Origin of the sequence: Nocardioides fonticola, from assembly GCF_039536805.1 — a bacterium.
Classification (GTDB): Bacteria; Actinomycetota; Actinomycetes; order Propionibacteriales; family Nocardioidaceae; genus Nocardioides; species Nocardioides fonticola.
Window position 1 is genome coordinate 305864 of record NZ_BAAAZH010000001.1, and the last position, 45018, is coordinate 350881.

46 protein-coding genes and 1 tRNA gene (1 of these 47 running past the window's edge) are annotated in these 45018 nt (G+C 73.1%); 18 read left to right on the forward strand and 29 right to left on the reverse strand.

All coding sequences use genetic code 11. The features are described from left to right. From ABD671_RS01415 to ABD671_RS01425, 3 genes are all read left to right on the forward strand, one after another. On the forward strand, positions 1 to 1382 hold the 3' portion of the coding sequence (locus tag ABD671_RS01415) for a beta-galactosidase (RefSeq protein WP_344731405.1). 649 nt of this gene lie to the left of the window's left edge; the window shows 1382 of its 2031 coding nt (coding positions 650–2031); its start codon lies off the left edge, out of view; its stop codon occupies positions 1380 to 1382. Positions 1383 to 1631: 249 nt separating this feature from the next. Then, the gene (locus ABD671_RS01420; protein ID WP_344731406.1) at positions 1632 to 3791 is read left to right on the forward strand and encodes an alpha-galactosidase; all 2160 of its coding nucleotides are present in this window, start codon (positions 1632 to 1634) and stop codon (positions 3789 to 3791) included. Positions 3792 to 3832: 41 nt separating this feature from the next. Beyond that, positions 3833 to 4120, forward strand: coding sequence for a DUF1905 domain-containing protein (locus ABD671_RS01425; protein ID WP_344731407.1), 288 nt, complete (start codon positions 3833 to 3835; stop codon positions 4118 to 4120). Positions 4121 to 4144: 24 nt separating this feature from the next. Here ABD671_RS01425 and ABD671_RS01430 read toward each other — a convergent pair whose 3' ends face one another. Beyond that, positions 4145 to 4822 (reverse strand): NADPH-dependent F420 reductase, encoded by a 678-nt coding sequence (locus ABD671_RS01430; protein WP_344731408.1) that lies wholly within the window; start codon positions 4820 to 4822, stop codon positions 4145 to 4147. Between the two features lie 96 nt (positions 4823 to 4918). Between ABD671_RS01430 and ABD671_RS01435 the strand changes: the two genes are divergently transcribed. From ABD671_RS01435 to ABD671_RS01450, 4 genes are all read left to right on the forward strand, one after another. Next, entirely contained in the window at positions 4919 to 5278 is a 360-nt protein-coding gene (locus ABD671_RS01435; protein WP_344731409.1) for a VOC family protein, read from the forward strand. Positions 5279 to 5351: 73 nt separating this feature from the next. Continuing rightward, positions 5352 to 5789: a VOC family protein gene (locus ABD671_RS01440; RefSeq protein ID WP_344731410.1), complete on the forward strand. Its 438-nt coding sequence runs from the start codon at positions 5352 to 5354 to the stop codon at positions 5787 to 5789. A gap of 108 nt (positions 5790 to 5897) precedes the next feature. Continuing rightward, the gene (locus ABD671_RS01445; protein WP_344731411.1) at positions 5898 to 7181 is read left to right on the forward strand and encodes a vanadium-dependent haloperoxidase; all 1284 of its coding nucleotides are present in this window, start codon (positions 5898 to 5900) and stop codon (positions 7179 to 7181) included. A gap of 203 nt (positions 7182 to 7384) precedes the next feature. Continuing rightward, the gene (locus ABD671_RS01450; protein ID WP_344731412.1) at positions 7385 to 8758 is read left to right on the forward strand and encodes an aminotransferase class I/II-fold pyridoxal phosphate-dependent enzyme; all 1374 of its coding nucleotides are present in this window, start codon (positions 7385 to 7387) and stop codon (positions 8756 to 8758) included. A 29-nt stretch (positions 8759 to 8787) separates the two neighbouring features. Here ABD671_RS01450 and ABD671_RS01455 read toward each other — a convergent pair whose 3' ends face one another. Both ABD671_RS01455 and ABD671_RS01460 read right to left on the reverse strand, forming a co-directional pair. Beyond that, positions 8788 to 9435 carry a response regulator gene (locus ABD671_RS01455; protein WP_344731413.1) on the reverse strand — a complete coding sequence of 216 codons (648 nt, stop codon included), beginning with the start codon at positions 9433 to 9435 and terminating at the stop codon, positions 8788 to 8790. Further along, complete coding sequence (locus ABD671_RS01460; protein WP_344731414.1) at positions 9432 to 10571, reverse strand: sensor histidine kinase; 1140 nt, start codon at positions 10569 to 10571, stop codon at positions 9432 to 9434. Before ABD671_RS01460 ends, ABD671_RS01455 begins: the two co-directional genes overlap by 4 nt. Before the next feature lie 160 nt (positions 10572 to 10731). On the opposite strand from ABD671_RS01460, the gene ABD671_RS01465 reads away from it, so the two are divergent. Next, positions 10732 to 11202 (forward strand): DUF6326 family protein, encoded by a 471-nt coding sequence (locus tag ABD671_RS01465; RefSeq protein WP_344731415.1) that lies wholly within the window; start codon positions 10732 to 10734, stop codon positions 11200 to 11202. Between the two features lie 39 nt (positions 11203 to 11241). Here ABD671_RS01465 and ABD671_RS01470 read toward each other — a convergent pair whose 3' ends face one another. From ABD671_RS01470 to ABD671_RS01510, 9 genes are all read right to left on the reverse strand, one after another. Continuing rightward, the gene (locus tag ABD671_RS01470; protein WP_344731416.1) at positions 11242 to 12105 is read right to left on the reverse strand and encodes an enoyl-ACP reductase FabI; all 864 of its coding nucleotides are present in this window, start codon (positions 12103 to 12105) and stop codon (positions 11242 to 11244) included. A 138-nt stretch (positions 12106 to 12243) separates the two neighbouring features. Continuing rightward, positions 12244 to 13077: a hypothetical protein gene (locus ABD671_RS01475; RefSeq protein ID WP_344731417.1), complete on the reverse strand. Its 834-nt coding sequence runs from the start codon at positions 13075 to 13077 to the stop codon at positions 12244 to 12246. Continuing rightward, complete coding sequence (locus tag ABD671_RS01480) at positions 13074 to 13658, reverse strand: sigma-70 family RNA polymerase sigma factor (protein ID WP_344731418.1); 585 nt, start codon at positions 13656 to 13658, stop codon at positions 13074 to 13076. The genes ABD671_RS01475 and ABD671_RS01480 overlap by 4 nt, the downstream gene beginning before the upstream one ends. A 251-nt stretch (positions 13659 to 13909) precedes the next feature. Beyond that, a tRNA-Met gene (locus ABD671_RS01485) sits at positions 13910 to 13983 on the reverse strand. A gap of 53 nt (positions 13984 to 14036) precedes the next feature. Further along, entirely contained in the window at positions 14037 to 17063 is a 3027-nt protein-coding gene (locus tag ABD671_RS01490) for a UPF0182 family membrane protein (RefSeq protein WP_344731457.1), read from the reverse strand. Between the two features lie 40 nt (positions 17064 to 17103). Further along, positions 17104 to 17667, reverse strand: a complete 564-nt coding sequence (locus ABD671_RS01495) for a PPA1309 family protein (RefSeq protein WP_344731419.1) — start codon at positions 17665 to 17667, stop codon at positions 17104 to 17106. Further along, complete coding sequence (locus ABD671_RS01500) at positions 17664 to 18719, reverse strand: YlbL family protein (protein WP_344731420.1); 1056 nt, start codon at positions 18717 to 18719, stop codon at positions 17664 to 17666. The genes ABD671_RS01495 and ABD671_RS01500 overlap by 4 nt, the downstream gene beginning before the upstream one ends. A gap of 56 nt (positions 18720 to 18775) precedes the next feature. Beyond that, positions 18776 to 19000, reverse strand: a complete 225-nt coding sequence (locus tag ABD671_RS01505; RefSeq protein WP_344731422.1) for a hypothetical protein — start codon at positions 18998 to 19000, stop codon at positions 18776 to 18778. Positions 19001 to 19036: 36 nt separating this feature from the next. Next, on the reverse strand, positions 19037 to 19477 hold the full coding sequence (locus tag ABD671_RS01510) for a molybdenum cofactor biosynthesis protein MoaE (protein WP_344731423.1): 441 nt from the start codon (positions 19475 to 19477) through the stop codon (positions 19037 to 19039). 94 nt (positions 19478 to 19571) lie between these two features. Between ABD671_RS01510 and ABD671_RS01515 the strand changes: the two genes are divergently transcribed. Beyond that, complete coding sequence (locus ABD671_RS01515) at positions 19572 to 20933, forward strand: zinc-dependent metalloprotease (RefSeq protein WP_344731424.1); 1362 nt, start codon at positions 19572 to 19574, stop codon at positions 20931 to 20933. Further along, positions 20930 to 21526: an NUDIX hydrolase gene (locus ABD671_RS01520; protein WP_344731425.1), complete on the forward strand. Its 597-nt coding sequence runs from the start codon at positions 20930 to 20932 to the stop codon at positions 21524 to 21526. Before ABD671_RS01515 ends, ABD671_RS01520 begins: the two co-directional genes overlap by 4 nt. Here the strand turns inward: ABD671_RS01520 and ABD671_RS01525 are convergent. The 3 genes from ABD671_RS01525 to ABD671_RS01535 form a co-directional block, all read right to left on the reverse strand. After that, a complete protein-coding gene (locus tag ABD671_RS01525) occupies positions 21466 to 22002 on the reverse strand; it encodes a M48 metallopeptidase family protein (protein ID WP_344731426.1) in 537 nt (178 codons plus the stop codon). The genes ABD671_RS01520 and ABD671_RS01525 overlap by 61 nt on opposite strands. A 9-nt stretch (positions 22003 to 22011) precedes the next feature. After that, positions 22012 to 23055 carry a PHP domain-containing protein gene (locus ABD671_RS01530; RefSeq protein ID WP_344731427.1) on the reverse strand — a complete coding sequence of 348 codons (1044 nt, stop codon included), beginning with the start codon at positions 23053 to 23055 and terminating at the stop codon, positions 22012 to 22014. Between the two features lie 354 nt (positions 23056 to 23409). Further along, on the reverse strand, positions 23410 to 24201 hold the full coding sequence (locus ABD671_RS01535; RefSeq protein WP_344731428.1) for an enoyl-CoA hydratase/isomerase family protein: 792 nt from the start codon (positions 24199 to 24201) through the stop codon (positions 23410 to 23412). Positions 24202 to 24405: 204 nt separating this feature from the next. Here ABD671_RS01535 and ABD671_RS01540 point away from each other — a divergent pair, with 204 nt between their 5' ends. Both ABD671_RS01540 and ABD671_RS01545 read left to right on the forward strand, forming a co-directional pair. After that, positions 24406 to 24564, forward strand: coding sequence for a DUF5679 domain-containing protein (locus tag ABD671_RS01540; protein WP_344731458.1), 159 nt, complete (start codon positions 24406 to 24408; stop codon positions 24562 to 24564). A 147-nt stretch (positions 24565 to 24711) separates the two neighbouring features. Then, positions 24712 to 25593 (forward strand): hypothetical protein, encoded by an 882-nt coding sequence (locus ABD671_RS01545; protein WP_344731429.1) that lies wholly within the window; start codon positions 24712 to 24714, stop codon positions 25591 to 25593. Between the two features lie 19 nt (positions 25594 to 25612). On the opposite strand, the gene ABD671_RS01550 is transcribed toward ABD671_RS01545, so the two are convergent. The 6 genes from ABD671_RS01550 to ABD671_RS01575 all read right to left on the reverse strand — a co-directional run bounded on the left by ABD671_RS01550 (position 25613) and on the right by ABD671_RS01575 (position 29218). Next, complete coding sequence (locus ABD671_RS01550) at positions 25613 to 25783, reverse strand: hypothetical protein (protein WP_344731430.1); 171 nt, start codon at positions 25781 to 25783, stop codon at positions 25613 to 25615. Between the two features lie 122 nt (positions 25784 to 25905). Continuing rightward, positions 25906 to 26169 (reverse strand): hypothetical protein, encoded by a 264-nt coding sequence (locus ABD671_RS01555; RefSeq protein WP_344731431.1) that lies wholly within the window; start codon positions 26167 to 26169, stop codon positions 25906 to 25908. A gap of 19 nt (positions 26170 to 26188) precedes the next feature. Continuing rightward, positions 26189 to 26350, reverse strand: a complete 162-nt coding sequence (locus ABD671_RS01560; RefSeq protein WP_344731432.1) for a hypothetical protein — start codon at positions 26348 to 26350, stop codon at positions 26189 to 26191. Positions 26351 to 26435: 85 nt separating this feature from the next. Further along, a complete protein-coding gene (locus ABD671_RS01565; protein ID WP_344731433.1) occupies positions 26436 to 26714 on the reverse strand; it encodes a WhiB family transcriptional regulator in 279 nt (92 codons plus the stop codon). Between the two features lie 131 nt (positions 26715 to 26845). Next, positions 26846 to 27034, reverse strand: a complete 189-nt coding sequence (locus ABD671_RS01570) for a hypothetical protein (protein ID WP_344731434.1) — start codon at positions 27032 to 27034, stop codon at positions 26846 to 26848. A 156-nt stretch (positions 27035 to 27190) separates the two neighbouring features. Then, the gene (locus ABD671_RS01575; RefSeq protein WP_344731435.1) at positions 27191 to 29218 is read right to left on the reverse strand and encodes an ATP-dependent DNA helicase UvrD2; all 2028 of its coding nucleotides are present in this window, start codon (positions 29216 to 29218) and stop codon (positions 27191 to 27193) included. A 75-nt stretch (positions 29219 to 29293) separates the two neighbouring features. On the opposite strand from ABD671_RS01575, the gene ABD671_RS01580 reads away from it, so the two are divergent. Continuing rightward, entirely contained in the window at positions 29294 to 29545 is a 252-nt protein-coding gene (locus tag ABD671_RS01580) for a mycoredoxin (RefSeq protein WP_344731436.1), read from the forward strand. Positions 29546 to 29593: 48 nt separating this feature from the next. On the opposite strand, the gene nudC is transcribed toward ABD671_RS01580, so the two are convergent. From nudC to ABD671_RS01595, 3 genes are read right to left on the reverse strand one after another with little or no spacing between them, the layout of a single operon-like run. Next, on the reverse strand, positions 29594 to 30526 hold the full coding sequence (gene nudC / locus ABD671_RS01585; RefSeq protein ID WP_344731437.1) for an NAD(+) diphosphatase: 933 nt from the start codon (positions 30524 to 30526) through the stop codon (positions 29594 to 29596). Continuing rightward, complete coding sequence (locus ABD671_RS01590) at positions 30523 to 33837, reverse strand: ATP-dependent helicase (RefSeq protein WP_344731438.1); 3315 nt, start codon at positions 33835 to 33837, stop codon at positions 30523 to 30525. The genes nudC and ABD671_RS01590 overlap by 4 nt, the downstream gene beginning before the upstream one ends. Then, positions 33834 to 37214: an ATP-dependent helicase gene (locus ABD671_RS01595; protein ID WP_344731439.1), complete on the reverse strand. Its 3381-nt coding sequence runs from the start codon at positions 37212 to 37214 to the stop codon at positions 33834 to 33836. The genes ABD671_RS01590 and ABD671_RS01595 overlap by 4 nt, the downstream gene beginning before the upstream one ends. A 97-nt stretch (positions 37215 to 37311) precedes the next feature. Between ABD671_RS01595 and ABD671_RS01600 the strand changes: the two genes are divergently transcribed. Continuing rightward, positions 37312 to 38022, forward strand: coding sequence for a TIGR00266 family protein (locus ABD671_RS01600; protein ID WP_344731440.1), 711 nt, complete (start codon positions 37312 to 37314; stop codon positions 38020 to 38022). A 59-nt stretch (positions 38023 to 38081) separates the two neighbouring features. Here the strand turns inward: ABD671_RS01600 and ABD671_RS01605 are convergent, their stop codons facing one another. From ABD671_RS01605 to moeZ, 4 genes are all read right to left on the reverse strand, one after another. Next, entirely contained in the window at positions 38082 to 38777 is a 696-nt protein-coding gene (locus tag ABD671_RS01605) for a lysophospholipid acyltransferase family protein (RefSeq protein WP_344731441.1), read from the reverse strand. 29 nt (positions 38778 to 38806) lie between these two features. Continuing rightward, entirely contained in the window at positions 38807 to 39124 is a 318-nt protein-coding gene (locus tag ABD671_RS01610; protein WP_344731442.1) for an MGMT family protein, read from the reverse strand. A 124-nt stretch (positions 39125 to 39248) separates the two neighbouring features. After that, the gene (locus ABD671_RS01615; RefSeq protein WP_344731443.1) at positions 39249 to 40127 is read right to left on the reverse strand and encodes a hypothetical protein; all 879 of its coding nucleotides are present in this window, start codon (positions 40125 to 40127) and stop codon (positions 39249 to 39251) included. A 96-nt stretch (positions 40128 to 40223) separates the two neighbouring features. Next, positions 40224 to 41450, reverse strand: coding sequence for an adenylyltransferase/sulfurtransferase MoeZ (gene moeZ / locus ABD671_RS01620; RefSeq protein ID WP_344731444.1), 1227 nt, complete (start codon positions 41448 to 41450; stop codon positions 40224 to 40226). 301 nt (positions 41451 to 41751) lie between these two features. Between moeZ and ABD671_RS01625 the strand changes: the two genes are divergently transcribed. Then, complete coding sequence (locus ABD671_RS01625; protein WP_344731459.1) at positions 41752 to 42342, forward strand: TetR/AcrR family transcriptional regulator; 591 nt, start codon at positions 41752 to 41754, stop codon at positions 42340 to 42342. Positions 42343 to 42469: 127 nt separating this feature from the next. Beyond that, positions 42470 to 42691, forward strand: coding sequence for a DUF3107 domain-containing protein (locus ABD671_RS01630; RefSeq protein WP_344731445.1), 222 nt, complete (start codon positions 42470 to 42472; stop codon positions 42689 to 42691). Between the two features lie 86 nt (positions 42692 to 42777). Here the strand turns inward: ABD671_RS01630 and ABD671_RS01635 are convergent, their stop codons facing one another. Continuing rightward, positions 42778 to 43524, reverse strand: coding sequence for a ferritin-like fold-containing protein (locus ABD671_RS01635; RefSeq protein ID WP_344731446.1), 747 nt, complete (start codon positions 43522 to 43524; stop codon positions 42778 to 42780). Between ABD671_RS01635 and ABD671_RS01640 the strand changes: the two genes are divergently transcribed. Together ABD671_RS01640 and ABD671_RS01645 are read left to right on the forward strand one after the other, a co-directional pair. Further along, positions 43523 to 43684, forward strand: a complete 162-nt coding sequence (locus ABD671_RS01640) for a hypothetical protein (RefSeq protein ID WP_344731447.1) — start codon at positions 43523 to 43525, stop codon at positions 43682 to 43684. The two genes, ABD671_RS01635 and ABD671_RS01640, sit on opposite strands and share 2 nt — an antisense overlap. A gap of 153 nt (positions 43685 to 43837) precedes the next feature. Then, positions 43838 to 45018: DEAD/DEAH box helicase (locus tag ABD671_RS01645; RefSeq protein WP_344731448.1), on the forward strand; the 1181-nt coding region annotated here is incomplete at its 3' end.

Here is a 45018-nt window from a genome sequence, read left to right on the forward strand (position 1 = left end):
TGCCCCCGCGTGCCGTCACCGCGATCGCGAATCCCACGCAGCAGTTGGACTTCCGGCGCTTCTGCTCGGCCGAGCAGCTGGCCAACTTCGTCGCCGAGCGCGACGTGCTGCACGAGCTCTCCCCCGGCGTCCCGGTGACGACGAACTTCATGGTCACCGAGCACATCCGGGCGCTGGACTACCACCGCTGGGCGCGGGAGGTCGACGTCGTCAGCAACGACCACTACGTCATCGCCGCCGACCCGGAGGGCTACCGCGAGCTGGCGTTCTGCTCCGACCTCACCCGCGGTCTCGCGGACGGCGGGCCGTGGCTGCTCATGGAGCAGTCGACCAGCGCGGTCAACTGGCAGCCGCGCAACGTGGCCAAGCAGCCGGGCGAGCTGCTGCGCAACAGCGTGCAGCACGTGGCGCGGGGCGCGGACGGCGTCCTGTTCTTCCAGTGGCGCGCCTCGCGGGCCGGCGCGGAGAAGTTCCATGCGGCGCTGGTGCCGCACGCCGGCACCGACTCCAAGATCTGGCGCGACGTCGTCCACCTCGGGCAGGTGCTCGACCGCCTCGACGAGGTCGTGGGCGCGTACACCGAGAACGACGTGGCGATGCTCTTCGACTACGAGGCGTGGTGGGGCTGCGAGCTCGACTCGCATCCGAGCATCGACGTCACCTACCTCGACCGCTCGCACGCCGTGCACCGCTCGCTCACCGACCTCGGCGTCGGCGTCGACGTCGTCCACAGCAGCGCCGATCTCACGGGCTACCGGCTGATCATCGTGCCGACCCTCTACTGCCTCACCGACGACGTCGCCGCCCGGCTCGACGCGGCCGCCCGGGCCGGCGCGACGGTGCTCGTGACGTACTTCAGCGCGATCACCGACGAGGTCGACCACGTGCGCCCGGGGGGCTACGGCGCTGCGCTGGCGCCGCTGCTCGGCGTCCGGATCGAGGAGTTCTTCCCGCTCCGCAGCGGCGAACGGGTGACCCTCGACGACGGTTCGCAGGCCGATGTCTGGACCGAGCAGCTGCTCGTCGACGACGCCGAGGTGCTCGCCCGCTACGCCGACGGACCCGTCGCCGGTGCCCCTGCGATCACCCGCCGCGCCCACGGCGAGGGCGCGGGCTGGTACTGCTCGACGCGTCTGGAGCAGACCGCGCTCGACCGTCTCGTGGCGCGTGTCGTGGCGGAGGCGGGCGTCGTGCCGCTCGGCCCGGGGCGTCCGGGGGTGGAGTTCACCGAACGCACCGCCGAGGACGGCCGACGCTGGCTGTTCGTCGTCAACCACACCGCCGAGGAGGTCGCCGTCCCCGTCGAGGGTCACGACCTGGTCGCCGACGCCGCCTTCTCCGGCACCGTCCCCGCCCGCGGCGTCGCGGTGGTGCGGCGATGAGCAGGGTCGGAGTGCCGGTGGTCGAGGTGGGAGGCGCCCCAGCGCCGACCCGCGAGACCCCCGCACCCACCCACGACGGTGCCCACCGCGCGCGAACCCCTCACCGGGACTCGCGGCTCCTCGCTGGCGCTCGTCGCACCTCGACCACCGGACACCCGACACGACGAGCGGAGGTGACGCGATGAGCGAGCGCAGCGAGCTCATGACGGATGCCGTCATCGCGACCGGAGCGCCAGCGGAGGTGACGCGATGACCGAGCGCAGCGACGAGCACGTGACGCATCTGCACCTGCGTCGCGCCGGGACGAGCCTGGTGGTCTCGCTGCCGACCGACGGACTGCCGGCGATCCTGCACTGGGGCGCCGACCTCGGTGCCGACCTCGACACCGAGGCCCTCGCCCGGGCCACGGCGGTCCCCTACGTCGACTCGGTGGTGATGCTGACGCCGTCGGTCGCGGTGCTGCCCCAGCAGTCGGCGGGCTGGCTGGGCCGTCCGGGCCTCCTGGGCTCCCGGGAGGGACGCGACTGGTCGCCGACCTACGCCCTCGCCACCCACCACGTCGAGGACGACGGTGCCGACGCCCGCACCACCGCCCTCGTGCGCAGCACGGCGATCGACGCCGTCTCCGCACTGCTGGTGACGACCGAGCTCGAGCTGACCCCCGAGGGACTGGTGCGACTGCGCGCCGGCGTCCGCAACACCGGGACGGCGCCCTACGCCGTCGAGTCGCTGCTGCCCGCCCTGCCGGTGCCGGCGCACGCCGACGAACTGCTCGACCTGGCCGGGCGCCACAACGGCGAGCGGGTGCCGCAGCGGCGTCCGTTCGACATCGGATCGTGGGTGCGCGAGTCGTGGGGCGGGCGCCCGGGCCACGACTCCGCGACACTCCTGTGCGCGGGCCGCGCGGGCTTCGGCTTCCGCTCCGGCGATGTGTGGGGCGTGCATCTGGCGTGGAGCGGCGACCAGGTGCTGAGCGCCGAACGCACGCACGCCGAGCGGCGCCTGCTGCGCGGCGGCGAGCTGCTGCTGCCCGGCGAGATCCGGCTCGACCCGGGCGAGGAGTACGTGTCCCCCTGGCTGCTCGGCTCGTGGGGCGAGGGCCTCGACGCCCTGTCGGCGCGCTTCCACCGGCACCTGCGGGCCCGCGTCTCGCACCCGGCGTCCCCGCGCAAGGCCCTGCTGAACACCTGGGAGAGCGTCTACTTCGACCACGATCTCCCGACGCTGCTGGCCCTGGCCGAGCGGGCGGCTCGGGTGGGCATCGAGCGGTTCGTGCTCGACGACGGCTGGTTCCGCGGACGCACGGGCGACCACGCCGGGCTCGGCGACTGGAGCGTCGACCCCCAGCGGTGGCCCGACGGGCTGCACCCGCTCGTCGACCGCGTGCACGGGCTGGGCCTGGAGTTCGGCCTGTGGGTCGAGCCGGAGATGGTCAACCTCGATTCCGACCTCGCCCGCTCCCACCCCGACTGGCTGCTCAGCACTGCCCACGGTCCGGGCCCGGCGTCGCGGCAACAGCACGTGCTCGACCTCGGCCACCCCGAGGTGTTCGCCCATCTGCTGGAGCGGCTCTCGGCGATCGTGGGCGAGTACGGCGTCGCCTTCTTGAAGTGGGACCACAACCGGCCACTCGTCGCGGCCGGGCACTCCCCCGACTTCACACCGGGCGTGCACCGACAGACGCTGGCCGCCTATGCGCTCATGGACGCGCTCAAGGAGCGGCATCCCGGGTTGGAGATCGAGTCCTGCAGCGCGGGTGGCGCGCGGCTCGACCTCGGCGTGCTCGAGCACACCGACCGGGTCTGGGTCTCCGACTGCATCGACGCCCACGAGCGCCACCGCCTCGTGCGCTGGACCGGCCTGCTGCTGCCGCCGGAGCTGATGGGCACCCACATCGGCGGTCGCCCCGACCACACGACCGGTCGCTCCCACACCTTGGAGTTCCGGGCCTCGACGGCGCTGTGGGGGCACTTCGGGGTCGAGTGGGACCTCACCACGCTGAGCGACCCCGAACTCGACGATCTCGCGGCCTGGGTGGCGGTCTACCGCGACCTGCGGGGCCTGCTGCACGGCGGGGACGTCGTCCGCGCCGACCTGGCCGATCCCGCACTCCAGCTCGACGGCGTCGTGGCGCCGGACGGGTCGGATGCCCTGTTCCGGCTCTCCGCCCTCGACCGCACCCTCACCCAGCCCGCGGGCCGGGTCCCGATGCCGGGTCTCGATCCCGATCGCACCTACCTGGTGCGCGCCCAGACTCCCGGCGATAGGGCGGCGCGTCCGGGTCGGGGCCGGGTCGGGTGGCTGGACGGCGTCCGGCTGACGGGGCGGCAGCTCGCGGTCGTCGGTCTCCAGGCGCCGCTGCTGCGCGTCGACGAGAGTGTGCTGATCCGGGCCACCGCCGTGGACTGAGCACTGGGCACGGAGCCGCTGCGACTGGGAGCATCCTCGCCATGGCGTGGACGTTCGAGGCCGAGCTGTGGCTGTGGCGCGAGGACCGGCCGGACGCCTGGATCTTCGTCGACCTCCCTGCCGAGGTGAGCGAGGAGGTCCGCGAGCTCAGCGGCCCGCGCCGCGGCTTCGGCTCGGTGCCCGTCGCGGTGCGCATCGGCGGCAGTTCCTGGCGCACGTCGGTCTTCCCCGGTAGCGAGACCTACGTGCTCCCGGTGAAGAAGGCCGTGCGCCGGGCCGAGGGCCTCGACGTCGGCGACGTCGCCACCGTCACCCTCGAACTGGCCTGAACCTGGAATCACCGCTTCCCGAGGTCACCGCACGACGCGGAGATTGAACCGCGCCGTGCCGAGTGCGGCGCCGGTCTGACGCCAGAGGGTGAAGTACATCTCGACACCGCGCGAGGTCTCGATGCCGCCGAGGTCGAGTATGTCGCGGTGGCCGAGGTCGGTGAGCAGCTGCGTCACGGTCGCCTTCGCCTCGGCGTCGTCGCCGGAGACGAACACGGTGCTGGGCTCGCCGAGCAGGTCGGGCTGCACCATGAGCTCGACGTTGAGGGTGTTGAGCGACTTCACGACCCGGGTGGCCGGGTAGGCGCGCTGCAGCCGCTCGCCCAGCGAGTCGTCGTCCTTGACGAAGAGGGTGGGTGGCCAGCCGGCGGAGAGGTCGAGCGGATTGGAGAGGTCGAGCAGCACCCGCCCGGCGAGCAGCTCGGCGCCGATCGCGGCGAGCACCTCCTCGGTGGCTCCTCCGCTGGTCGCGTTGAGCACGACGTCGGCCTCGGCCACCGAGGCGGCGTAGGCGGCCAGACCGACGCCGGGGTGCTCGGCGGCCCAGGCGGAGTAGGGCGGATTGCCGCGCTGGTCGGGCTCGCTGCGAGCGAGGGTCCGGTCGGGGTCCCGGGTGCCGACGACGACGTCGTGGCCGAGCCCGGCCAGGTTGGCGGCCAACGTGCGTCCGACGACGCCGGTGCCGAGCACGGTGATGCGCATGCTGCCTCCCTCGACGGCCGCTCGGGACGAGCGGCCAGGACCGACCCTTCCACGCGGGGGATCCCGCACACCGGAGCCTCCGACTACGGTCGCCTCATGGCCATCGCCCGTTTCCCCGTCGTCGTCCTCGACTGCCCCGACCCCGAGGCTCTGGCCCGCTTCTACGGCGCGATGCTCGAGTGGGAGGTCTCGCATCCGGACGGCGAGTGGTGGGCGATCCGCGCGGAGTACGGCGACTCGATCGCCTTCCAGCAGGTCGACGGCTACCGGGTGCCGCAGTGGCCGGGCCAGGAGCACCCTCAGCAGATGCACCTCGATGTCGTCGTCGACGACCTCGAGGTGGCTGAGGCCGCGGTGATCGGGCTCGGGGCCCGCCGCCACGAGCACCAGCCGGGCACGACCTTCCGGGTCATGCTCGACCCCGCCGGCCACCCGTTCTGCCTCTGCCTCAGCTGAGGCTCACCAGCCTCACCGGCATCGATCGACCACCATCCACGGCACGCCTGCCTCGACATCCCCGGGAGATCCCGTGACGATCCGCATGGACAACGTCGGCATCGCGGTGGAGGACCTCACCGCCGCGATCGACTTCTTCACCGTGCTCGGCCTCGAACTCGAAGGCCGGATAATGGTCGAGGGGCCCTGGGCCGGACGCGTCACCGGCCTGGGTGATCAACGGGTCGAGATCGCGATGATGCGCACACCGGACGGACACGCGCGCCTGGAGCTGTCGACCTTCCTCGCACCGACGGTCGTGGCCGACCATCGCCGCGCACCGGTCAACTCCTGGGGCTATCTGCGGGTGATGTTCCAGGTCGACGATCTCCGGGACACGCTCGAGCGCCTGCAGGCCCACGGGGTGGAGATGGTCAGCGACGACGTCGTCCGCTTCGAGGACGCGTACCTGCTCTGCTACGTCCGCGGACCGGAGGGGATCCTGCTCGGGCTCGCAGAGGCGATCGGCTGATCCCGGCGGCCGCCGACCGGGCCCGTCTCGTCCCTCGACCGATCCTGGTCGCCGATCCTTAACAGGACTATCTTGATCTGAATACTTGTCAAATACTCGGAGGATCACATGTCGCAGACCCCCTCGTCGTCACGCCGATCGTTGCTGGTGGGCGCCGCCCTCGGCACCCCCCTGGCCGCCGCCCTCGCCGGCGAGGCGGCGGTCGCCTCCCCGGCGCGCGGCCACGGTCACGACCACGGATCCACCCCGGTCGACCCGGGCGCGGCCGCTGCCCTGGCGGTCGGCTGGCACCTGCTCACCGAGAGCACGCTCGCGGCCGCCGCGTTCCCCGAGCCGATCACCCAGAGCCGTACCTGGGCCGTCAGCTGGCTCGCGGCCGCGCGGGCAACAAAGGGCCAGAAGGGCGCCTACGCCTCGGCCGCCTTCGTCCAGGCACTGCACGACACCCTGGTCTCCCTCGTCCCGGCCCAGCAGATCGCGCTGGACACCGCGCTCACCAACTCGCTGGCCACCATCCCCGGCGGCTCCGCCAAGTCCGCCGGTATCGCGGCGGGCAGCGCAGCGGCGTCCGCCGTGCTCTCCGAGCGTTCCGGCGACGGCACCGACACCGCCTCGGTCAACACGCCCTTCACTCCCCCGGCCGCCGCGCCCGGCGTCTGGCAGCTGACGCCGCCCACCACGCGCAACGCCGTGCGCGCCGGCCAGGCCAACGCCAAGCCGTTCCTCATCACCAGCAACAACCAGTTCGACCCCGGCCCGCCGCCCGCCCTGGACTCCGCGACCTACCTGACCGACCTCGCCGAGACCACCCGCCTGGGTCGGGTCGACGGTCCGCGCACCCCGGAGCAGTACGCCGTCGCGAAGTTCTGGTACCCGGGCATCACCGGCTTCTCGGCCCAGATCACCCGCCAGCTGCTCATCGGTCAGCCGAAGGCGAGCCTCGCCCAGCTGGCGAAGCTCGTCGCCGTCCTCCACGTCACCAGCGTCGACGCCCAGATCCAGCTCGCGAAGACCAAGTACGACTACCTCTTCTGGCGTCCCTACACCGCGATCACCACGGGGCCGACGAACCAGGACACCACCTGGACCTCCCTCGAGGTCGCGCCGCAGCACCCGGAGTACCCGAGCGGCCACACGCTGCAGGGTGGCGCCCAGCAGGCGGTGCTCGAGGCTCTCGTCGGCAAGAAGTCGCCGGTGACGGTCGCGCTGACGAGCTCGAACTTCGCCGGCCAGTCGCGTCTCTACTCCGACTGGGCGACGATCACCAACGAGATCATCGACGCCCGCGTGTTCGAGGGCGTGCACTTCCGCAACTCCGACAAGGTCGGCGCGCGCGTCGGCAAGCAGGTCGCCAAGTACGGACTCTCGAAGCTGTCGATCATCGGTCTGTGAACCGCACCGCCTGATCCTGCGGCCCTCCCGGCACCTCCCGGGAGGGCCGCAGTGCGTCGGAGCCACGACGCACCGCCGCCGAGGCACTTACGAGATCCTGACCATCCGATGTGATCCACGACCTACGCGTGCGGAGAGAAGCAGGAGCACGGTGGATGCGACCGTGCGGCATCGGGGTCGCACGCTTCGTACGAGGAGCACCCATGTGGACCACCGCCCAACGCCGTCGCCTGACCGAGACCCCCTACGCCGACGCGTTGGAGCACCACGCGGGCGCGGGCATCGCGAACTTCCACGCCCTGCCGGTCGGTTCGCTGGCCCACGCTCCCGATCCGGAGACCTCGGCGCACGCCGAGCAGGCGCGGCGCCTCTTCGGATCCCGTCTGCTGGCCACCCAGGTCACGCTCGGCTCGCCTGAACTCGACTCCTTCTTCCGCGCCCACCGCTCCCTCGCCCGCTCGCGGCGGCTGACGGCCGAGGCGTTCGGCGCCGACGACACCCACTACGTCACCACCGGTACGACCGGGGCGAACCAGATCGCCCTCGAGGCACTCCGCGTCCACGGGGCCCGGGTGCTCGTCGACCGGTCGATGCACCAGTCGGTGCACTTCGCCCTCGACCGGCTCGGCGCGGAGGTCCACTACGCCCCCACCGCACCGGCCGATGCCGAGCACGGCGTCATCACCGCACTGCGGCAGGCCCGCGCGGACGGCGTCGCGTACGACGTGATCGTCATCGGCGTCTCGGCCTACGACGGCACCTTGGTGCAGATGCGCCGCTTCCTGGCCGCCCTCCACGAGCTCACGGCCACGACCGGCTGCCGGGTGCTCGTCGACGAGGCGTGGACGGCGATCCACGCCTTCCATCCCGTGCTGCGCCGCAACGCCGCGGTGCCCTGCATCCGCGAGGCGCTCGACGACCACCCGGACTGGCCGGCGTCCTTCCTGGTCACCCAGTCGACGCACAAGTCGATGCTCGCGCTGCGCCAGGGCTCCTACGTGCACGTGATCGGGCCGGAGTCGCTGCGCGCCGACGTGGACGCCGCGGTCTACCGCGTGCACACCACCAGTCCGTCGCTGCCGATCGTGGCCAGCCTCGACATCGCCCGCGCCCATGCGGTGGCCGAGGGCGAGCGGCTCGTCGATCGGGCACTGGTGCTGGCCGACCGGGTGCGCGACCTCGCCCGCACGACGCCGGGCATCGAGCTGCACCAGCCCGTCGCTGCGGGCGGCGCCTACCAGCTCGACCCGATGAAGGTGCACCTCGATCTCGGCTCGCCCGAGCGCGCCCGGCTCGCGCGGCGCGAGCTCTTCGACGAGTACGGCATCGTCGTCTCGCGCCAGGACGGGCCCACCCTGCTCTTCACCCTCCACATCGGCGTCACCCCCGAGCAGGTCGACACCCTCGTGGAGGCGATCACCACGCTCTACGGCGCCTCACCGACACCGTTGGCGGGCTGCCTCGAGGGCCGCTACGTCATCGCCTACCCGCCGGGCATCCCGCTCCAGGTGCCGGGCGAGCACCTGAGCGCCCCGCCCGAGCAACGCGCCGGCGAGGAGCTCTACACGACGTTCTAGGTCGGGCGGGGCCGCGTCGCTTCAGCTCCTCAGACCCGACGCGTGTCGTAGGCCCAGATCGCCACCTCCACACGGTTGCGCGCACCGAGCTTGGCCATGAGCGAGGCGATGTGGGTCTTCACCGTGCTCAGGCCGATGAACAGCTCGGCGGCGATCTCGGCATTGGTGCGGCCGCGGGCGACGAGGGCCAGCACCTCCTCCTCGCGCTCGGTCAGCGCATCGATCGGCTGGACGGCAGGCTGCGGCGCCCGATCGGCGAAGGTCGCCAGCAGCCGACGGGTCACCGCCGGGGCGATGAGGGCGTCACCGGCCGCGGCCGCATGGATGGCCTGCACGAGCAGCTGCGGGCCGGCGTCCTTGAGCAGGAAGCCGCGGGCACCGGCCCGCAATGCACCGAGCACGTACTCGTCGAGGTCGAAGGTGGTGATGACGACGACCGCCAGCGGGTCCGCGACCCCGGGCCCGGCCAGGCGTCGCGTCACCTCGACGCCGTCCAGCCCCGGCATGCGGATGTCGACGAGCAGGACGTCGGGCCGCAGCCGGGCGGCGAGATCGAGGGCCTCCGGACCGTCGGCGGCCTGGCCGACGACCTCGAGATCGGGCTGCGCGTCGAGGATCATCACCAGGCCGGTGCGCACGAGTTCCTGGTCGTCGGCGACCACCACGCGGATGCTCATGCCGGCCCCTCCACGGGCAGCACGGCCTCGACGACCCAACCGCCGCCGGCTCCGGGTCCGGCAGTGCAGGAGCCCCCGAGCAGCTGGGCCCGCTCCCCCATGCCTCGCAGTCCGAACCCGTGCCGAGCGGCGTCGGACCCCGACGTGCGGCCGTCGTCGACGACCCGCAGCCGGACGACGTCGCCCTCGCGCCGTACCTCGATCCCGATCCGGGTAGCGCCGCGCGCGTGCCGGACGGCGTTGGTGAGCGACTCCTGGGCGAGCCGGAAGAGCGCGCCGTCGACCGGGCGGGGCAGGCGGGTCAACGCACCGTCGAGGGAGACGACCACCCGCGGCGTCCCGTCGGGGCGTGCCAGGGCGGGGAGGTCGGCCACCCCGGCCTGCGGCGCGTAGTCGACGGCGTCCTCCTCGCGCAGCGCCCGCACCATCGAGCGCATCTCGGCCAGGGTTCGCGAGGCCTCGACCTCGATCGCCGCGAGGATGGCGGCGGCGCGTTCGGGCTGGGAGGCGGCGATCACCCCGCCCGCCTGGGCCTGCACCGCGATCGCGGAGACGTGGTGGGCGACGGTGTCGTGCAGTTCGCGGGCGAGCGCCATCCGCTCCTCGTTGCGGACCTCGACCTGCTGGCGACGCCCGAGGTCGGCGCGGTAGCGGAACACCGCCCCGATCGCGACGACGAGCCCGAGGAGCCCGATGCCGCCGATGCGTTCGGTCCACGTGGCCGAGGTCGCGAGCATGCCGAGGGTCGCCACGCCCGCGACGAACGTCGTCCCGACGGCGATCTCGCGCCCCGAGCCCCAGCGGGCCAGGGCGTAGAGCGGCACCAGCACGGCCGTCATCGCATCGAGCCCGAGGTCGCCGACGTCGGTCGAGAGCTGGAGCCCGGCCAACAGCCCGGCGACACCCCAGGCGAGCAGGACGGCGACCAGGGGGCGGGGACGACGCCAGACGAGGGCGGGCACCAGCAGCAGGGCGAGCGCGGTGACGCCGATGCGCCACGTCAGGTCGGGCCGGAGCGCTCCCTCGAGCAGCGCGACGACGGCGTACGCACCGCCCAGGAGGACGTCGTCACGGCCGACCGGCGCCGCATCACGAGGCCGCGGCTCGTGCCATAGGGAGCGTCGGACGGGGACCACCTGCTCAGCCTAGGGATCACCGGGCCCCGCCGTGTCCGCCGAAAGTACGAGCCCGCGACCGCACCTTCGGCGGACCCGATCGCGGCCCCGCGAGGGATGGCAGGGGCCGACCGCGCGACGAGGGTGGAGCCACCGTTCCGACGACCTCACAGGAGTCCCGATGTCCCACCCGACCGGTCCCGCCTTCGACGACCAGCCCGTCTCCGTGCGCCTCCAGCTCGCCGCCGCATGGACGAGCGTCATGTTCGTCTACGTCTACGTCGACATCCTCAACTTCTTCACCCCCGGCACGGTCGCCGACATCCTGGACGGCCGGGTCTTCGAGTTCGACCTCTCCCAGGTGTTCTCGACCTCGGCCCTGCTGCTCATGTCGGTGCCCAGCTGCATGGTCGTGCTCTCGACGGTGCTCCCGGCCCGCGTTGCCCGCACGACGAACCTGATCGCCGCCGGACTGTTCGTCCCGGTGACCGTGTTCAACCTCGCCGGCGAGTCGTGGCTGTGGTTCTACGGCCTCGGCGTGGCCGTCGAGCTGGTGATCCTCGGCCTGATCCTCCGTCTGGCGTGGGCCTGGCCGCGCGCCCGCGCGGCGGTGGCTCAGCGGTCGGCCGGCACTGTGACGGCCGCCCGCTGAGGCCACGAGAGCGAGCAGGCGAGGACGCCGTCCAGCTCCTCAGCTCTCCGCGTCGCGCCCCGCTGCTCGGCGCAGCGGTGCCGCCATCGCGTGGTAGCCGGCGTCGACGTGCAGGATCTCGCCGGTGACGGCGCGGGCCAGGTCGGAGAAGAGGAAGCACACGGCGTCCGCGACCTGCTCGGTGTCGTGCGGGTCCCAGGGCAGCGGGGAGCGCTCCGCCCAGGCGTCGAGCAGCTCGTCGAAGCCGGGGATGCCGCCGGCGGCGCGCGTGTGGATCGGCCCGGCCGCCACCAGGTTCGACCGGATGCCCACCTTCCCGAGGTCACGGGCCAGGTAGCGGTTGAGGGACTCCAGGCCGGCCTTGCAGACCCCCATCCAGTTGTAGACCGACCAGGCGCCCGCGGCGTCGAAGTCGAGGCCGACGAGGCTTCCGCCGGAGGTGGGCGCGAGGCGCTGGAGGATCCGCGCGGTCTCGGCGTAGGAGACGGTGCTGGTGCGGAAGGCCTTCTCCAGGCCGACCGGGTCGACCCCGACGATGTCGCCGGAGAGCGCCGCGCGGGGCGCGAAGGCGATGGCATGGAGGGCGGCATCGAGACGGCCGACCCGCTGTCGGATCTCCTCGACCACGGCGTCCGCGGCCTCGGGATCGGTGGCGTCGTAGGAGATCACGGTGTCGATGCCGAGCGAGGCGGCGGCGTCCCGGGCCTTCTCCAGATCGCGCTCGAGACCGGTGAGCACCACCTCCGCGCCGAAGTCGATGGCCCGCCGGGCGACGCCGCACGCGATGCTCTCGGTGGTGACGACGCCGGTGACGAGGACGACCTTGCCGGCCAGCAACGGACCGGACCAGGCGAGGTCTGCGGCAGTGCGGGTGGTCGGGTCGCCGAGCGCGTCGATCGACATCGCTCCTCCTTCGGACTGGTCCGCCGCGACCAGCGCGACGGAGCTCGTGGGCCGACCTCGTCGGCCCCTGATCACCGGCAGAACATTACCGGTAATCCAGTTCCGGTGTTGGGGTCGATGACGTGATCGGCGACACGGTCAGCCAGCGACGTCCCGCGTGGTGCCGTCGGCCAGGGTGAGGGTGTAGCCGAACGCTCCGCCGAGGCCGGGGTTGTCGCCGTTCGCCTTCCCCGCCGGCCACCACGCGGCGTACCGGCCGTCGACCACGGAGGCCTCGACGTCCGGGCCGACCGGCGGATGCACGGTGACGGCGACGACGTCGCGGCCCACGAAGCCCTCGACCCAGCTGAACCAGTCGTCGCGGCTGAAGGGCCAGGGGCTGCCGCTCGGGATGCTGCCGGTCATGCTGGTGTCCTCCTCGATGCCGTCCGCGGGCGGCCCGTCCGAGAGCGGCGGCGGATCGGTGGTGTAGCTGCCGAAGAAGCCGTCGCCGCGATGGGCGGCGGGGTCGTCGGCGTCGACGACCTCCTCCGGCATCAGGCAGGAGCCCTCCTCCGCGGGGCCGGTGAAGAGCACGAACGCCCAGCCGCCCCGTCGCTCGGCGATCTCCACGGCGCCACCGCCGTCGGGCACCCCGAGGAGGGCGCGGCAGGCCGCGGCGGCGTCCTGGGCAGCTGCTGCCGGGAGCGGCCGGGGCTCCGGCGTCCAGGAGGCGAAGGCCGAGCCGCCGCCGATCAGGCCGGCCGGGATCGCGAGGGCGGCCGCGCCCGCAAGCCCGACCGGCACGAGCAGGCGTCGACGGCGCGATCGGCGCCGGGACGGCGTCCGCTCCCCCGGCGCCTCGGGCGGGGTGGCGACGATGCGGGCGAAGGTGGCCTCCGCGCGGATGCGCTCGGTGGCCGTGAGGTCGGTGGCTGCGGCCGGGTCGAGATCGCGCAGCGCGGTGGTGGTCAGGTCGGCGTCGTGGGTCATCGGGTGCTCCTCGGGTCGGCGAGGCGCCCCGGGGCGCGGTCGCCTGCGGTGTCGTCAGGGAGGTCGGTCTCGGCGACCAGTCGGCGCAGCGCCCGCCGGGCACGGGAGAGCCGCAACCGGAATGCCGTCGGCGCGATGCCGAGCACGGCAGCCGCCTCGGGGGCGCTGAGGCCGTCGAGGACGGCGAGGGCGATCGCCTCCTGGTGCGCTGCCCCCAGACGCGGCCAGGCCGCGGCGAGGTCGAGACGATGCGCGACCAGGTCGTGAGCATCGGCGCCGTCGGGCGCCGACCGCTCGACCTCGGCCAGACGGACGGCGACCGCGTCACGGCGGTCGTCGCGCCGTCGGGAGTTCAGCAGGGTGTGGCGTGCGACCCCGAACAGCCAGGCGCGGGCCCCGGAGATGTCGACCGGCACGTCGTCCAGACGCCGCCAGGCGACGAGCATGACGTCGGCGACCAGGTCGTCGGCGTCGGCCGCATCGACCCGACGACGCAGGAAGCGCAGCAGATCGAGGTAGGTCGCGTCGTAGACCGCCCGGAAGCGCTGCTCGCGCTCGGCATGCGACGGCGTGGGGTTCATACCCTCTTCATGTCCCGATCTCGGCAGGTGTATCACCCTCGCCCCGCAACACCGCTCGATTCACCGCTCACCCGCCGGGTGGTTCTCCCTCGGAGCCGGACGGCCCATCGAGGCCTCACCGGCGGACTCGTCCGCGAGGTCTGCATCGACCCCGCCAAGGACTAGCCAGCCCCACACCACCAAATGAAGAACACCCGGACCCACGTCTCCGTGGATCCGGGTGTCCGCGATGTCCTGGGACATCAAATTTGTAGCGGGGGCAGGATTTGAACCTGCGACCTCTGGGTTATGAGCCCAGCGAGCTACCGAGCTGCTCCACCCCGCGTCGGTGAACCCAACGTTACAAGGGGCGTCGCGATCCGGCCAAATCGGGAGGCGTCACTCCCCCGATGCGCTGGTGCTGGCGTCGGCCGACGGCGAGGCCGACGGGGACGCCGAGGGGCTGGCCGACGGCGAGCTCGAGCTGCCCGAGCCGGACGACGAACCGCGCTGCTGGGAGAGGTCCAGTGCCTGCTGCACCAGGCTCTGGGCGAGCTTGACCTGCTTCTGATAGGTGCCGAGCTTGCCGGCCTCGAGGGCACGGTTCGCGGCAGCGAAGGCGTCGTCGGCCCGCGAGAGCAGGTCGCGGATGCGCTCGTTGACGGTGCCGGTGGCCTGGCCGCCGTTGTCGCCGCCGTTGTCGCCACCGTTGTCGCCGCCCGTGTCGCCACCGGTGTCCCCGCCGCTGGCAGCCGAGGCGTCCAGCACGTCGGCGATGGCCTCGCCGAGGGTGCGGCCGATGCCGACGTTGTCGCCGTAGACGACCGTGACGTACTGGAGGATCGGGTAGCTGGTCTCCGACCCGGCGGTGACGGCGTAGATCGGCTCGACGTAGATGAGCCCGTCGTCGACCGGGAGGGTCAGCAGGTTGCCGTACAGCGGCGGGTTGCTCGAGGAGCTGTAGCGCAGCAGCCGGTTGCGCACCTCGGGGTCCTGCCCGATGCGGTTGGCGATGTTCGCCGGGCCGTCGATGCTCTGGCCCGGGATCTGGAGCACCTCGAGCTTGCCGTAGTTCTCCTTGTCGGTGGCATCGGAGTTCGCCGACAGGTAGGCCGCCAGCGTCGACTTGCCGTAGGGCACGAACACCGAGGTGAGCGACCAGGTGTTCGTGGTCGTCCCGGGAGTCTCGCTGAAGAGCCGGTACGGCGGCTGGAGGGCGTTGTTGGTCGAGTCGTTCGGGTCGAGCGGCACCTCCCACCGGTTGCGGTCGGTGTAGAAGTCCGAGGCGTTGGTGACGTGGTAGCGCGCCAGCTGGTAGCGCTGCACCTTGAACAGGTCGTCGGGGTAGCGCAGGTGCTGGAGCAGGTCGTCGGGGATCGCGGCCTTCGGGACGACGACGTCGGGGAACGCCTTCTCCCACGCCTGCAGGATCGGGTCGGACTCGTCCCACGCGTAGATCGTCACGGTGCCGTCGTAGGCGTCGACGGTGGCCTTGACCGCGTTGCGCATGTAGTTGATCTCGTCGGTCGGCGGCGCCTGCAACCCCGTGTTGTCGGGGCGCGAGTCGTTCGTCATGGTGGCGAACGACTCCTTCTCCGAGCCCGGGTAGCGGTCGGTGGTCGTGTAGCCGTCGATGACCCAGAGGATCTTGCCGTCGACCACCGTCGGGTAGGCGTCGTTGTCGAGCGTCAGCCACGGCGCGACCTTCTCGACGCGCTCGCGGGGCGAGCGGTCGTAGATCACCTGGCTGTTGGCGTTGACGCGACCCGAGAGCAGGAAGTTCGGCTCGCCGAACTTGATGGCATACATGAGCTGCTTGAACGTGCTGCCGATCGGGACGCCGCCGAGACCCTCGTAGGTGGTCTGCCGTTCGGTCTGGGTGTTGGCGTCGGTGAGACCCAGCTCGACGTCCGGGGAGTCGGGCGTCGCCTTGCCGACGATCGAGTAGTCGGGGCTGTCCTCGCCGAAGTAGATCTGGCTCTGGTACCCGCCGGTGGCCTGGCTGAGCTGGTCCTCGCCGGGGCCGATGCCCTCGGCCCACGCGATGCCCTCGGTGGGCGTGGTGGCGTCGTCGGCCTCGAGCTGGTTGGCGTAGGCCGCGATCAGGCCGTCGCCGTGGGTGTAGACCGTGTGCAGGTTCGACCAGTTGCGACCGGCCTCGTTGATGCCGCTCTGGTCGAGCTCGCGGGCAGCCACGACCATCGCCCGGTCGGTGCCGTCGATGGTGTAGCGGTCGACGTCGAGGATCGGCGCGACCGAGTAGTAGGCCCGCGCCTGCTGCTGCTGCTCGAACGCGCGCCGCACCAGCAGCGGGTCGACCAGCGGCACGGAGTTCAGCTGGCGGGTGAGCTCGGCGAGATCGGACTTCGTGGTGGACGACGAGGAGTCGGCGTAGGGCTTCACCTCGACGTCCTGGAGGTCGTAGGCATCCCGGGTCGCCGTGATGTTCTTGGCGATGTAGGGCTCCTCCTTGTCGGCCTCGCTCGGCTTGACCTGGAACTGCTGCACGATGCCCGGCACGATCAGGCCGAGCAGGATGGCGGAGAGCGCCATCAGCGCAGCACCCACCGAGGGCAGGGTCCAGGTGCGCCGCCAGACGTTGAGGAAGAACAGGACGGCGCAGATGAGCGCGATGCCGAAGAGGATGTTCTTGGCCGGCAGCACGGCGTTGTCGTCGGTGTAGGTGACACCGGTGACCAGGCCGCCGCTCTGGCTCACCAGGTCGTAGCGGTCGAGCCAGTAGTCGACCGCCTTGGCCACCAGGAACAGGCCGATGAGCACCGACAGCTGCACCTGGGCGGCCGCCGTCAGCCGCTCACCGGGCGCCTGGAGCCGGATGCCGGCGTACAGGTAGTGGGTGAGGGCCGCGGCGAAGATCGAGACGACGAGCATTGCCATCGCCAGGTCGGTGACGTAGTGGTACCAGGACAGATCGAAGATGTAGAAGCCGATGTCCTTGTTGAAGTACTCGTCCTTGGTGCCGAAGCTGCCGCCGTTGCGCCACAGCAGGAACTGTCGCCACTGCGAGGCCCCCGACGTGCCGGCGAAGACCAGCAGCAGGAAGCCGATGCCGGCCAGCAGCACCTTGCGGATCGGGGTCAGCGACTCGCGGTAGCGGTCGAGGTTGTCCTGGTCGGGCAGGGAGACGAACAGCGGCCGGGCACGGAACGCGATGACGATGTTGAGGCACACCACCACCGCCATCAGGACGCCGGCGAAGAAGAACAGACCGACCCGGGTCCACAGCAGCCGGCTGAACACCGAGCCGTAGCCGAGGTCGTCGAACCACAGCCGGTCGGTGTAGAAGCGGGCGAACCCGGTGAGCGCGAACAGCGCGACCACCAGCACGACGCCGGTCACGATCAGCGCGCGACCCCGACGGCTCGGCCCGGACGGCGCCGGGGCGGCCTCGGACTCCTCGTACATCTCGCTCACGTGGGTTCCTCCTGCTCCTCGGAGACGGCGACTACCGGCCGGGATCGGGGTCGAGGGTGGCCTGCAGCCGCTGCAGCAGACCGGGGACGAGGTCCTCGCCGGTGACCACGAGACTGTCGTGGTCGTGGCTGCGGAACCTCATGGCACAGAACGTCGCACCGTCGCGAGTGGTTCCGGCGGCCAGCCGGAGCTCCTGTCGCGCCGGGTGCGCGGCGGCGAACGCGGCCGCGGCTGCCGGGTCGTCGGGGATCTCGGCGTCGACCTCGGGCGGTAGGACGACGCGCTCGACGACGGCCGCGCAGCCCACGACCTCGGCGGGCCAGCTGATCGACTCCAGCGCCTCCTCCAGGCTCTGCTCGGAGGGCAGCTGGTCCTGCTGCACCGCCGTCAGCGCACCGGAGTCGGGGTCGAGCCCCATCACCGAGGCCAGCGCCGGCTCGCGCCGGATAAGGTCGGCGGTGTCGACGAGCGCGAACAGCTGGGCAGGCTGATCCCACCCGGACGTCGCCACGTGCACCTCGATCTCGACCAGGGCGCGCGCCAGCGGCGTGTCCGGCACCTCGGGGACGCCGTCCGCGGGCGGCGTCAGGCTCACGAGGCGCCCTCGCAGCTCGGGAGCTTCGCCGACGGGTCGGCGGTCCAGGCCTCGATCGCGTCGAGCGCGGTGTCGAGGGTGTCGACGCGCACCAGCTCGGGGTGCGGGCTGGCGGCGCCGAGCGCCTCGGCGCAGTTGTCCTTCGGCACCAGGAACAGCTGGGCGCCGTCGCGCTGCGCGCCGGCGATCTTCTGCTGGATGCCGCCGATCGGGCCGACGTTGCCGTCGAGGTCGAGCGTGCCGGTGCCGGCGATGACCTTGCCGTCGGTGAGCGAGCCGGGCGTCAGGGTGTCGTAGATGGCCAGCGCGAACATCATGCCGGCGCTGGGCCCGCCGATCTGCGGGTCGATGTTGACCCGCACCTGGAACGGGTAGCGGAACAGCTGGCCGGGCTGGACGCCGACGCGCTGCACGCCGTCCTCGACCTCCGGGGTGATGGAGAGCGTCTTGACCTTGCCGTCGCGCTGCACGGTGATCGAGATCGGGTCGCCCTTCGGCGTGGCGCGCACGACCTTCACCAGCTGCTCGGCGGTGGTGATGCGCTCGCCGCCGACCTTGAGGAAGATGTCGCGCGGCTCGAGCTTGCCGTCGGCCGGGCTGCCCGGCGTCACGTAGTAGACGCCGATCGCGGGCTTGACCGGGATGTCGAGGCGCCGCAGCACGTCGGCGATGGCGACGTCCTGGGAGGTGACCATCGAGACGGCGCCCTCCTGCCGGTCCTGCTCGGCCGAGACGTCGTCGGGGTGCACGTAGTCGTAGGGGTAGACGGCGTCCTTGCGGTTGAACCACTCCGAGAGCAGCGGCAGCAGACCGAGCTTCTCCCCCACCGGCGAGACGTTGACGGTGACCATGCGCAGCTGGCCGTCGTCGCGGTAGGTCTTGCGGCCGACGATCTGCACGGTCTCCGAGCCGTTCGGCTGACCGAGGATGTCGACGGTCGGGCCGGGCGAGTAGGTGGCGTACGGCAGCGGGGTGAAGCCGGCCGCCGCGAAGAGGCCGAGCAACAACGGCACCGCGACGAGGGCCGCCATGGTGCGCTGCGTCATCGCCATGCGCTCACCTTCTCATCCGGCGCCAAGGGCACCCGGGGTGGGTGGTCGCCCAGCGCCTAGGAGGCTCGGCGCGAGGGGCGGACGGCGATCCCGGTGCTGCGGTCGGGTGCCGCCGGCGGGGCGGCGTAGCGGCGCGGGGTCTCGCGGGTCAGGGCGCGCGCCAGCTGATCGGTCAGCTCGTCGCGATCGGGAGCGGGGCGCTGCCGACCCAGGACGCCGACCCAGGCCGCCGTCAGGCCGGTGACGACCACCGGCGGCACGAGCCAGAGCAGGATCTCCACGTCTCCGAGGGTAGGGCGCGGAGGGCGCGGTGCCGGTCAGGGCGCGCCGACCCACTCCTCGGTGCCGTCGGTGAAGAGCTGGTGCTTCCAGATCGGCACCTCGGCCTTGAGGGTGTCGATGAGGGCGCGGGTGGCCTCGAACGCCTCGCCGCGATGGGCGGTCGCGGTGCCGACGATCACCGCCAGGTCGCCGATGGCCAGCGTGCCCACCCGGTGCACCGCGGCCACCGCGTGCACGTCGAACCGCTCCGCGACCCGCTCGCACACGCCGGCCATCGTCTCCTGCGCGCTCGGGTGGGCCGAGTACTCCAGGCCAGTGACGCCGCTGCCGTGGTCGTGGTCGCGCACCCGCCCGACGAAGAGCGTGACGCCGCCCGAGCCGTCGTCCCCGAGCGCCTCGAGCACCTCGGCGACGTCGAGCGGCTCCTCGCGCAGCTCGCACAGGCGGACGACGGCGGGATCGCTCAGCGGGGGCACGATCGGCACCCTAGTGCCACCGGCGCGGCGGCGGCGGTCCGCGCCCCGCTCCGCCCTCAGCGAACACCCAGCGACCCTCGGTACCGTGGAGGACATGAGCGACAAGCCCGGCGAATCCGGCGACCCCGGCGACAACCCGTTCAAGGGCACGCCCTTCGAGCAGTTCTTCACCGGGGGCGGCATGGGCGCCTTCGGCGTCCCGGGCTCCGGCATGCCCGACCTCTCCGCGCTCATGGGGCAGATCCAGTCGATGATGCAGCCCTACGACGGTCCGCTGAACTGGGACCTCGCCCTCGACGTCGCCCGCAAGACCGCCGCGCAGGAGCCCGACCCGACGCCGACCCAGCGCCAGAAGGACGCCGTCGCCGACGCGCTGCGCCTGGCCGACCACTGGCTCGACGAGACCACCGCCTTCCCCAGCGGCATCACCAGCACCGCGGCCTGGAGCCGGGCGGAGTGGATCGTCGGCACCGCCGAGGTGTGGAAGGTGCTCGTCGAGCCGATCGCCGCCTCCTCGGTCGAGGCGCTCAGCGCGGCGCTGCCCGAGCAGGCCCGCGCGATGGCCGGCCCGCTCATCGGCATGGTCGGCAAGGCCATCGGCGGCATGCTCGCCCACCAGGTCGGCTCCGGCATCGGCCAGCTCGCCGGCGACGTCCTCACGGTCTCCGACGTCGGGCTGCCGCTGGCGCCCGCGGGCCGTGCGGTGCTGCTGCCCGCCGCGATCGAGGAGTTCGCAGCCGGCCTCGGCGTCGGCCACGACGACGTCCTGCTCTACCTGGCGTTGCGCGAGGCCGCCCACCAGCGGCTCTTCGCCCACGTGCCGTGGCTGCGCGAGCACCTGCTCGGCGCGGTCACCGACTACGCCCGCGGCATCACGATCAACGCCGAGGCCATGCAGCAGCGGGTCGAGGAGCAGCTGCGCGGCATCGACCCCAGCGACCCCGCCGCCGTCCAGGGGCTGCTCGAGGAGGGCATGTTCGACCTCCCCCGCACGCCGGCGCAGGAGGCCGCCCTCCAGCGCCTGGAGACCGCGCTCGCGCTGGTCGAGGGCTGGGTCGACGAGGTCGTCGGGCAGGCCACCGCCGAGCGGATGCCCACCGCCGGGCGCCTCCAGGAGGCCATCCGGCGCCGGCGCGCCGCGGGCGGGCCGGCCGAGGCCGCCTTCGCCGCGCTCGTCGGCCTCGAACTGCGCCCGCGCCGGCTGCGCGACGCCTCCACCCTGTGGGGCTCGCTGCGCACCCGCCAGGGCACCGAGGCCCGCGACGGCGTCTGGACCCACCCCGACCTGCTGCCCACCGCCGCCGACCTCGACGACCCGCTCGGCTTCCGCGAGGACGCCGCCGCCCCGGCCGAGCTGTCGGCCGACGACTTCGACGCCGAGCTGGCCCGCCTGCTCGACGGCGAGACCGGCGAGACCGGCGAGGGCGACGGCGGCGAGGGGACGCCGTCCGCGTGAGCCTGCACGCCGACGCGCTCGCGACCCTCACCGGCTGGACCACCCCCGACCCCGAGCAGGACACCCTGCGGCAGCGCTACGTCGAGCACCTGCGCGCCCACCCCGACGGGCTGGAGCGCGCGTGCCGCCCCGCGCACATCACCGCCGGGGTGCTGGTCATCGACGGCACGGGCGAGCACGTGCTGCTCAACCTGCACCGCAAGGCCCGCCGCTGGTTCCATTTCGGCGGCCACCTCGAGGCGGGCGACGCCACGCTGGCAGGGGCCGCGCTGCGCGAGGGGCGGGAGGAATCGGGCATCGCCGACCTGACGCTCGATCCGGTGCCGGCCCAGCTCGACTCCCACGTCGTCCCGTTCTGCGGCGACGCCGGCGAGGTCGAGCACCTCGACGTCCGCTACGTCGCCTGGGTGCCCGCCGGCACGCAGATCGCCGTCAGCGAGGAGTCCCTCGACGTGCGCTGGTGGCCCGTCGACGCGCTGCCCGACGACCTCGAGCCCCGCATGCACGATCTGGTGGCGATCGCGCGGGAGCGTCAGTCGACCTCGCTCGGCGGCGGATCGACCTTCGAGGCCGCCGACCAGCCCAGCAGGTAGCCCTTGGCCCGCTCCGCCTGCGGGTAGCGGTCGACCCAGCTCCAGAAGCGGGCGTTGTGGCTGGACTCGAAGAGGTGGGCCAGCTCGTGCACGATCACGTAGTCGACGACCCACGACGGCATGCCCTGCAACCGCGTCGACAGCCGGATCGTGCGGTCGCCGGGCGTGCAGGAACCCCACCGGGTGTTCTGGTTGTCGACCCACCGCACCGACTCGGGGATCGCGATGCCGCCGAGGTAGCGGTCGCTCAACCCGATCGCGCGCTGCAGCAGCTCGGCGTCAGAGGGCCGCTTGCGTCGCTCGGCCTTCTCCAGACGGGCGACCATCACCTCGACCCAGTGCTGCTCCTCCGAGCTGCTGAGCGAGTCGGGGATGAGGACGACGATGCGCTCGCCCTCGCGGTAGGCCGACACGGTGCGGACGCGACGCGTCGAGCGTCGCACCTCGACCTCCGCCGTCGGCTCCCCCGCATCCATGACGGCAAACTAACGGCTCGCCCAGGCCAGCAGGCGCTCCCGCGGCCACGTGTTGACGATCCGATCGGGGTCGATCCCCGCCTCGGCGGCACGGGCGGCACCGTAGGGCAGGAAGTCGAGCTGGCCGGGCGCGTGGGCGTCGGAGTCGATGCTGAACAGGCAGCCGACGTCGCGGGCGAGCTCGAGGAGCCGGGTCGGCGGATCGCGCCGCTCCGGGCGCGCGTTGATCTCGACGGCGACCCCGTGCTCGGCGCACGCCTCGAAGACCCGGCGGGCGTCGAAGCGCGATTCCGGGCGGGTGCCGCGACCGCCGGTGACCAACCGGCCGGTGCAGTGGCCGAGCACGTTGGTGAAGGGGTTGGCGACGGCAGCGACCATGCGGCGCGTCATCGCCGCGGGCTCCATGGCCAGCTTCGAGTGCACGCTGGCCACCCGGACGTCGAGGCGGGCCAGCATCTCCTTGGTCTGGTCCAGGCCGCCGTCGTCGAGGATGTCGACCTCGATGCCCTTCAGCAGCGTGAACCCCGTGTCGGCGAGGTGGGCGTTCACGGCGTCGACGACGTCGAGCTGGCGGGCGAGACGCTCGGCCGACAGCCCGCGGGCGACCTTGAGGCGCGGCGAGTGGTCGGTGAGCACCTGGTACTCGCGGCCGAGCTCGATCGCGGTGAAGGCCATCTCCTCGATCGGCGAGCCGCCGTCGGACCAGTCGGAGTGGCTGTGCAGGTCACCGCGGATCGCGGCCATCAGCTCCTCGCCGCCCTGCACGAGCGGGCCGCCGTGCTCGGCCTCGGCGCGCGCCAGGCGGGCGGGGGTCTCCCCGCGCACCGCCTCGGCGATGACGGCGGCGGTGCTGGCGCCGATGCCGGGCAGCTCGGTCAGGGTGCCCGCGGCGGTCGCCGCGGCGACGTCCGCGGGGTCCATCGGCAGCAGCGTGGCGGCGGCGGCGCGGAAGGCCTTGACCTTGTAGGTGTCCTCGCGACCCCGCTCGAGCAGGAAGGCGATCCGGCGCAGCGCGGCCACCGGGCCGTCGGCGTACGGCTCCGGTCCGGACATCCTTCGACTCCTCGCTCCAGGGAATTTCCTCCACACCCGGTGGAGGACGCACGGACGGCGTTCGCGCAGGTCAGCGGCACGCGGATGCTGCGGTGTCGAGCATGCCAGGCCGGTTCATCCACAGGTCTCCCCCGGGTCCGACGGCGTGTCTCCACGGGCCGGGCGGTTCCCCCACAGCTTCATCCACAGCGTCGTCCACAGGGTGGGGGCGCGATGCGTTGACCCCGGCCGGGACGCCTCCTAGCGTGTCGCCTCGACGAGGCCCCCGGGCCCGGGGCGACATCCGCAAGGGGAAGGCGGGTGACGTGTCCGGCCGGGGGCCTCGCCACGTCAGCAGCCCGGTCAGCAGCCGGGTCAGCGGCCGGTGAACCGCGGCGCGCGCCGCTCCTCGACCGCGCGGATGCCCTCCTGGAGGTCGGCGGTGGCCATCGTCACCGGCTGGGCCAGGGCCTCCCACTGCAGGGCCGTCTCGATGTCGGCGTGCCCGCCTCGGGCGAGCGCCAGCTTCGTCAGCCGGCTGGCGATCGGCGCGGTGGCCGCGATCCCGGCCGCCACCTCCAGCACCTCCTCGCGGAACGTCGCCGGCTCGAGGACCCGCGAGACCAGCCCCAGACCGAGCGCCTCCTCGTCGGCCACCAGCCGGCCGGTCAGCAGCAGGTCGCGCGCGGCGGCGGCCCCCACGGCGTCCGGGAGGAGGAAGGTGCCGGCCATGCCGGGGTGGAGGCCGAGCTTCACGAACGGTGCGCCCATCCGGGCACCTCGTGCGGCGAGGCGCAGGTCGCAGGCCAGGGCCAGGCACAGCCCGGCACCGATGGCCGGGCCGTTGATCGCGGCGATCGTGGGCACCTCCAGCCGCCGGATCGCGAGCCAGGCCCGGTAGAAGGCGATCATCCGGGTGCGCAGCTCGTCGACGCTGGCGTCGGGCTCGGAGGCCAGCCAGGAGGTGTTGCCGCCGGAGGTGAAGGCGCTGCCCTCGCCCGTCACGACCACGCACCGCACCGTCGGGTCGCCGACGAGCGCGTCGACCGCGCGGACCCAGGAGTCGGTCATCTCCGGGGACATCGCGTTGCGGCGGTCGGGGTCGTCGAGCACGAGCAGCGCGACGCCGTCGCGGGGGCGCTCGAGGCGCAGGTCGGTCAGCTCCATGGCCGCACCCTAGTGGCGCGCTCGGACCGGTCCGGCGACGCGCCGCGCCACGCGGGGGCACGCCTGTTAGGCGGGCCGTCAGGCGTGGCGTAGGGTCATCCCCGGCTGAGCGGGCCTGCGGGTCCCGACGCCCCGACGGGCTTCCCTGCAGCACCATCCCCGTCGCGACGACCACACGTGAGTACCAAGAGCAAGGAGGCCGTCATGGCGGAGACCTGGAGCGGCGAGTTCTACTGCGTCAAGTGCAAGGACAAGCGTCAGGCTGAGGGCGAGGTCAAGGTGAACGACAAGGGCACCCGCATGGCCAAGGCCGTGTGCCCGCAGTGCGGCACCAACCTCAACCGCATCCTCGGCAAGGCCTGAGCCTTCCGAACGGGCGTCCCACGCCCCACTGACACGATCCCGTCGTCTCCCCTCGGGGGAGGCGGCGGGATCTGTCGTTCCCGGCTCCCTGCGTCCGCGCCTGTGGACGCCGCCGCCCGGACGCTCGCGAGCGGGTAGGAGCCCCGCATGCTGCCTGCCGCACCCGCCCTCGCCCCCGGTGCCGTCGTCGTGCGCCGCGACGCCGCCTGGCTGGAGGTGCGGCTGGGCCTGCGCCGCGTCGCGGTGCTCCCCGACCGGCCCGAGGTCCGCGACGTGCTCGACGCGCTGCGCGAGCACCGGCGTCCCGCGCTCGGCGGGCCGCAGACCCGGGTGCTCGACCGCCTGCTCGCCCACGATCTCGTGGTCGACGGCGCGCTGCTGGGCACCGACGCAGCGGACGAGGTCGCGATCACCGCGCGCGGCGGTCTGGACGCCGCGCGACGCCTGGCAGGCCGGCGCGAGGCCTCCATCGCCGTCCGCGCGGCCGGCGGGCTCGACGACCTCGCCGAACCGGCCCGCGACGCGCTGCTCCGCGCCGGGCTCGCCGCGGCGATCGTCCCGGCGCAGGCCGATCCCGTCGCGACCGACGCCGACCCGACCCTCCTGCTGGCCCACGCGGCCACGGCCGCCGAGGAGGCCGCACCCTGGGTGGCCGCCGGGCTGGAGCACCTCGTCGTCCTCATCGAACCCGACGGATGCGTCGTCGGCCCCTACGTGCACCCCGGCCTGACGGCCTGCCTGCACTGCGTGCTCGCCCACCGCACCGACCGCGACCCGCGATGGCCGCTGACCGCGGCCCAGGTCGCGCGCCTGCGCCCGGCCGCCCTGCGGCCCGACCCGGCGCTGCTCCAGGAGGCGCTGGCGATCGCGGCCGCCGACCTCGTGCGGGCTGTCGAGGGTGACGTCCCGCTCACCTGGTCGAGCAGCCGGCCGGTGCGCATGGAGGGCACCGCCCATCCCGAGGACGACGCGCGCTGGCTGCGCCACCCGGCGTGCGGCTGCGCGTGGGATGCGTGGCCGGCCGACTGAGCATCACGGCCGACCCGGCTCACCAGTACTCGCTGTCGAGCTTCCCCTCCATGGCGCGCAGGTGGGTGCGCGAGCAGTCGGTGCAGGTCGAGACCCGGCGGCCGCGCTCGACCGAGACGGTCCAGGCGAGCAGCGCCGCTGCGTCGTCCTCGAGGCGGCCGCAGTGGTGGCAGGTGCGCGCATCGCTCACGCGGACCAGCCTAGGCCCGAACCAGCCGCGCAGGGGTCCGAACGCGCCGCGACCCGGGCCGGGACGTGGGTCCCGATCCGGGTCGCGGTGGTCGATGTGGACGAAACGGATGCCGAGCAGGATCAGAGGGTCCTGGCGATGGCCAGGCGAGCCTGCTGGGCGACGGCCTCGGCCTTGCGGCTGAGGCGGATGGCCCGGGCGAGCTGACGCTCACGCCGGATGGTCTGCGCCTCTCCCAGGCGCGCGGCCATTTGCGCGCGGGCGAGTTCTTCGTGGATGAGTTGCATCTCGTGGGTTCCGTTCTCGATGGCGCCGAGGGCGCCGGTGCTGGTGGGCTCGGTGGTCGGCTCCGCGACGGTCGCGGGGCCGGTGATGGTCGGGGTCATGGCGTCGTCCTCGTGCAGGTCACAGACCGCGGGCGAGGGCCCGGCTGGCACGGAGGGACTCGGCCTCCGCGCGGCGGACGAGGCGCTGGGCGCGGGCGCGACGCTGGAGGCGACGTACCTCGGCGTCGGCCAGACGCGCACGGACCTGGCTGCGGGCCAGGTCCTCGTAGAAGCTGGACATGGGGCTCTCCTTCGATGATCGGGTGCTGCTGTCGGCTGGATCGGTGCTGCTGTGCTGGTGTGCTGCTGATGTGCTGCGATGCGGCTCAGGCGGCGTCCTTGCGGGGCCGGCCACGGGGGCGCTTGCGCGGGATGACGACGCCCTGCAGGAACAGTTCGCCTCCCCAGACTCCCCAGGGCTCGCGACGCTCGAGGGCGCCATCGAGACACAGGCCCCGGACGGGACAGTCCTGACAGAGGGCCTTGGCGAACTCGACATCGCTGGGCGACTCGGCGAACCAGAGCTCGGGGTCGAACACCCGGCAGGGCATGCGCTCCGCGACGAGGTCGGGTGCGTCGAGGACGTCGGCGACGGTGACGGTCATGTGATCACCTCCTCCTGATGCTCGTGTCGGTCGTGGTCGGGTGGTGCTGGGGGGATACCTGGCCCGGAGAAACACGAAGGCCGCGGATCCCTGATCGGGTTCCGCGGCCTGGAGGCTGCCGATGACGTGTGTCACCAGGTCGGTGGTCTCCAGGCGGTGGTCCCCGGGTAGGACGCCTCGCGCTTGCCGAGGCGACCGATGACGGCGGCCTGGGCGACGCACGCGTGCGTGTTCACGCGCATGCGAGCGGAGGCGCCGGGAAAGGACATGCCGATGTGCGACGGGTTGATATCCGTCGTCCAGGTCATCGTGGTGTTCATGCGGGCCACCTCCTTCAAGGCGTCAGGCGCCGGGATTGCCAGTCCCGTGATGCGCGGGTGAATGAATACGTGAACGCTAACCGCAGTCGGATGTAAGGAGCAAATCATTTTCTTGCTCATGTCGAGAAAATCATTCGACGGGGTGGGAAACGGGGCTCAACCGACGAGCGAGAGGACGTCGTCGCCGTACCGGTCGAGCTTGGAGCGCCCCACCCCGGCGATGCGCAGCAGCGCGTCGGGGGTGCGCGGCTTGTGCTCGGCGATCGACTGGAGGGTGGCGTCGGTGAAGATGACGAACGCCGGCACGCTCTCCTCCCCCGCCCGCTCCTTGCGCCAGGTGCGCAACCGCTCGAACAGCTCCTCGTCGTAGGAGGCCGGGCAGTCCTCGCACCGCCCGCGCTTCTTCTCCACCGCGCTCGCCAGCGGCCGCCCGCACTCGCGGCAGGTCATCGCCTTGCGGCTGCGGCCGGCCGCGGCGGGGGCACGGACGTCGTCGGGCAGGAGCGGCGCGAGGAACCGCGACGGCGGCCGGTTGCCGCGACCGCCGGGCTGGCGGGCCGCCGCCCAGGAGAGGTGGAGGTCGGTACGGGCGCGGGTGACGCCGACGTAGAGCAGCCGGCGCTCCTCCTCGATCTGGGCCGGCGTCTCGGCGTAGGTGATCGGCAGGGTGCCGTCGTGCAGGCCGCAGCAGAACACGACGTCCCATTCCAGGCCCTTGGCGGCGTGGAAGGTGGCCAGCGTGACCCCCTCGGCGACGGGGGCGTGCTGCTCGCTCGCCCGCCGGTCGAGGTCGTCGACGAAGGCGTCGAGGGTCTCTCCCCAGGCCTTCGCCTGGTCGACGAGCGCCTGCCAGGACTCCCAGCGGTCGCGGGTCTGCCCGCGGGCGGTCGGCGGCTGGGAGGTCCAGCCCATGCCGGCCAGCGTGCCGCACACGATCTCGACCAACTCCTCGCCAGTGCGCGGACCCTCCCCGCCACGGGCCGCGCCGCGCAGACGGGTGACGGCCTCGCGCACCTCGGCGCGCTCGAAGAACCGCGCGGCACCGCGGACCACGTAGGGGATGCCGCGGGCGGCCAGCGCCTCCTCGAACGCCTCGGACTGGGCGTTGATGCGGAACAGGACGGCGACCTCGGCCAGCGACGTGCCGCGATCGCGGGCCGCGACGATCGAGGCCGCCACCGCCTCGGCCTCGGCGACCTCGTCGGGGCGCGGGGAGTAGGTGACGTGGGCGCCGGCGCCACGTTGGGCCCGCAGGGCCACGCCCTGGCTGACGGTGCCGGCCAGCAGGGTGTTGGCGGCCTCGACGATCTGCGGGGTCGAACGGTAGTTGCGGACCAGCTCGATGGAGGTGGCTCGCGGATAGCGCTCAGGGAAGCGCTGGAGGTAGCTGGCGCTCGCGCCGGCGAAGGAGTAGATCGTCTGAGCGGGATCGCCGACCACGCAGATCTCGTCACGTCCGCCGAGCCAGAGATCGAGCAGCGCCGACTGGAGCGGGGAGACGTCTTGGAACTCGTCGACGACGAACCACTTGTACTGGCGGCGCACCTGGGCGGCGACCCGCTCGTCGTCGGCGAGCAGTCCGGCGGTGAGCAGGAGGATGTCCTCCATGTCCATGCGGCCCTCGCCGCGCTTGACGTCCTCGTAGCTGCCGAAGACGCGCCCGACGGTCTCGAGGTCGTGGCCGGCCACCGAGCGGCCGCGCTCGGCGGCGATGCGCGCGTAGTCGTCGGGATGGACGTTGCTCACCTTGGCCCACTCGACCTCGGCCGCGAGGTCGCGCAGGAGCGCCTGGTCGGCGCGCAACCGCTGCTGGCGGCTGGCGGCGACCAGCAGCGGGATCTTCGACTCCGTCAGCCGGGGCAGCTCGGTGCCGTGCACGTGGGGCCAGAAGTAGCGCAGCTGGCGCAGGGCGGCGGCGTGGAAGGTGCGCGCCTGGACCCCGCCCGCGCCCAGCCCCCGCAGGCGCCCCCGCATCTCGCCGGCCGCCCGGGTGGTGAAGGTGACGGCGAGGACCTCGGTGGGCGCGTACACGCCGGTGGCGACGCCGTAGGCGATGCGGTGGGTGATCGCCCGGGTCTTGCCGGTGCCCGCTCCGGCCAGCACTCGCACCGGCCCGCGCAGTGTCTCGGCGACCCGCCGCTGCTCGGGGTCGAGGGCCTCGAGGAGGGCGTCGGGGGCGGGCATGGGAACAACTCCTCGGCGATTCTGGTTGGATCGGCGTTCGCCACACACCCTAGATGCCGGAGGGGACACTTCCCGATGAGCGCGACCTTCACGATGTACTCCACCCCGTGGTGCGGCTACTGCCACCGGCTGAAGTCCCAGCTCGACCGTGAAGGCATCCCCTTCGAGATCGTCGACATCGAGCAGCAGCCCGAGGCCGCCAAGCTGGTCGAGTCGGTCAACAACGGCAACCAGACCGTGCCGACCCTGGTCTACAGCGACGGCACCGCCCAGACGAACCCGTCGCTGGCGCAGGTCAAGGAGAAGCTGGCCTCGCTGGCCGGCTGACGCCGACCGAGGCCGCACCGGGTCCGCTGGGAACCGGTGATTCCGGGCTCAGCGCCACTCCCCCGGCAGCGGTCCGCCGTACCAGTGCTCGATGAGAGCACGGCTGATGGAGACCCCGCCGGGCAGGCGCACCTCGCCGGCCTCCGCCTGCTCGCGCAGCTGGGCGCGCGTGAACCAGCGCGCCTCCTCGATCTCGTCGCGGTCGACGTCGATCTGCTCGCTGGAGGCGCGGCCGACGAAGCCGAGCATGAGGCTGGCGGGAAGCGGCCAGGGCTGATTGCCGAAGTACTCGACCTCGCCCACCCGCACGCCGGTCTCCTCGGCGACCTCGCGGCGCACGGCGTCCTCGAGGGTCTCCCCCGGCTCGCAGAAGCCGGCGAGGGTGGAGAACCAGCCCGCGGGCCACACCGACTGGCGCCCCAGCAGGCACCGCTCCTCGGGCGTGCCGGGTTCGCCGGCGGTGACGATCATGATGACCGCGGGGTCGGTGCGGGGGAACTGCGGCCGACCGCAGTCGAGACAGACCAGCTCGTGACCGGCCGCCCGCGCCTCGAGGCGGCCGCCGCAGCGCGGACAGTGCACGGTGGCGCTCAGCCACTCGGCGATGCCGAAGGCATGGAAGACCAAGGGCGCCTCGGCCGATCCCTCGCCCGCGAGCAGGGGCAGGACGCCGCGCAGCGGCATCCACGCGCGCTCGTCGTCGCCGATCAGCGCCGCAGGGTCGTCGGCCACCACCGCGAACCACGCCCGATCGCGCTGCTCGCCCAGGAACACCCGCACCCCGGCCGGCGCCTCCTGCGGCGACACCCACGCGATCTCGCCGGACACGGGCCGCACCCGCGGGCCGGCCATCACCAGCACCCGGGTGGCCGCGTCGGCCCACCTCTCCTCGAGCCACGCGTCGTCGCGACGCCGATGGGCGCTGCGGTCGTGCGGGTCGTCGGCCAGGACCTCGTGGGCGAAACGGTCGGGGAGGCTCACCCCCTCACCGTAGCCGCGTGCAGGATCGCCTCGAGCTCGGCCCGTCCGGGCAGATCGTCGGGCTCGACGAGCTCACCGGAACGCACGTAGAAGAACCCGGCGCGCACCGCGTCGGTCGGGACGCCGGCGAGCTCCGCCCAGGCCTGCCGGTACACCGCGAGCTGCAGCGCGTCGGCGTCGTGGGCGCGGTGGGTCTTCCAGTCGACCAGCAGGTAGCGCTGGGTACCGTCGTCGAGGACGCCGTCGGTGTAGACGGCGTCGATGCGCCCGCGGATCACCTGGCCGCCCAGCACCAGGGCGAACGGCGCCTCGACCCGGTGCGGCACCCGGTCGCCGAACGGACCGGCCTCGAAGGAGGCCGTCAGCTCGTCGAGCTCGGCGGCGGTCGCACCGGTGTCGAGGTCGGCGTCGGCCCGCCCCGGGAGCTCGTCGTCGCCGAAGAGACCCTGCTGGCCGAAGCGAGCCTCGACCCACGCGTGGAACCGGCTGCCGAAGCGCGCCGCCGCCGACGGCGGACGCGGCATCGGCCGGGCCAGCTCGCGGGCGAAGCCCTCGGGGTCGGAGGCCAGCCGCATCAGGCCGGTGGCCGAGAGGCTGTCGGGCAGGGGCAGACTGCCGGCGGCGTCGCGATCGCGGCGACGTTCGGCGAGCAGGCGCTCGATCTCGGCGTCCCACTCGGCGACCTGGGCGACCTCGACCATGTCGAGGCCGGTGTCGGGGGCGTCGGGGTCGGCGGCGAGCACCGCGGCGGCGGCGTCCCGCCGCAGCAGGGCCTCCCGGCCCGCCTCGGTGAGCGGCCACGGCCGGGTCGGGTCGACAGCGGCCATCGGGTTCGGCTCCCCCTTGGCGGGGCGCTCGCGCCACGCCAGCACCGGGAGGTCGTGATCGTCGAGCAGTTCGCGGACGACGCGCTGGTACTCCGAGGGCCCGTAGGGCGTGGCCCGCGTGCTCCAGCAGTAGGAGGTCACCACGAGCCGGTGCGCGGCCCGGGTGAGGGCGACGTAGCCGAGCCGCAGCTCCTCCTCGGCGTCGTGGCGCTTGCAGCGGTCGCGATAGTCGGCGAGGGCGGCCTTGTCGTGGCCCGCCAGCTGCGGCAGATCGGCCGCGTCGCCGCGCAGGGCGGCGGGCAGCACGGCCGGCGAGGAGGTCCACAGCGTGCGGGAGCGGTTGCTGGGGAAGCGGGTCTCGCAGACGCCGACGACGAAGACGGTGTGCCACTCCAACCCCTTGGAGCGGTGCACCGTGAGCAGCTTGACCGAGTCGGCGAGGCTCGGGGTGGCCAGGTCGAGGCCGTTGCCCTGGTCGTCCTCGGCGGTGAGGTAGGCCAGCAGCGCCGCGATGCTGACCTCGCCGTCGACGGCCTGGAAGTCGGCGACCGCCTGGAGGAACAGGTCGAGGTTGTCGCGGCGGGCCGCGGCCGCCGGGCTCACCGCGGAGGCGAGTTCGACGTCGACGCCCGTGACCTCGACGATGCGCCGCACGAGGTCGAGCAGCGGCTCGCCGACGTGGGAGCGCAGCATCCGCAGCTCGCCGGCCAGCAGCGCGAACCGCTCGAGGGCCTCCGGCGAGTAGGGATGCTCCCCGGGATCGTGGAGGGCGTCGTCGAGCGCGGGGATCTCGGCGGGGTCGACGCCGTCGACGATCTCGAGGAGATGCTCGGCCACCGTGGCGGCGTCGTCGGCGGGACGGCCCTGGCGTCCGGCGAGCTCCTCGGCCCGGCGGCCCAGCAGGCGCAGGTCGCGGGGGCCGATCGCCCAGCGCGGACCGGCCAGCAGCGTCACCAGCGCCGCGTTGGCGGTGACGTCGTGCAGCAGGTGCAGGGTCGCGACGATCTCGGCGACCTCGGGCAGCCGGAGCAGCCCGGAGAGGCCGACGATCTCGACCGGCACCCCGGCCGCGCTCAGCGTGTCGAAGACCTCCGCGGCATGGGCGTTGTCGCGGACCAGGACGCCGATGTCGGACCAGGCGATCGGCTCCCCCGCGCTCCCCTCGTGCGCCGCCACGACCTCGCTCGCCAGATGCTCCAGCTCCTCGGCGTGGGTCTCGAAGACCGCCGTCTCGACGATGCCGGGCGCGGCGCCGGGCGCGGCCTCGAGCGGCGCGACCTGCGGGTAGGCGTCGAGCAACGGTGCAGCGAGCCGGTTGGCGAGGTCGAGGATGAGGGCGTCGGAACGCCGGTTGACGGTGAGCCGCCGGATCGGCACCTCCTCGGCGCCGGCGGCCGGGAAGGTGTCGCCGAAGTTGAGGATGTTGGAGACCGACGCACCGCGCCAGCCGTAGATCGCCTGGTTCGGGTCGCCGACCGCGGTGACCGCGTGCCCCCGCCCGCCGGCGGGATCGGGCCCCGAGAAAAGCCGGGAGAGCAGGATCGCCTGGGCCACCGAGGTGTCCTGGTACTCGTCGAGGAGGACGACGCGGAAGCGGGACCGCTCGACGGCGCCGACGTCGGCGTGCTCGACCGCGAGGCGCGCCGCCAGCTCGATCTGGTCGGAGAAGTCCATGAGGCCGAGATCGCGCTTGAGGCGGCGGTAGCCGGCGACCAGCCCGAGCAGCTCGGTGCGCCGATCGATGGCGAAGAGCGCCTTCTCGATCTCCTCGCGGTAGGTCTTGCGGTCGCGCCCGGCGCGCTCGGCGTCCAGCTCGCGCTGGAAGGCCCGTCGCTCGTCGGCGTCGAAGGCCGCCACCCGGTCGAGGGGGACGAGGTGCTCGCTCATCGCCGAGTCGAGCGCGAGGAGGTTCTGGATCGCCGTGGCCGGATGGTCGGTGAGATGGCGGACGACGCCGGTGTGCTGGTCGACCACCCGCGCGCCCAGCTGGTAGCGCGCGGCGTCGGTGATGACCCGGGTGTCGGGCTCGTGGCCGATACGCAGTCCGTGGTCGGTCAGCAGCTGGGCGGCGTAGGCGTTGTAGGTCAGGACGCTGGGCTCGAGGATCTCGGCGTCGTCGTCGCTGCGGGTCTCGCCGCCCGTGGGCAGCAGGACGCCGGCCGCGGTCAGCGCGGCGCGGATGCGGTGGCGCAGCTCAGCCGCCGCCTTGGTGGTGAAGGTGAGTCCGAGGACCTCCTCGGGGCGCACCTGACCGGTGACCACGAGGTAGACGACCCGCGCCGCCATCAGGGTCGTCTTGCCCGAGCCCGCGCCCGCGATGACGACACTGGGTTCGAGCGGGGCGCTGATCGCCGCCCACTGCTGGGGGCTCGGGGCGTACTCGGTGCCCATGACGCGGCGCAGCTCCTCGGCGTCGGCGATGGGCCGCGGCTGCCACCCGGGAGCGGCTCCGCGCAGCTCGACCTGCGCCTCGACGGTGCTCATGCGATCACCGGACCCGCGCTGCGCACCGGACACAGGGACACGAACCCGCAGTCGCGGCAGTGCTCGCCGGCCCGGGCCGGGAACACCTCGCTGCGCAGCATCGCCGAGGCGTCGTCGAGCAGGCGCAGCAGCTCGACGCGCTCGGGGCCGCCCTCGTCGTGCGCGGCCTGGGCCTGCACGACCGCGACCTCGGACTCGTCCGGCAGACCGAGCTGCACGAGCTCGGCCCCCTCGGCGACGACGTCGGCCGGCACCCCCTCGACCGCGGCGAGCGCGCCGTGGTCGACGGCGTACTGGTAGAGCGCCAACTGCAGATGCCGCTCGACGGCCGGGCCGGTCGGCTTCGAGCGACCCGTCTTCAGGTCGACGACGACCACCCGCTCCGGGCCGGGAGGACCCTCGGAGCCCTCCTCCGACGCGACCAGCTCGAGCCGGTCGGCGTACCCCCGCAGCCGCACCCGCTCGCCGCTCGGCAGCGGGACGACGGTCTCGAAGGCGGCCTCGACGGCCACCAGGCGCCGCGGGTTGTCGTGGTGCCAGCGCAGGAAGCGTGCGAGCGCGGCCTGCACGCGGTCGTACTCGCGGGCCTTCGACCAGGGGGTGCGGAACTCGAGCCGGTCCCAGACGGCGTCGACCTCGTGCATGAGCGCCTCGACGCCGGCCTCGTCGGCCGCGGCCTCGAGCTCGCCCCGGGCGACCCGCTCGGCCAGGGCATGGACGACGCGGCCCAGGTTGGCGGCCTGGTGCGCCCGGGCCACCCCGCCGGCCTCGCGCTCGAGGAACCAGCGGGTCGGGCACAGCTGGAGGCCCTCCAGGAGGGTCGCCGAGACCGCGATCGGCCGATCGGGTTCGCGCACGGGCGCGGCCGATCGGCTGGCCGCGCGGGTGCCCCACCAGGTGGCCGGATCGGCCTGGGGCACCTCGCGGGCCAGGACGGCGAGCCGGCGGGCCGCGGCGTCGCGCAGCCCCGGCGCGGCGTCGGGATCGGCGAGGGTGCGGCGCAGCTCGGCCACGACGCCGTCCATGGAGAGCGGTCGCCGCGGGCGGCCCTGGATGCTCTCGACGGTGACGCCGAGCTCGTCGAGGAAGCGCGAGGGCTGCTCGCCGTCGTCGTCGGGCGAGGCCACCGCCGTGACGACGAGCCGCTCGCGCGCCCGGGTGCAGGCCACGTAGAAGAGCCGACGCTCCTCGACGAGGAGGTCGCGGGTGCTGATCGGCGGCACCAGGCCGTGCTCCCCGATGCGGTCGGCGCCCAGGAGACCGGTGCGGCGGCGCAGGTCGGGCCAGGTCTCCTGCTGCACGTGCGCGACGACGACCAGCCGCCACTCCAGGCCCTTGGAGCGGTGGGCGGTGAGCAGGCGGACCGCCGACCCGCGGGTGCCGCGCTCGGCGAGGGTGTCGGCCGGGATCTGCTGCTCGAGGAGGGTGTCGAGGAAGGCCCGCACCCCCAGGTGGTGTCGCCGCTCGGCGGCCCGGGCCGCGAGGTCGAACAGGGCGCACACGGCGTCGAGGTCGCGGTGGGCCCGGCGCGCCGCCGACCCGCCCGCGTCGACGGCCCGACGCAGCCGGGTCGACCACGTGGAGCCGGACCAGAGGGTCCACAGGACCTCCTCGGGCGAGGCGCCGCGATCGAGGTCGGCACGAGCGGTGGCGAGGAGCGTGGCCAGTGCGCGGGCCCGCGCCGCTTCCGGGCCCGGCAGCCCGTCGAGGAAGCCCGGCACGGCGAGGCAGGCCTGCACGAGCTCGCGGGAGGGGCGTGGCGAGCGCTCCTGCTCGAGGGCCTCGTCGCGCTCACGGGCGCGCAGCAGCCGCGCCAGACGCCGCAGCTCGGAGGCGTCCATGCCGCCCAACGGCCCGAGCAGCATCGCCTCGGCGCGCCCGCCGTCGACGGAGGTCAGAGCGAGGTCGTCGGGCTCCCCCGCCGCGGCTGCGGTGACGCCTGCTCCCCCGTCGGCCTCCGCGACGCCCGGCGCCTCGTCGGACACCGGACGCCGCACGACCGCCCGCAGCGCCTCGAGCAACGGCAGGACGGCGGGATCGCGCACGAGCGGGACCTCGTCGGCGGCCACCTCGACCGGGACGCCGGCGGCCCCGAGCGCGCGCCGCAGCGGGGGGATGGAGCTGCGCCCCGAGCGCACCAGCACCGCCATGTCGTGCCAGGCGATGCCGTCCTCGAGGTGGGCGCGGCGCAGGAGGTCGGCGAGATGCTCGGCCTCGGCGCGCTCGGTGTCGAAGGTGCGCACGACCACCCGCCCCGCACCGGCACCCGGCGGCGGGTCGGCGACCGGGGAGAGGAACGCGACGCGTGCCTCCTCCGGGATGCTGCCGGGCAGTCCGAGACGCCCGGCCACCCGCTGGGCGGCCACCAGCACCCGCGGCCCGAACCGCCGGGTGGTGCGCAGGGCCACGACGTCGGCGGGCCGCCCGTCGGCGTGCGGGAAGGCGGCCGGGAACTCGAGGATGCCGCGCACCTCGGCGCCGCGGAAGCCGTAGATGGACTGGTGGGGGTCGCCGACGACGACGAGGTCGCGGCCGTCGCCGGCGATGGCCCGCAGGAGCGCGACCTGACCGGGATCGGTGTCCTGGTACTCGTCGACGAAGACGTGGCTGATCTCCGCGCGCAGCTCGGCACGGTGGGCCTCGGCCTCGAGGACGGCGCGACGGATGAGGTCGGCGTAGTCGGTGGCGCCCTGGAGGTCGAGCACGGTGAGGTACTGGTCGAGGAAGAGTCCGGCGGCCACGAACTCAGGCAGGGCGTGCTCGCGCCCGAGCGCGGCCAGCTGCTCGCCGTCGAGCCCCTTCTCCCGGGCCCGCGCCAGGACGGCGCCGACCTCGCGGGCGAAGCCGCGGGTGCCGAGGGCACGGCCCAGGCCGGGGGGCCAGCTGACGGACTCGGGGGCGTCGGTGAGCAGGTCGCGCAGGACGACGTCCTGCTCGGGAGCGCTCAGCAGCCGCAGCGGCCCCTCGTAGAGGTCGGCCGGTGCGTACCGGCGGATGAGCCCGTAGGCGAAGGAGTGGAAGGTGGCCGCCATCGGGGACCCGAGCGTGCGGCCCAGGCGGGCGGTGACGCGGTCGCGCAGCTGCTCGGCCGCCTTGCGGGAGAAGGTCAGGGCCAGGATCGAGGCGGGGTCGACGCCGCGGGCCTCCACCCTCTCGACGATGGTCTCGACCAGCGTGGTGGTCTTGCCCGTGCCGGGCCCGGCCAGCACCAGCATCGGACCGCCGGGATGCTCCACGACGCGCCGCTGGTGCTCGTCGAGGACGGGCGGGGCCGGCGCGGGTGCGGGCGCGCGGAGGACCGGCGCGGGGGCCGCGTCGGGCCGGGCGGATCGCCGGCTGCGTCCGGACGCGGCGGCGGGAGGCGTGGTGGTCGACATCGGGACCATTCGACCATCCGGCTCCGACACTTCGGCGGGACCGACCCGCCGGGCTGTCCCGGGGTCCGGCGCGCCGCGGAGGCCCTAGGCTCGACGCATGCAGACCGAGGTCCTCTACAGCCCGGCGTACGCCACGGCCAAGCTCACCCTCGCGGCCGGCGAGGCCGTCCGCGCCGAATCCGGGGCCATGCTGGCCATGTCCCCCGGCATCTCCATGGAGACGTCCACGCAAGGTGGCGTCCTCAAGGGACTCAAGCGCGCCGTCCTCGGCGGGGAGTCCTTCTTCATGAACACCTTCACCGCCCAGCAGGACGGCGCCGAGCTCTACGTCGCCCCCTCGCTGCCCGGCGACGTCGTCGCCTGGCCCATCAACGGCACCCTCTACGTGCAGTCCGGCTCGTTCCTGGCCTGCTCGGCGCCGATCACCGTCGACACCCAGTGGGGCGGCGGCAAGACCTTCTTCTCCAGCGAGGGTCTGTTCATGCTGCGCATCTCCGGTCAGGGCGAGCTCGTGCTGAGCAGCTACGGCGCGATCCACGCCATCGACCTCCAGCCGGGCCAGACCTACACGGTCGACACCGGCCACATGGTCGCCTGGACCGAGGGCATCCAGTACAACGTCCGCAAGGTCGGCAACTGGAAGTCCACGTTCTTCTCCGGCGAGGGTCTGGTCTGCGACCTGACCGGCCCGGGCCGCATCTACCTCCAGACCCGGAGCACCGATGCGTTCCTCGGCTGGCTGGTGCCCAAGCTCCCGACCCAGTCGAGCAACAGCGGCGGCGGCACCCTCGGCGGCCTGCTCAGCTGAGCTCGGGACCGCCGCTCCCGCGCGACCACGAACGGGCCGCGGACGCCGACCCCGCGGGGTCAGGCGTCCGCGGCCCGTTCGTTGTAGACCCCGGCCTCCTGCTGACCGGTGAGCGCCTGGATCGCCGTCATGATGCGGTCGGTGACCTCGCGGCGCGCACGACCGAGCGGGACGCCGTCGTAGGACGTCTCCGCCGACGGGCCGGTGACGTGGATCGGCGCGCCGAAGCGCACCGTCACCCGGGCCAGGCGCGGCACCCGTGAGCCGATCGGCTGGAGCCGTTCGGTGCCGATGAGCCCGACGGGCACGACCGGGACGCCGGCCGTCAGCGCGAGGTGGGCGACCCCCGTGCGGCCGCGGTAGAGCCGCCCGTCGCGCGATCGCGTGCCCTCGGGGTAGAGACCGAAGGCCTCCCCGCGGGCCAGCACGCCCAGCGCCGTGTCGAGGCTGCTCAACGCCGCGCGGGGGTCGTCGCGGTCGACGGGGAGCATGCCGAGGCCGGAGAACCAGGCCCGGCTGACGGCGCCGCCGAGGCCGCTGCCGGTGAAGTAGTCGGACTTGGCGAGGAAGACCACCTTGCGTGGGACGACGACCGGGATGACCACGGAGTCGACGAAGCTGAGGTGGTTGCTGGCGAGCAGCACCCCGCCGGTGGCGGGCACGTGGTGCAGGCCCTCGACGCGCGGCCGCCACACGGCCCGGGCCAGCGGCGGGAGCACCGGGTGCAGCAGGCGGTAGAGCGGATCCTCGGCCATGGTCACCGAGTCTGCCGGTTACCGGTCGGTCAACCGAGGCGGTGTCCGCCGGACGGCGTCCAGAGGGCCTCGCGCAGGTCGACCGAGCCTCCGGCGCGCAGCGGCGTGCCCTCCGCGAGGTAGTGCTGTCGGGCCTCGTCGAGGTGGCTGGGCGGGAGGGAGCCGTCGGCGCGGACCACCCGCCACCACGGCACCCCGCCGCCGTGCTGGGCCATGACGTTGCCGACCCGCCGGGGCCCGAACGACCCGATGGCCGCCGCGATCGCGCCGTAGGTCGTCACGCGACCGGACGGGATCTCCTCGACGCAGGAGAGGACCGCCTCGACGAACTCCTCCGGATGCCGCACGGCCCCATCCCAGCATGGGAGGGGGCCGTGCGTCGCGCAGGGGCTCGGGGTGTGGCTCGGAACTGCCGTCGAGCTGCCTCCTGAGCTGCCTCTTGAACTGCCTCGGAGCCGGCTCGGCTCCGTATCAGAGGATGCCGCTGAACGGCTCGGTGCCCAGCGCCAGCTTGAGGCCGCTGATCCCGGAGTGCGCCTGGGCGAAGGCGAGCTCGCGGGAGAGGTCGCCGATGCTGTTCGACAGCGGCAGCGGGGCGATCGAGACGGTCGAGAGGACGCCGATCGCCTTGCCGTCGGCGTCGAGGAAGCCCGAGCCGGAGTCGCCGGGGATGCCGGGCGTGAGGGTGTAGAGCGGGTGGCTCCACCCGCCGTCGGCCTCGGAGTCGCCCAGACCCACGCCCGCCTTGGGCGAGAGCAGGGTCAGGCCGCCGCGCAGGCTGGAGTTGCCGTAGCTGTAGATGTTGTCGAAGAGGCCGAGCGTGGACGTCGACAGGCCGGTCGGACCGCCCCAGAACGGAACGCTCGGGTTGACCTTCGCGACGTCGGCCGCGGCCACCTTGACCAGCGCGAAGTCGTTGTAGGCGCAGGTGTTGGCGTCCTTGGTGCCGAGCTCCTGCATCGTGATCCAGGAGGAGTACACGAGGGTGCCCTTGCCGATCACGGTGCCCTCGTCGATGAGGCTGCCGCCCTCGTTGAAGGTGACGGGGGTGCCGACCGGCTCGGACTCGGTGGTGCAGCCGTCGGTGTCGGTGGCCGCGCCCTTGCCGGCGCAGTGGGCGGCGTAGCCGATGTAGACGTTGCCGACGGAGTCGGTGAACACGAAGTTGCTCGTGCACTGCGAGCCCTTCGTGTACATCTGCGTGCCCGGGGTGAGCGTGGCCGAGTCGGCCGGCGCCCAGGCCGCGAAGCGCTTCGCCTTGACGGTGGGCTGCTTGCCCTTGCCGCGGGCGGCGTCGGCCTGCGGGGCGATGCTGGCCATCAGCAGCGCGACGAGGGTGAGCAGGAGCATGGGGAGGACCAAGGTCCGAGAGGAGAGCCGCATGCCTCTCCAACGAGCAGAGCCCCGGACCGTCACGGTCCGGGGCCCCGATCTCGACTGTCGGGATCAGTACGACGGCTGGCTGGGGTCGATCTGGTTGACCCAGGCGACCACGCCGCCGCCCACGTGCACGGCGTCGTCGTAGCCGGCGCCCTTGATGACCGCCAGCGCCTCGGCCGAGCGGACGCCCGACTTGCAGTGCAGGACGACCTGGGTGCCGGAGTCGACGCTGGGCAGCTGGGCCAGGGCGTTGCCGTTGAGGAACTCGCCCTTGGGGATCAGCACCGAGCCGGGGATGCGGTTGATCTCGTACTCGTTGGGCTCGCGGACGTCGACGAGGACGAAGTCGCGGGTGCCCTCCTCGCGCTCCTTGAGCATGTGCTCGAGCTGCACGACCGAGATCGTGGAGCCGGCGGCGGCGTCGGCGGCCTCGTCGGAGATCGCACCGCAGAAGGTCTCGTAGTCGATGAGGCCGGTGACGGTCGGGTTCTCCCCGCACAGGGCGCAGTTGGGGTCCTTGCGCACCTTCAGCTTGCGCCAGGTCAGCTCGAGGGCGTCGTAGATGACGAGCTGGCCGACGGCCGGGTCGCCGGCGCCGGTGAGGACCTTGATGGCCTCGTTGACCTGGATCGAGCCGATGCTGGCGCACAGGACGCCGAGGACGCCGCCCTCGGCGCAGCTCGGGACCATGCCCGGCGGGGGCGGCTCGGGGTAGAGGCAGCGGTAGCAGGGCGCGTCGACGCGGTTGCCGTCGGTGTCGACCGCGTGCGGCCAGAAGACCGAGGCCTGGCCGTCGAAGCGGTAGATCGAGCCCCAGACGTAGGGGATCTTCAGGAAGTACGCGGCGTCGTTGACCATGTAGCGCGTCGCGAAGTTGTCGGTGCCGTCGACGATGAGGTCCCAGCCCTCGAAGATGCGCATCACGTTGTCGTTGTCGAGGCGCTCCTCGTAGACGACGACGTCGATCAGGGGGTTGATCTCGGCGACGGACTCCTTCGCCGAGACCGCCTTGGGCCGGCCGACGTCGGACTGGCCGTGGATGATCTGGCGCTGGAGGTTGGACTCGTCGACCTCGTCGAACTCGACGATGCCGAGGGTGCCCACGCCGGCGGCGGCGAGGTACATGAGCGCGGGGCTGCCCAGGCCGCCGGCGCCGATGACGAGCACCTTGGCGTTCTTCAGGCGCTTCTGACCCGTCATGCCCACGTCGGGGATGATCAGGTGGCGGCTGTAGCGGCGGACCTCGTCGACGGTCAGCTCGGCTGCCGGCTCCACGAGTGCTGGGAAGGTCACGGCCGTGCTCCTCGGGTGTGCGTGTGGTGGCGGTGGACGGGACGCTCAACGCCGTCCGCGCCCGGGGTGTTCCCCGCGCCCGATCGGACGGCGGGATGCGGGTCCATCGTCACAGGGACGCCGCGTCGGCGCCGACGACGTCCCGTCATCCGGACCCGGGGCTACCAGCGAGTAGGCTGCGGCTCCGGAGCCCGCCACCCACACGGGCCCGCGCATCATGCGAAGGAGCAGCATCGTGACCACTGGGCAGTACACGGGCGCCACGGAGCCCGACGCCGAGCAGCGACCGCGCGGGGGCCGCATGCCCCGGCGCGAACGGCGGGCCCAGCTCCTGGAGTCGGCGCTGGAGGTCTTCGTCGCCCAGGGCTACCACGCGGCCGCCATGGACGACATCGCTGACCGGGCCGGCGTCTCCAAGCCCGTGCTCTACCAGCACTTCCCCGGCAAGCTCGACCTCTACCTCGCACTGCTCGACTCCTCGTGCGACGCCGTCATCGCCAACTGCCGTGCGGCGCTGGAGTCGACCGACGACAACAAGCTGCGCGTGGCGGCGACCATCGACGCCTTCTACGAGTACGTCGCCAACGACACCGGCGCGTTCCGCCTGGTCTTCGAATCCGACCTCACCAACGAGCCCGCGGTGCGCGAGCAGGTCGACCGGGTCACCCACGAGTGCGCCGCCCTCATCGCCGAGGTCATCCGCGACGACACCGGGCTCCCCGACCCCGCCTCGCGGCTGCTCGCGGTCTCGCTGGTCGGCATGGCCCAGGTGAGCGCGCGGTTCTGGCTCTCCGAGGGCGGCGGCATCGAGCGCCCGCAGGCCGCGGCCCTGGTCGCCGGGCTGGCCTGGCGCGGCATCCGCGGCTACCCGAAGGCCGAGGACCCCGCCTGATCCAGGCGGGGCCGGGCCGGCTGACCAGACCTCCGCGCGGACCTCTCCCCCGCTCCTCGCGGCCCGCCCCGTAGGCTCGGGCCGACGCCGACGGCGTCCATCGTCAGATCGATCGAGGAGGTACGCCGTGGAGGTCAAGATCGGCATCCAGCAGGCTGCGCGGGAACTGGTGCTCGACGTCGACCACTCCGCCGAGGAGGTCGGGAAGCTCGTCGCCGACGCGCTCGCGTCGGACGGCGTCGTCGCCCTCACCGACACCAAGGGCCGCCAGGTCTTCGTGCCCGCCGCCAAGCTCGCCTACGTCGAGATCGGCAGCAGCACCGTGGGGTCGGTCGGCTTCCTGCGCTGACCCCGCCCTGGCCCGAGCCCGACGCACACGGAGCCGCTCCTCCCCGGCCGGGGTGGGGCGGCTCCTGCGTCTGCGGGAGGGAGCCCTCAGGACTCCAGGCCGAGCTCGGCCATCCGGGCCGTGTGCCGCTCGGTGAGGCGGGTGAACATGCGCCCAATCGCGGCCAGGTCGAGGCCGGGCCGGTCGACGCCGCCGGCGAGCAGCGAGGACAGCGCGTCGCGCTCGGCGGCCACCCGCTGCGCCTGGGTGAGGGCCTCGCCCATCAGGCGGCGTCCCCACAGGGCGAGCCGCCCGCCCAGGCGCGGGTCGGCGGCGATGGCCGCCCGCACGCGGTCGACGGCGAAGGCGGCGTGGCCGGTGTCCTCCAGCGAGGCCACGATGAGGTCGCGGGTGTCGGCGTCGAGGAACGCGGCGATCTCGCGGTAGAAGTCGTCGGCCAGCCCGTCGCCGACGTAGGCCTTCACCAGGCCCTCCCACCAGTCGGCGGGGTCGGTGCGGTCGTGGAAGGAGTCGATGGCCTCCCGGAAGGGCCGCATCGCGGCGTAGGGGTCGGCGCCCAGCGCGGTGAGGCGGTCGTGCAGGGGCCCGACCTTGGCGAACTCCGCCGAGGCCATCCGCGCGATCGCGACCTTGTCCTCCAGGGACGGCGCGAGCTTGGCGTCCTCGGCCAGCCGCTCGAAGGCGGAGATCTCGCCGTAGGCGATGACGCCCAGCAGGTCGACCACCGCCTCGCGATAGGCCGGATCGGCGAACGCGATCGGGGTCTCGTCGAGGGCCGTGGCGGTGACCGCGGTGCCGATCGGTTCGCCGTCGTCGGGGGCAACAGGGGCCATGAGCGCACTGTATCCGCAGGTCGCAGGTAGACTGATGTCGTCCGGTCGCACCCACCGCCCTACCTGGGCGGCCACCACCGGCCGCCGTCTCGGCACCGACGAGCGGATGGGCGCGGCCACGTATGTGCGCGGCAGGCCACCCGACCTCACGCAGTCGTGACTCGTTCCGGCCCGCCGCATTCCGATGAATCGGCACGCCGAACCTCACGAAAGCGATAGACCACTGACCACGTTCCGAGAGCTCGGGGTCCTCCCCGAGATTTGCGACGCGCTCGAGCGCGCCGGCATCACCACCCCGTTCGCCATCCAGGAGATGACCCTCTCGGTGGCCCTCATGGGCACCGACCTCATCGGCCAGGCCCGCACCGGCACCGGCAAGACCCTCGCCTTCGGCATCCCGGTGCTGCAGCGCTCGGTCGCACCGAAGGACCCCGACTACGTCGACCTGCCCCAGGGCAAGCCGCAGGCGCTCATCGTCACGCCGACCCGCGAGCTGACGATCCAGGTCGCCAGCGACCTCGAGATCGCCGGCGCCGACCGCGGCCTGCGCGTCCTCACCGTCTACGGCGGCGTGGGCTACGAGGGCCAGCTCGAGGCCCTCGAGGCCGGTGTCGACGTCGTCGTCGGCACGCCGGGTCGCCTCATCGACCTGGCCAACAAGCGCGCCCTCGACCTCTCCCACGTGCACGCGCTCGTGCTCGACGAGGCCGACGAGATGCTCGACCTCGGCTTCCTGCCCGACGTCGAGAAGCTGCTGCGCATGACGCCCGAGACGCGCCAGACCATGCTGTTCTCGGCCACGATGCCCTCGGCCATCGTGGCGCTGGCGCGCATGCACATGCGCCACCCGATGAACATCCGCGCGGAGTCCTCCTACGAGAACGCCACCGTGCCGGCCACGGCGCAGTTCATCTACCAGGCCCACGACCTCGACAAGCCCGAGATCATCGGCCGCATCCTCCAGGCCGACGACGTCGAGAAGGTCATCGTCTTCACGCGCACCAAGCGCCAGGCGCAGCGGGTGGCCGACGACCTCGTCGAGCGCGGCTTCAGCGCCAGCGCCCTGCACGGCGACATGGCGCAGGTGGCCCGCGAGAAGGCGCTGACCCGCTTCCGCGAGGACAAGCTGAAGGTGCTCGTGGCCACCGACGTCGCGGCCCGCGGCATCGACGTCCGCAACGTCAGCCACGTCATCAACCACACCTGCCCCGAGGACGACAAGACCTACGTGCACCGCATCGGTCGCACCGGTCGTGCCGGCGCCACGGGCACGGCGATCACCTTCGTCGACTGGGCCGACCTGCACCGCTGGAAGCTCATCAACAAGGCGCTCGACCTGCCGTTCGACGAGCCGCAGGAGACCTACTCGACCTCCGAGCACCTCGTCACCGACCTGGGCATCCCGGCCGGCACGAAGGGCCGCATCAAGGCTGAGCGCCCCGTCGAGCGCGCTCCTCGCGAGGAGCGCGGCGAGCGCACCGAGCGGCCGGCCCG

Coding starts and splice junctions, on each gene's coding strand:
- ABD671_RS01475 (WP_344731417.1), bottom strand. CDS start 13,077: ATGACCCACGACGCCGACCTGACCACCACCGCGCTGCGCGATCTCGAC.
- ABD671_RS01600 (WP_344731440.1), top strand. CDS start 37,312: ATGCAGACCGAGGTCCTCTACAGCCCGGCGTACGCCACGGCCAAGCTC.
- ABD671_RS01540 (WP_344731458.1), top strand. CDS start 24,406: ATGGCGGAGACCTGGAGCGGCGAGTTCTACTGCGTCAAGTGCAAGGAC.
- ABD671_RS01420 (WP_344731406.1), top strand. CDS start 1,632: ATGACCGAGCGCAGCGACGAGCACGTGACGCATCTGCACCTGCGTCGC.
- ABD671_RS01590 (WP_344731438.1), bottom strand. CDS start 33,837: ATGAGCACCGTCGAGGCGCAGGTCGAGCTGCGCGGAGCCGCTCCCGGG.
- ABD671_RS01425 (WP_344731407.1), top strand. CDS start 3,833: ATGGCGTGGACGTTCGAGGCCGAGCTGTGGCTGTGGCGCGAGGACCGG.
- ABD671_RS01555 (WP_344731431.1), bottom strand. CDS start 26,169: ATGACCCCGACCATCACCGGCCCCGCGACCGTCGCGGAGCCGACCACC.
- ABD671_RS01565 (WP_344731433.1), bottom strand. CDS start 26,714: ATGACCGTCACCGTCGCCGACGTCCTCGACGCACCCGACCTCGTCGCG.
- ABD671_RS01490 (WP_344731457.1), bottom strand. CDS start 17,063: ATGTACGAGGAGTCCGAGGCCGCCCCGGCGCCGTCCGGGCCGAGCCGT.
- ABD671_RS01465 (WP_344731415.1), top strand. CDS start 10,732: ATGTCCCACCCGACCGGTCCCGCCTTCGACGACCAGCCCGTCTCCGTG.
- ABD671_RS01500 (WP_344731420.1), bottom strand. CDS start 18,719: ATGGCGATGACGCAGCGCACCATGGCGGCCCTCGTCGCGGTGCCGTTG.
- ABD671_RS01615 (WP_344731443.1), bottom strand. CDS start 40,127: ATGCTCCTGCTCACCCTCGTCGCGCTGCTGATGGCCAGCATCGCCCCG.
- ABD671_RS01625 (WP_344731459.1), top strand. CDS start 41,752: ATGCCCCGGCGCGAACGGCGGGCCCAGCTCCTGGAGTCGGCGCTGGAG.
- ABD671_RS01575 (WP_344731435.1), bottom strand. CDS start 29,218: ATGCCCGCCCCCGACGCCCTCCTCGAGGCCCTCGACCCCGAGCAGCGG.
- ABD671_RS01455 (WP_344731413.1), bottom strand. CDS start 9,435: ATGAGCATCCGCGTGGTGGTCGCCGACGACCAGGAACTCGTGCGCACC.
- ABD671_RS01535 (WP_344731428.1), bottom strand. CDS start 24,201: ATGGAGCTGACCGACCTGCGCCTCGAGCGCCCCCGCGACGGCGTCGCG.
- ABD671_RS01480 (WP_344731418.1), bottom strand. CDS start 13,658: ATGAACCCCACGCCGTCGCATGCCGAGCGCGAGCAGCGCTTCCGGGCG.
- ABD671_RS01470 (WP_344731416.1), bottom strand. CDS start 12,105: ATGTCGATCGACGCGCTCGGCGACCCGACCACCCGCACTGCCGCAGAC.
- ABD671_RS01570 (WP_344731434.1), bottom strand. CDS start 27,034: ATGAACACCACGATGACCTGGACGACGGATATCAACCCGTCGCACATC.
- ABD671_RS01595 (WP_344731439.1), bottom strand. CDS start 37,214: ATGTCGACCACCACGCCTCCCGCCGCCGCGTCCGGACGCAGCCGGCGA.
- ABD671_RS01430 (WP_344731408.1), bottom strand. CDS start 4,822: ATGCGCATCACCGTGCTCGGCACCGGCGTCGTCGGACGCACGTTGGCC.
- ABD671_RS01525 (WP_344731426.1), bottom strand. CDS start 22,002: ATGGATGCGGGGGAGCCGACGGCGGAGGTCGAGGTGCGACGCTCGACG.
- ABD671_RS01530 (WP_344731427.1), bottom strand. CDS start 23,055: ATGTCCGGACCGGAGCCGTACGCCGACGGCCCGGTGGCCGCGCTGCGC.
- ABD671_RS01640 (WP_344731447.1), top strand. CDS start 43,523: ATGAGCGCACTGTATCCGCAGGTCGCAGGTAGACTGATGTCGTCCGGT.
- ABD671_RS01450 (WP_344731412.1), top strand. CDS start 7,385: ATGTGGACCACCGCCCAACGCCGTCGCCTGACCGAGACCCCCTACGCC.
- ABD671_RS01560 (WP_344731432.1), bottom strand. CDS start 26,350: ATGTCCAGCTTCTACGAGGACCTGGCCCGCAGCCAGGTCCGTGCGCGT.
- ABD671_RS01635 (WP_344731446.1), bottom strand. CDS start 43,524: ATGGCCCCTGTTGCCCCCGACGACGGCGAACCGATCGGCACCGCGGTC.
- ABD671_RS01545 (WP_344731429.1), top strand. CDS start 24,712: ATGCTGCCTGCCGCACCCGCCCTCGCCCCCGGTGCCGTCGTCGTGCGC.
- ABD671_RS01515 (WP_344731424.1), top strand. CDS start 19,572: ATGAGCGACAAGCCCGGCGAATCCGGCGACCCCGGCGACAACCCGTTC.
- ABD671_RS01605 (WP_344731441.1), bottom strand. CDS start 38,777: ATGGCCGAGGATCCGCTCTACCGCCTGCTGCACCCGGTGCTCCCGCCG.
- ABD671_RS01580 (WP_344731436.1), top strand. CDS start 29,294: ATGAGCGCGACCTTCACGATGTACTCCACCCCGTGGTGCGGCTACTGC.
- ABD671_RS01445 (WP_344731411.1), top strand. CDS start 5,898: ATGTCGCAGACCCCCTCGTCGTCACGCCGATCGTTGCTGGTGGGCGCC.
- ABD671_RS01435 (WP_344731409.1), top strand. CDS start 4,919: ATGGCCATCGCCCGTTTCCCCGTCGTCGTCCTCGACTGCCCCGACCCC.